This is a genomic window from Enterobacter vonholyi, assembly GCF_008364555.1.
GTDB classification, from domain to species: domain Bacteria; phylum Pseudomonadota; class Gammaproteobacteria; order Enterobacterales; family Enterobacteriaceae; genus Enterobacter; species Enterobacter vonholyi.
Map to the genome: position 1 here is coordinate 1 of NZ_VTUC01000010.1, position 55,638 is coordinate 55,638.

General features: G+C 55.7%; 55 protein-coding genes, 4 tRNA genes and 1 rRNA gene (1 of these 60 only partly in view). 36 read left to right on the forward strand and 24 right to left on the reverse strand.

The window, feature by feature from the left end; translation table 11 throughout:
- Positions 1–133: 133 nt before the first annotated feature.
- Positions 134–249 (forward strand): 5S ribosomal RNA (gene rrf, locus F0319_RS15070).
- A 234-nt stretch (positions 250–483) separates the two neighbouring features.
- Here rrf and F0319_RS15075 read toward each other — a convergent pair.
- Positions 484–559, reverse strand: a tRNA-Phe gene (locus F0319_RS15075).
- Positions 560–728: 169 nt separating this feature from the next.
- On the opposite strand from F0319_RS15075, the gene F0319_RS15080 reads away from it, so the two are divergent.
- Together F0319_RS15080 and F0319_RS15085 are read left to right on the forward strand one after the other, a co-directional pair.
- Positions 729–1,574, forward strand: coding sequence for an AraC family transcriptional regulator (locus F0319_RS15080; protein WP_133293614.1), 846 nt, complete (start codon positions 729–731; stop codon positions 1,572–1,574).
- A 36-nt stretch (positions 1,575–1,610) separates the two neighbouring features.
- Complete coding sequence (locus F0319_RS15085) at positions 1,611–2,201, forward strand: LysE family translocator (RefSeq protein ID WP_149367295.1); 591 nt, start codon at positions 1,611–1,613, stop codon at positions 2,199–2,201.
- On the opposite strand, the gene F0319_RS15090 is transcribed toward F0319_RS15085, so the two are convergent.
- The 5 genes from F0319_RS15090 to aspA form a co-directional block, all read right to left on the reverse strand.
- A complete protein-coding gene (locus tag F0319_RS15090; protein ID WP_032643754.1) occupies positions 2,198–2,773 on the reverse strand; it encodes a transcriptional regulator in 576 nt (191 codons plus the stop codon). The genes F0319_RS15085 and F0319_RS15090 overlap by 4 nt on opposite strands.
- Before the next feature lie 49 nt (positions 2,774–2,822).
- A complete protein-coding gene (locus tag F0319_RS15095) occupies positions 2,823–4,514 on the reverse strand; it encodes a protein-disulfide reductase DsbD (RefSeq protein WP_149367296.1) in 1,692 nt (563 codons plus the stop codon).
- The gene (gene cutA / locus F0319_RS15100) at positions 4,490–4,813 is read right to left on the reverse strand and encodes a divalent cation tolerance protein CutA (protein WP_111965412.1); all 324 of its coding nucleotides are present in this window, start codon (positions 4,811–4,813) and stop codon (positions 4,490–4,492) included. The genes F0319_RS15095 and cutA overlap by 25 nt, the downstream gene beginning before the upstream one ends.
- Positions 4,814–4,926: 113 nt before the next feature.
- Positions 4,927–6,228 carry an anaerobic C4-dicarboxylate transporter gene (locus F0319_RS15105; RefSeq protein ID WP_024907357.1) on the reverse strand — a complete coding sequence of 434 codons (1,302 nt, stop codon included), beginning with the start codon at positions 6,226–6,228 and terminating at the stop codon, positions 4,927–4,929.
- 115 nt (positions 6,229–6,343) lie between these two features.
- Positions 6,344–7,780 carry an aspartate ammonia-lyase gene (gene aspA / locus F0319_RS15110; protein ID WP_003855923.1) on the reverse strand — a complete coding sequence of 479 codons (1,437 nt, stop codon included), beginning with the start codon at positions 7,778–7,780 and terminating at the stop codon, positions 6,344–6,346.
- 334 nt (positions 7,781–8,114) lie between these two features.
- Here aspA and F0319_RS15115 point away from each other — a divergent pair, with 334 nt between their 5' ends.
- A complete protein-coding gene (locus tag F0319_RS15115) occupies positions 8,115–8,579 on the forward strand; it encodes an FxsA family protein (RefSeq protein ID WP_023616652.1) in 465 nt (154 codons plus the stop codon).
- A 24-nt stretch (positions 8,580–8,603) separates the two neighbouring features.
- Here F0319_RS15115 and yjeH read toward each other — a convergent pair whose 3' ends face one another.
- Entirely contained in the window at positions 8,604–9,854 is a 1,251-nt protein-coding gene (yjeH, locus tag F0319_RS15120; RefSeq protein WP_149367297.1) for an L-methionine/branched-chain amino acid transporter, read from the reverse strand.
- Positions 9,855–10,033: 179 nt separating this feature from the next.
- Here yjeH and F0319_RS15125 point away from each other — a divergent pair, with 179 nt between their 5' ends.
- The 3 genes from F0319_RS15125 to F0319_RS15135 all read left to right on the forward strand — a co-directional run bounded on the left by F0319_RS15125 (position 10,034) and on the right by F0319_RS15135 (position 12,490).
- Complete coding sequence (locus F0319_RS15125; RefSeq protein WP_003855929.1) at positions 10,034–10,327, forward strand: co-chaperone GroES; 294 nt, start codon at positions 10,034–10,036, stop codon at positions 10,325–10,327.
- A 31-nt stretch (positions 10,328–10,358) separates the two neighbouring features.
- Entirely contained in the window at positions 10,359–12,002 is a 1,644-nt protein-coding gene (gene groL / locus F0319_RS15130) for a chaperonin GroEL (protein ID WP_023310114.1), read from the forward strand.
- A gap of 134 nt (positions 12,003–12,136) precedes the next feature.
- Positions 12,137–12,490: a DUF4156 domain-containing protein gene (locus tag F0319_RS15135; protein WP_023310115.1), complete on the forward strand. Its 354-nt coding sequence runs from the start codon at positions 12,137–12,139 to the stop codon at positions 12,488–12,490.
- 47 nt (positions 12,491–12,537) lie between these two features.
- Here the strand turns inward: F0319_RS15135 and epmB are convergent, their stop codons facing one another.
- The gene (gene epmB, locus F0319_RS15140) at positions 12,538–13,566 is read right to left on the reverse strand and encodes an EF-P beta-lysylation protein EpmB (RefSeq protein ID WP_111965409.1); all 1,029 of its coding nucleotides are present in this window, start codon (positions 13,564–13,566) and stop codon (positions 12,538–12,540) included.
- Between the two features lie 40 nt (positions 13,567–13,606).
- Here epmB and efp point away from each other — a divergent pair, with 40 nt between their 5' ends.
- The 3 genes from efp (at position 13,607) to ecnB (ending at position 14,618) form a co-directional block, all read left to right on the forward strand.
- Positions 13,607–14,173, forward strand: a complete 567-nt coding sequence (gene efp / locus F0319_RS15145) for an elongation factor P (protein ID WP_008502940.1) — start codon at positions 13,607–13,609, stop codon at positions 14,171–14,173.
- A gap of 58 nt (positions 14,174–14,231) precedes the next feature.
- Positions 14,232–14,363 carry an entericidin A/B family lipoprotein gene (locus F0319_RS15150; protein WP_024907352.1) on the forward strand — a complete coding sequence of 44 codons (132 nt, stop codon included), beginning with the start codon at positions 14,232–14,234 and terminating at the stop codon, positions 14,361–14,363.
- A 108-nt stretch (positions 14,364–14,471) separates the two neighbouring features.
- Positions 14,472–14,618 carry a lipoprotein toxin entericidin B gene (gene ecnB / locus F0319_RS15155; RefSeq protein WP_003025482.1) on the forward strand — a complete coding sequence of 49 codons (147 nt, stop codon included), beginning with the start codon at positions 14,472–14,474 and terminating at the stop codon, positions 14,616–14,618.
- A 35-nt stretch (positions 14,619–14,653) separates the two neighbouring features.
- Here ecnB and F0319_RS15160 read toward each other — a convergent pair whose 3' ends face one another.
- Entirely contained in the window at positions 14,654–15,253 is a 600-nt protein-coding gene (locus F0319_RS15160) for a helix-turn-helix transcriptional regulator (RefSeq protein ID WP_149367298.1), read from the reverse strand.
- Between the two features lie 261 nt (positions 15,254–15,514).
- Here F0319_RS15160 and sugE point away from each other — a divergent pair, with 261 nt between their 5' ends.
- Complete coding sequence (gene sugE / locus F0319_RS15165; RefSeq protein ID WP_006178944.1) at positions 15,515–15,832, forward strand: quaternary ammonium compound efflux SMR transporter SugE; 318 nt, start codon at positions 15,515–15,517, stop codon at positions 15,830–15,832.
- Here the strand turns inward: sugE and F0319_RS15170 are convergent.
- Together F0319_RS15170 and blaACT are read right to left on the reverse strand one after the other, a co-directional pair.
- The gene (locus F0319_RS15170) at positions 15,829–16,359 is read right to left on the reverse strand and encodes a lipocalin family protein (RefSeq protein WP_149367299.1); all 531 of its coding nucleotides are present in this window, start codon (positions 16,357–16,359) and stop codon (positions 15,829–15,831) included. The genes sugE and F0319_RS15170 overlap by 4 nt on opposite strands.
- A gap of 105 nt (positions 16,360–16,464) precedes the next feature.
- On the reverse strand, positions 16,465–17,610 hold the full coding sequence (gene blaACT, locus F0319_RS15175) for an ACT family cephalosporin-hydrolyzing class C beta-lactamase (RefSeq protein WP_149367300.1): 1,146 nt from the start codon (positions 17,608–17,610) through the stop codon (positions 16,465–16,467).
- A gap of 132 nt (positions 17,611–17,742) precedes the next feature.
- Between blaACT and ampR the strand changes: the two genes are divergently transcribed.
- Complete coding sequence (gene ampR, locus F0319_RS15180) at positions 17,743–18,618, forward strand: LysR family transcriptional regulator AmpR (protein WP_111965405.1); 876 nt, start codon at positions 17,743–17,745, stop codon at positions 18,616–18,618.
- A gap of 28 nt (positions 18,619–18,646) precedes the next feature.
- Here ampR and frdD read toward each other — a convergent pair whose 3' ends face one another.
- Genes frdD through frdA form a run of 4 tightly spaced genes read right to left on the reverse strand, consistent with a single transcriptional unit; the run spans position 18,647 to position 21,940 of the window.
- Positions 18,647–19,006, reverse strand: coding sequence for a fumarate reductase subunit FrdD (gene frdD, locus F0319_RS15185; RefSeq protein WP_149367301.1), 360 nt, complete (start codon positions 19,004–19,006; stop codon positions 18,647–18,649).
- A 10-nt stretch (positions 19,007–19,016) separates the two neighbouring features.
- Positions 19,017–19,412, reverse strand: coding sequence for a fumarate reductase subunit FrdC (gene frdC, locus F0319_RS15190; RefSeq protein ID WP_111965403.1), 396 nt, complete (start codon positions 19,410–19,412; stop codon positions 19,017–19,019).
- Between the two features lie 10 nt (positions 19,413–19,422).
- On the reverse strand, positions 19,423–20,157 hold the full coding sequence (locus tag F0319_RS15195; RefSeq protein ID WP_023310124.1) for a succinate dehydrogenase/fumarate reductase iron-sulfur subunit: 735 nt from the start codon (positions 20,155–20,157) through the stop codon (positions 19,423–19,425).
- On the reverse strand, positions 20,150–21,940 hold the full coding sequence (gene frdA, locus F0319_RS15200; RefSeq protein WP_133293620.1) for a fumarate reductase (quinol) flavoprotein subunit: 1,791 nt from the start codon (positions 21,938–21,940) through the stop codon (positions 20,150–20,152). The genes F0319_RS15195 and frdA overlap by 8 nt, the downstream gene beginning before the upstream one ends.
- 310 nt (positions 21,941–22,250) lie before the next feature.
- Between frdA and epmA the strand changes: the two genes are divergently transcribed.
- Positions 22,251–23,228 carry an elongation factor P--(R)-beta-lysine ligase gene (epmA, locus tag F0319_RS15205; RefSeq protein WP_149367302.1) on the forward strand — a complete coding sequence of 326 codons (978 nt, stop codon included), beginning with the start codon at positions 22,251–22,253 and terminating at the stop codon, positions 23,226–23,228.
- A 44-nt stretch (positions 23,229–23,272) separates the two neighbouring features.
- Here epmA and mscM read toward each other — a convergent pair whose 3' ends face one another.
- The 3 genes from mscM to rsgA form a co-directional block, all read right to left on the reverse strand.
- Entirely contained in the window at positions 23,273–26,596 is a 3,324-nt protein-coding gene (gene mscM / locus F0319_RS15210; RefSeq protein WP_111965400.1) for a miniconductance mechanosensitive channel MscM, read from the reverse strand.
- Between the two features lie 19 nt (positions 26,597–26,615).
- A complete protein-coding gene (gene asd, locus F0319_RS15215; protein ID WP_149367303.1) occupies positions 26,616–27,584 on the reverse strand; it encodes an archaetidylserine decarboxylase in 969 nt (322 codons plus the stop codon).
- A 97-nt stretch (positions 27,585–27,681) separates the two neighbouring features.
- Positions 27,682–28,734, reverse strand: coding sequence for a small ribosomal subunit biogenesis GTPase RsgA (rsgA, locus tag F0319_RS15220; RefSeq protein ID WP_181574042.1), 1,053 nt, complete (start codon positions 28,732–28,734; stop codon positions 27,682–27,684).
- Between the two features lie 107 nt (positions 28,735–28,841).
- On the opposite strand from rsgA, the gene orn reads away from it, so the two are divergent.
- The 4 genes from orn (at position 28,842) to F0319_RS15240 (ending at position 29,883) form a co-directional block, all read left to right on the forward strand.
- Complete coding sequence (gene orn / locus F0319_RS15225) at positions 28,842–29,387, forward strand: oligoribonuclease (RefSeq protein ID WP_023310130.1); 546 nt, start codon at positions 28,842–28,844, stop codon at positions 29,385–29,387.
- A 196-nt stretch (positions 29,388–29,583) separates the two neighbouring features.
- Positions 29,584–29,659: transfer RNA gene (locus F0319_RS15230), tRNA-Gly, on the forward strand.
- Positions 29,660–29,695: 36 nt separating this feature from the next.
- A tRNA-Gly gene (locus tag F0319_RS15235) sits at positions 29,696–29,771 on the forward strand.
- A 36-nt stretch (positions 29,772–29,807) separates the two neighbouring features.
- Positions 29,808–29,883 (forward strand) — tRNA-Gly (locus F0319_RS15240).
- A gap of 270 nt (positions 29,884–30,153) precedes the next feature.
- Here F0319_RS15240 and queG read toward each other — a convergent pair.
- Positions 30,154–31,293 (reverse strand): tRNA epoxyqueuosine(34) reductase QueG, encoded by a 1,140-nt coding sequence (queG, locus tag F0319_RS15245; protein WP_149367304.1) that lies wholly within the window; start codon positions 31,291–31,293, stop codon positions 30,154–30,156.
- Here queG and nnr point away from each other — a divergent pair.
- The 14 genes from nnr to rlmB all read left to right on the forward strand — a co-directional run bounded on the left by nnr (position 31,292) and on the right by rlmB (position 47,066).
- Positions 31,292–32,815: a bifunctional ADP-dependent NAD(P)H-hydrate dehydratase/NAD(P)H-hydrate epimerase gene (gene nnr / locus F0319_RS15250; RefSeq protein ID WP_149367305.1), complete on the forward strand. Its 1,524-nt coding sequence runs from the start codon at positions 31,292–31,294 to the stop codon at positions 32,813–32,815. The two genes, queG and nnr, sit on opposite strands and share 2 nt — an antisense overlap.
- Positions 32,808–33,269, forward strand: coding sequence for a tRNA (adenosine(37)-N6)-threonylcarbamoyltransferase complex ATPase subunit type 1 TsaE (gene tsaE, locus F0319_RS15255; RefSeq protein WP_047346117.1), 462 nt, complete (start codon positions 32,808–32,810; stop codon positions 33,267–33,269). The genes nnr and tsaE overlap by 8 nt, the downstream gene beginning before the upstream one ends.
- Positions 33,270–33,285: 16 nt before the next feature.
- Positions 33,286–34,626, forward strand: a complete 1,341-nt coding sequence (gene amiB, locus F0319_RS15260) for an N-acetylmuramoyl-L-alanine amidase AmiB (RefSeq protein ID WP_149367306.1) — start codon at positions 33,286–33,288, stop codon at positions 34,624–34,626.
- A 9-nt stretch (positions 34,627–34,635) separates the two neighbouring features.
- Positions 34,636–36,480, forward strand: coding sequence for a DNA mismatch repair endonuclease MutL (gene mutL / locus F0319_RS15265; RefSeq protein ID WP_149367307.1), 1,845 nt, complete (start codon positions 34,636–34,638; stop codon positions 36,478–36,480).
- Positions 36,473–37,423 (forward strand): tRNA (adenosine(37)-N6)-dimethylallyltransferase MiaA, encoded by a 951-nt coding sequence (gene miaA, locus F0319_RS15270; RefSeq protein WP_023310135.1) that lies wholly within the window; start codon positions 36,473–36,475, stop codon positions 37,421–37,423. The genes mutL and miaA overlap by 8 nt, the downstream gene beginning before the upstream one ends.
- Before the next feature lie 85 nt (positions 37,424–37,508).
- Positions 37,509–37,820: an RNA chaperone Hfq gene (gene hfq / locus F0319_RS15275; RefSeq protein ID WP_023334248.1), complete on the forward strand. Its 312-nt coding sequence runs from the start codon at positions 37,509–37,511 to the stop codon at positions 37,818–37,820.
- 74 nt (positions 37,821–37,894) lie between these two features.
- Positions 37,895–39,175 (forward strand): ribosome rescue GTPase HflX, encoded by a 1,281-nt coding sequence (gene hflX / locus F0319_RS15280; RefSeq protein WP_133293627.1) that lies wholly within the window; start codon positions 37,895–37,897, stop codon positions 39,173–39,175.
- Between the two features lie 56 nt (positions 39,176–39,231).
- Complete coding sequence (gene hflK / locus F0319_RS15285; RefSeq protein ID WP_111965393.1) at positions 39,232–40,488, forward strand: FtsH protease activity modulator HflK; 1,257 nt, start codon at positions 39,232–39,234, stop codon at positions 40,486–40,488.
- Between the two features lie 2 nt (positions 40,489–40,490).
- Positions 40,491–41,495: a protease modulator HflC gene (hflC, locus tag F0319_RS15290; RefSeq protein WP_111965392.1), complete on the forward strand. Its 1,005-nt coding sequence runs from the start codon at positions 40,491–40,493 to the stop codon at positions 41,493–41,495.
- Positions 41,496–41,566: 71 nt separating this feature from the next.
- Positions 41,567–41,764: a DUF2065 domain-containing protein gene (locus tag F0319_RS15295; protein ID WP_003855996.1), complete on the forward strand. Its 198-nt coding sequence runs from the start codon at positions 41,567–41,569 to the stop codon at positions 41,762–41,764.
- 104 nt (positions 41,765–41,868) lie between these two features.
- Complete coding sequence (locus F0319_RS15300) at positions 41,869–43,167, forward strand: adenylosuccinate synthase (protein ID WP_006178975.1); 1,299 nt, start codon at positions 41,869–41,871, stop codon at positions 43,165–43,167.
- A gap of 192 nt (positions 43,168–43,359) precedes the next feature.
- Positions 43,360–43,785, forward strand: coding sequence for a nitric oxide-sensing transcriptional repressor NsrR (gene nsrR, locus F0319_RS15305; RefSeq protein WP_111965420.1), 426 nt, complete (start codon positions 43,360–43,362; stop codon positions 43,783–43,785).
- A gap of 38 nt (positions 43,786–43,823) precedes the next feature.
- Positions 43,824–46,265: a ribonuclease R gene (rnr, locus tag F0319_RS15310; protein WP_149367308.1), complete on the forward strand. Its 2,442-nt coding sequence runs from the start codon at positions 43,824–43,826 to the stop codon at positions 46,263–46,265.
- Positions 46,266–46,331: 66 nt separating this feature from the next.
- Positions 46,332–47,066 (forward strand): 23S rRNA (guanosine(2251)-2'-O)-methyltransferase RlmB, encoded by a 735-nt coding sequence (rlmB, locus tag F0319_RS15315; RefSeq protein ID WP_028015258.1) that lies wholly within the window; start codon positions 46,332–46,334, stop codon positions 47,064–47,066.
- Between the two features lie 90 nt (positions 47,067–47,156).
- On the opposite strand, the gene F0319_RS15320 is transcribed toward rlmB, so the two are convergent.
- Complete coding sequence (locus F0319_RS15320) at positions 47,157–48,431, reverse strand: MFS transporter (protein ID WP_149367309.1); 1,275 nt, start codon at positions 48,429–48,431, stop codon at positions 47,157–47,159.
- 194 nt (positions 48,432–48,625) lie between these two features.
- Between F0319_RS15320 and F0319_RS15325 the strand changes: the two genes are divergently transcribed.
- A complete protein-coding gene (locus tag F0319_RS15325) occupies positions 48,626–50,248 on the forward strand; it encodes an isovaleryl-CoA dehydrogenase (RefSeq protein WP_149367310.1) in 1,623 nt (540 codons plus the stop codon).
- On the opposite strand, the gene F0319_RS15330 is transcribed toward F0319_RS15325, so the two are convergent.
- The 3 genes from F0319_RS15330 to bsmA form a co-directional block, all read right to left on the reverse strand.
- Positions 50,245–52,176: a methyl-accepting chemotaxis protein gene (locus F0319_RS15330; protein WP_149367311.1), complete on the reverse strand. Its 1,932-nt coding sequence runs from the start codon at positions 52,174–52,176 to the stop codon at positions 50,245–50,247. The two genes, F0319_RS15325 and F0319_RS15330, sit on opposite strands and share 4 nt — an antisense overlap.
- Before the next feature lie 172 nt (positions 52,177–52,348).
- Positions 52,349–52,636, reverse strand: a complete 288-nt coding sequence (gene yjfN, locus F0319_RS15335) for a DUF1471 family protease activator YjfN (RefSeq protein WP_111965386.1) — start codon at positions 52,634–52,636, stop codon at positions 52,349–52,351.
- Between the two features lie 136 nt (positions 52,637–52,772).
- Positions 52,773–53,102, reverse strand: a complete 330-nt coding sequence (gene bsmA, locus F0319_RS15340; RefSeq protein ID WP_111965385.1) for a biofilm peroxide resistance protein BsmA — start codon at positions 53,100–53,102, stop codon at positions 52,773–52,775.
- Between the two features lie 137 nt (positions 53,103–53,239).
- Here bsmA and yjfP point away from each other — a divergent pair, with 137 nt between their 5' ends.
- Positions 53,240–53,962, forward strand: a complete 723-nt coding sequence (gene yjfP / locus F0319_RS15345) for an esterase (protein ID WP_149367312.1) — start codon at positions 53,240–53,242, stop codon at positions 53,960–53,962.
- Positions 53,963–54,129: 167 nt separating this feature from the next.
- Here the strand turns inward: yjfP and yjfY are convergent, their stop codons facing one another.
- Entirely contained in the window at positions 54,130–54,405 is a 276-nt protein-coding gene (yjfY, locus tag F0319_RS15350; RefSeq protein ID WP_010427445.1) for a DUF1471 family protein YjfY, read from the reverse strand.
- 341 nt (positions 54,406–54,746) lie between these two features.
- Between yjfY and rpsF the strand changes: the two genes are divergently transcribed.
- The 3 genes in view from rpsF to rpsR are tightly spaced (at most 6 nt apart) and all read left to right on the forward strand, a layout consistent with a single transcriptional unit that may run on beyond the window.
- Positions 54,747–55,142: a 30S ribosomal protein S6 gene (rpsF, locus tag F0319_RS15355; protein WP_014068637.1), complete on the forward strand. Its 396-nt coding sequence runs from the start codon at positions 54,747–54,749 to the stop codon at positions 55,140–55,142.
- Between the two features lie 6 nt (positions 55,143–55,148).
- On the forward strand, positions 55,149–55,463 hold the full coding sequence (priB, locus tag F0319_RS15360) for a primosomal replication protein N (protein WP_008502895.1): 315 nt from the start codon (positions 55,149–55,151) through the stop codon (positions 55,461–55,463).
- A gap of 4 nt (positions 55,464–55,467) precedes the next feature.
- Positions 55,468–55,638 carry the 5' portion of a 30S ribosomal protein S18 gene (gene rpsR / locus F0319_RS15365; RefSeq protein ID WP_000135199.1) on the forward strand. It continues 57 nt past the right edge of the window, so the window shows 171 of its 228 coding nt (coding positions 1–171); the start codon lies at positions 55,468–55,470; its stop codon lies off the right edge, out of view.

Sequence of the window (55,638 nt, forward strand, 5' to 3'; positions counted from 1 at the left end):
TCGGGTGTGTAAGCGCAGCGATGCGTTGAGCTAACCGATACTAATGAACCGTGAGGCTTAACCTTACAACGCCGAAGGTGTTTTGGCGAAGAGACACGATATTTTCAGCTTTGATACAGATTAACAGAATTTGCCTGGCGGCTTTAGCGCGGTGGTCCCACCTGACCCCATGCCGAACTCAGAAGTGAAACGCCGTAGCGCCGATGGTAGTGTGGGGTCTCCCCATGTGAGAGTAGGGAACTGCCAGGCATCAAACATAAGAACCCCGTACCGAAAGGTGCGGGGTTTTTTGCTTTGTGCTCAGAAAAAACCGGTGTCGCTGCACTTGCCGGATCTACGGGTTTAGTAGGCCCGATAAGGTAAAGCTGCAAATTGGCAATACAGACCGCACGATCCCACGACAAAGAGAAACAAGAATACAAAGAAGAGATTTATAAACGCAGAAAAGCAAAAACCCAGCCATAGGCTGGGTTCTTTAAATAGTGGTGCCCGGACTCGGAATCGAACCAAGGACACGGGGATTTTCAATCCCCTGCTCTACCGACTGAGCTATCCGGGCAACGGAGCGCATTAAACCGCAATCACGCTCTATCGTCAACATTATTTCGGGAAAAGCTGTTCAACTGCTTAAGTTTACGGCAATCTGTCCGCTTTCGCCGCGAAAATGCACAAATCTTCCAGACAGAACCAGTGTAATACGGCAATGCTGATAGTAAGAGGAGGGCAGTATGGTGAATGACTGGCTTGAACTGCGTCAGCATGCAGATACGGGTATTGAGACGATTAAAGCGCATTTCGAAGGGCATGCATTTGATCCGCACTGGCACGATAGCTACCTGGTAGGGATAACCCTCTCCGGCACGCAGCAGTTTCACTGCCGCCGTGAGCGTCATCGCAGCCAGCCGGGCGACGCTTTCCTCCTCGAGCCTGGTGAAATCCACGACGGAGATGCGCCTGTAGAGGGTGGTTTTACCTATCTGACCTTCTATCTTGATGAGCGCTGGCTTATCCGTGCGCTACAGGGGCTTTACGAATCTACTCCCGGGAGTTATTCACTCCACTTTGCCCAAACGTTGACGCGGGAGCCGCAGCTGGTGCGCGCTATCGGCGAGACATTTTCCACCCTGCATAATAATGAGTTGAAGATCGTTCAGCAGAGCGCAATGGATAATCTGCTCTCCCGCATCACCGCCCATTGCCACTGGCGTAAAAAGCTGCCGTCGCAGTTACAAAGTGCTGCCGTGGCGTACCGTGCGCGCGACTATCTCTATGCTCATATCGGCGAGAACGTAGGGCTATCAGACCTTGCGCGCGAGACGGGCACCGATCGCTTCACCCTGACGCGCTGTTTTAAGCGCGAGTTCAACCTGGCGCCTCACGCATGGCTTATTCAACTGCGTCTGGCAAAGGCCCGACAGTTGCTTGCGTGTGGCGACCAGCCTGTTGATGTGGCTGCCGCAGTGGGATTTGCCGATCAAAGCCATCTGGGGCGCTGGTTTCAGCGGGCTTACCGTATCTCTCCTGCACACTACCGCAGGTTGTGCACAAACCTTCCAGACGTTTCCAAAAAATAGCGGCACATTCATGGCTCTAATAAAAAGGAGCCACCTGTGAGTTTGATACCCTTTCTGTTGTTCGCGTTTGTCGCCTCCATTACGCCGGGGCCTACTAATATTCTGGTGCTGACGAACAGCCAGCACTTTGGCGTTAAAAATACCGTACCAGCTATTCTGGGCGGGTGTATCGCGGCCAGTGCGATTGTGCTGATATCAGGCGCCGGCGCAGGGGAAGTGCTGAGTCAGTATCCTCTAATACGTCAGCTCATGAACTGGACAGGCGTGCTGTGGCTAAGCTGGATGAGCTGGCAGCTGTTTCGCGCCCCAGCCGCTCGTCTCTGCGCTGAGAACCATATCCGATTTACCGCTCAGGCGGCTGCACTGCTGCAGATCGTGAACCCTAAAACCTGGATGATGGCGCTGGCCGTCGTCAGTCTGTTTGCTCCTGCTGGCGATCAGGCATTGCGGGATATTGCGCTAATGGCGCTATGGTTTCTGCTGATCTCAATAGCCTGTTTGATGTGCTGGGCGTGGCTGGGTAAAGCGGTTAACCGAATTTTTCGCACCACCGTAGCGATGGTGCGGTTTCAACGCCTGATGGCGCTGTGTCTTCTCGTCTCTGCCTGGGCTGGCATGCTGGCTTAGGTCAGCGCCCCGCCCATACGGCACTGAGCAAATCGCAAAATATCTTCCGCCAGGCGGTGCGCTGTATCCACATCGGCCTGGCTACGGTTTACCAGCATGCGGCTGAGGCAACCTTCCAGCACCAGTTCCATCTGCTTCGCCACCATCGCCGGATCGTCGACTTCCAGGGTGGTCAACAGCTCATGGGTGAAGTCATGAGCCGCCCGCTTTTGCTGATCTGCTAACTGGTGGATAGGATGCCCAGGGTCGGGAAAATAAGTGCAGGCGGCGATAAACAGACAACCCGGGTACCGGTTGTTGCTGACACATTCCGTCAGGGCGGTATAGCGCGCCAGCAGCTTCTGCTCCGCAGTCAGTTCTTCATTCAGCATCAGCTGCCTGCGCCAGATATCAACCTGCTGGCTGAGATAGCGCAGGGCATCATAGAGTAGCGCCTCTTTATCCGGCCAGAAGCGCTTAAGTTCATCCAGGGGGTAATCGATACGGTCGGCTACCATCTCAAGCGTGGTGCTGGCGATCCCTTGAATCTCAAGTAATTGCAGGGCTTGTCCCAGTACGTCTTCACGTTGCACGGTTATCTCCTCCGCTATTCCCAACGGTTTGTCCCGTTTAAAGTGTTGTTTACGGTTGGCGATTGCGCAAATGCGCGCTAAATGCCGCTGCATCCATAAACCCGGTTACACGCTTTTCTGGCTGCTCCTGGCCCTGTTGATTGAAGAAAAGAATGGTTGGCAGTCCGAGGACGTTAAGCTGCTTCAGCAGAGCCTTATCCTGTGCATTGTTGGCTGTCACGTTTGCCTGGAGCAGAACAGTCTCTTTCAGGGCATTTTGCACCTGTGGATCGCTAAAGGTGTATTTTTCAAACTCTTTGCAGGCGACGCACCAGTCGGCATAGAGATCGAGCATCACCGGTTTGCCTTTTGCCTGTACGAGCGCGCTGCTGAGCTCATCAACGTTCTTAATCTGGATGAAGTTCAAATGCGCCTGCGTCTGGCCGACCGGCGAGCCGAACGCCCAGTCCTGAAGAGGACGCACGCTTACCAGCGCGGCAGCCAGCAGCAGGATTTGTACCAGACGCATCCACGCTTTTTTCGCCCCCAGGCTGACGATAAACGCCCAGGTAAAGAACGCTACCCCGAGCATTGCCCACAGGCGCATACCCCAGACGTCACCGATGATACGCTCCAGCAGGAACACCGGCAGTGCCAGAATGACAAAGCCAAATGCGGTTTTCACCGTTTCCATCCACGGGCCGCTCTTCGGCAGCAGTCGATTGCCGAAAACCGTGACCAGAATCAGCGGCAGACCCATGCCCAGGGCATACAGGTACAACGTTCCGCCGCCGAGCCACATGTTTCCGCTCTGGGCGATATAGAGCAGGATGGCGCTAAGCGGCGCGGTGGTGCAAGGGGAACAAATCAGCCCGGCAATGGCACCCATTGCGAACACGCCGCCTGCCGAACCACCCTGCTGGCGATTACTCATCAGCGTTAAGCGGGTTTGCAGCGAGGAGGGCAACTGCAGCGTGAACAGGCCAAACATCGACAGCGCCAGCAGGATAAATATCGCCGACAGGCCAATCAGCACATAAGGGTGCTGCAGTGCGGCCTGGAACTGTAACCCGGCAGCGGCAACCACAAGTCCAAGGGCCGTGTAGGTCAATGCCATACCCTGCACGTAAATTAAGGCCAGCAGCAGCGCGCGGGCTGTGGAAAGGCGCTGTTTGCCGCCCAGCACAATGCCAGAGATGAGCGGATACATGGGCAGCACGCAGGGTGTAAAGGCAATGCCAATCCCAATCAGGAAGGCCCAGAGCGCCGAGAATGGAAGGTCTGCGCGGTCTTCGCTCTTCTCGTCCGAGGGGAGAGGGGAAACTGCAGCAGCCGCTTTCACTTCGCTGAGCGGAACAACCTTCGTTTCCGGCGGATAGCAGAATCCGGCATCCGCGCACCCCTGATAGGTCACCGTCAGCGTCGCGCCTTTATCCGCCTGATTCACCGTAACAGGCACGTTCAGGCGCTGGCGATAGATCTCGCTTTTGCCGTAAAACTCATCTTCATGCCACTCGCCAGCGGGCATCTGTAATGCGCCTACGCTGGCCTGAGCAGGCGTAATGCTCACCTGCTTGCGATAGAGGTAATAGCCCTCTTTCACCTGCCAGTTGAGCGTAAGGTCATGCTGGTTTTGCTGAAAATCGAAAACAAACGCCTGGTCGGCAGGGATGAAGTTCGAACGGCCGGGCGCGTCAAATAACCCGGCAATTACTGATGTGCTGCACAGCAGCAGAATCAGCGTAAGGAAGCGTTGAGCCATGAGAGATAGTCGTTATCGCCATGAACCACTGGCACCACCAGCAGCTCCGGGGTTTGGTAAGGATGATGAGATTTGAGGCAATCCAGGAGTGCCTGCTGATTTGCCAGATTGGTTTTGAGCAACATCTGGACCTCGTACTCTTGCTCCAGCTTACCTTCCCAATAGTAAAGAGAGGTGGCACCGGGGAGGAGCGTAACGCAGGCTGCCAGTTTTTCGGCCAGCACTTTAGCGGCGAGATCCTGGGCAGAGGCTTCATCAGGGGCGGTACAAAGTACGACAACAGCATCAGGCGTGTTCACAAGTCGACCTCCTCATCACGAAAGGTTTAACTATATCACGCAAGGCGGTTGGTCATTAATGAAACGGGCCGCAGAGCGGCCCGATTTTAACTATTTTTACAACCGGGAGCGGTTTACAGCACCACGCCACCGATGATAAAGCCGAGGATCACGCAAAGTGAAATGGCGACCACGCCCGGGATCAGGAACGCATGGTTAAACACATACTTACCGATACGGGTTGAGCCGGTGTCATCCATCTCTACCGCCGCCAGCAGGGTTGGGTAGGTAGGCAGCACGAACAGGGCGGAGACAGCAGCAAACGAGGCGATGGCGGTCAATGGCGTTACGCCCAGCATCAGTGCCGCAGGCATCAGCGCTTTGGTGGTCGCGGCCTGAGAGTAAAGCAGGGTCGCAGCAAAGAACAGCACGACCGCCAGCAGCCATGGATAGTTGTGCAGCAGGTCCCCGGCCACGGTCTGAATGTCGCTGATGTGCGCTTTCACAAAGGTATCACCGAGCCACGCCACCCCCAGCACGCACACGCAGGCGCTCATACCAGATTTAAAGGTGCTGGCGTTCAGCACTTCGCTGGTATCAATTTTACAGGTGATGCTAATCAGCGTGGCGATGGTCAGCATAAACACGACAATCGCTTCGTTACGCGGCAGTACCGGGTTCTGGATCAGACCTACGGTATCGCTGATGGCGGTCGCGTAGAACATGACGGCAACGATACCAATCAGGAACAGCAGCACGGAGCGTTTCGCGTGTGGCTTCAGTTCGAAGACCTGACTGCCGCGCAGGCTCACTTCACCTTTTGCCAGACGCTCCTGATAAACCGGATCGTCTTTCAGTTCAGCGCCGAGGAAGTTACACAGCACGGCGGTAATCATCACCGCGATCAGCGTCACCGGGATACAGATCGCCAGCAGCGTCAGGTAGCTCACGCCCATCGGCTCAAGGATACCGGCGAAGAAGACCACCGCCGCGGAAATCGGTGAGGCGGTAATGGCGATCTGGGACGCGACGACCGCAATGGAGAGCGGACGCGACGGACGGATACCCTGTTCTTTCGCCACTTCGGTAATCACCGGTAACGTGGAGAAAGCGGTGTGGCCAGTACCGGCGAGAATGGTCATAAACCATGTCACCAGCGGAGCAAGGAAGGTAATGTATTTTGGATGGCGGCGCAGCATACGCTCCGCCAGGCTTACCAGGTAGTCCATACCGCCTGCCACCTGCATGGCGGCAATAGCGGCAATAACAGCCATGATGATTTCGATAACGTCGAACGGTATAGCGCCGGGTTTAATCTGAAAGATAAGGGTAAGAACGAGCACTCCAAGACCGCCGGCAAAACCGATGCCGATACCCCCGAGTCGTGCTCCCAAATAAATCGCCAACAAGACGATGACGAGTTCTGCTCCAAACATAAGGACCTGCCTTGCTTATTAACAAGTTGATATTGAATTGTTTTATTTTGGTAACGCCTAAAAAGAAAAAAGGCACGTCACAAGTGACGTGCCTTAAGAAGCCTAGCCTGAACGGTTACTGTTCGCTTTCATCGGTATATCGTTTCGCTTTATATGCCGGGTGCATCAGGTTTTGGGCCGAGAAGATATCGTCCAGCTCGGCTTCGGTCAACAGCCCGCGCTCCAGTACTACTTCACGTACACTCTTACCGGTTTCGGCACAAATCTTACCGACGATGTCGCCGTTGTGGTGACCGATGAACGGGTTGAGGTAGGTGACGATCCCGATGGAGTTGTAGACATAACCTTCACAGACTTCTTTATTGGCCGTGATGCCGTTAATGCATTTTTCCAGCAGGTTGTAGCAGGCGTTCGTCAGGATGTGGATAGATTCAAACATCGCCTGGCCAATCACCGGCTCCATCACGTTCAGCTGCAGCTGACCCGCTTCAGAGGCCATGGTCACGGTCGTATCGTTACCGATGACTTTGAAGCAAACCTGGTTCACCACTTCTGGCACCACCGGGTTCACCTTGGCCGGCATGATGGATGAACCGGCCTGCAGCTCTGGCAGGTTGATTTCATTCAGGCCAGCGCGCGGACCGGAAGAGAGCAGGCGCAGGTCGTTACAGATTTTGGACAGTTTCACTGCCAGACGTTTCAGCGCGCTGTGTACCATGACGTAGGCGCCGCAGTCGGAGGTGGCTTCAATCAGGTCTTCTGCAGGCACAACCGGCAGGTTAGACACTTCAGCCAGTTTCTGTACCGCCAGCTGCTGATAGCCATCCGGGGTGTTCAGACGCGTACCGATGGCGGTGGCGCCCAGGTTCACTTCCAGAAGCAGCTCGGAGGTGCGCAGCAGGTTTTTGGTCTCTTCGTTCAGCAGTACGTTAAACGCGTGGAATTCCTGGCCGAGGGTCATCGGCACCGCATCCTGCAACTGGGTACGACCCATTTTCAGGATGTCCTGGAACTCAACCGCTTTACGCTGGAAGCCATCACCCAGTTGGTTGATTGCATCCACCAGTTTCACTACGGAGGCATACACCGCAATACGGAAGCCGGTTGGGTAGGCGTCGTTGGTGGACTGGCATTTGTTAACGTGGTCGTTCGGGTTCAGGTACTGGTATTCACCTTTCTGGTGACCCATCAGCTCCAGGCCAATGTTTGCCAGTACTTCGTTAGTATTCATGTTGACGGAGGTGCCCGCGCCGCCCTGATAGACGTCAACCGGGAACTGGTCCATGCATTTGCCGTTGTTCAGCACTTCATCGCAGGCTGCGATAATCGCATTTGCCGCGCTTTTAGGAATGGTTTGCAGCTCTTTGTTGGCCAGGGCTGCGGCTTTCTTCACCATCACCATGCCACGGACAAACTCAGGGATGTCGCTGATTTTGCTGTTGCTGATGTAGAAGTTTTCAATCGCTCTCAGAGTGTGGACACCGTAGTAGGCATCCGCTGGAACTTCCCTGGTACCCAACAAGTCTTCTTCGATACGAATGTTGTTTAACATGTGAACCTTCTTTTCAAGCTGCCGATGGATTGTACTAAACACACAGTATTTATGTGGTTTTGAATATTTTCTGGCCGACGATTATTCCCTCAATCAGCCAGATGCTCGAGATCATATGCTGATGATAGCGAATTGCCGTAAGCTGGATCACTTATTATCGAGCCGATTCCATGATAATTATTAATCTGTGAAATGGGTCACCGCTTTAAAATTTCCAAAAAAAATATCCGTGCAAACTGATTGAATTTTCGCTAACCGTCACCATTTCATACAAACGCGCGTCGCGAACACATTCAGACAGGGGCCGACGGCCCTTGCCATACAGGAGATGCCAGTGCGCTGGATACCGTTTATTGCTTTCTTCCTCTATGTTTACATTGAGATTTCCATTTTCATCCAGGTTGCCCATGTGTTGGGCGTCCTGCTGACGCTGATTCTGGTGATTTTCACCTCCGTCATCGGCATGTCGCTGGTGCGTAATCAGGGTTTCAAAAATTTCCTGATAATGCAGCAGAAGATGGCCGCAGGGGAAAGCCCCGCGGAAGAGATGATCAAAAGCGTGTCATTGATTATTGCGGGGCTGCTGCTGATTCTGCCGGGGTTCTTTACCGACTTCCTTGGCCTTCTGCTGCTTCTGCCGCCGGTGCAAAAACACCTGACCATGAAGCTGCTGCCGCATCTGCGCTTTAGCCGAATGCCGGGGGGCGGATTTAGCACCGGACCGGGCGATACCTTCGAAGGGGAGTATCAGCGTAAGGATGAACAGCACGACCGTTTAGACCATAAAGACGATCGGTGATTTTGTTGCCCGGTGGCGCTTCGCTTACCGGGCCTCCGGGAGCGCACCGCGCTTCGGCAAAAACACCCACAGCCCTGTCAGCATGATAATTGAGTACAAACTCTTCCAGCCCACCATCGCCAGCAGCAGCAGGCAAAGCACACCCCCGACGACCGCCAGAGCTTTATAGCGACCTTTTAGCAAACGACATCCCGCCAGCATGCACAGCAGGTAGATCATGATGAAAATGCCGTTGGCGTAAACGATCAGCGCGTCCAGATTAATCTTCAGTGCGTAAATACAGAGCGTGCTCACCACGCAGCAGCCCAGTACGGCATTCAGGGCATTAAGCGGAAGCTGGCGTTTAGACAGGCGCGCGAGGAGATTCTCAGGTTTGTCGAGCGCCTGCGACCACACCAGACGGGCAAAGCTCTGGATATAAATATTGAGGCTGGCAAAACAGGCCAGATAGCCGATGACGCAGGCTATCCACAGCGCCTTCACACCAAACAGATCAACCACGATACCCGGCAGCGATGCCGCGGCGGCGAGATCCGCTCCGAACGCGTGGAAGTGTAAGACCAGCACGGTACACGCCCAATAGACCGTGCCAGCCAGCAGCAGGCCTATCATCAGGGCGCGGGGGAAATCACGTTCAGGCTGCTTAAATTCAGAGGCCAGATGGGCAAAGGCTTCCAGACCGACAAAACACCAGAACATGACGGAGAGTGCGGCAAAAAGCTGCGCGTGGTCGACGTCTGTTACCGCCGGGAAGGGAATCTCCTTTACGGTGATATCGCCCGCCCACCAGATAGCGACAACGAGCGCGACAATCAGCACCGCAACCAGCGTCTGCAGGTTGGCGCTCGAACTGGCGCCGCGAGAGCCCACCCACCAGACGATTGCCAGCGTACCCAGCTCGGCCAGCAATAACTGCTCGTTATGCCAGCCAAACAGCGCCTGACCAAATCCGGTCGCAATATGCAACGCCGCAGGAAGGCCAACCGGAATGACGGAGAGAAACAGCCAGCCGGTTACACGCTGCAGCCGCGGGCCAAAGGCCAGTCCGACAAAGTGCGCCACGCCGCCCGCGCTGGGGAAATGCCGCCCCAGGATGGCAAACACAATGGCAATCGGGAAAACCAATACAATCAGCGCCGGCCACGCCCACAGGCTGTTATTTCCAGCCACCAGCGCCGCCAGTGCGGGTACGGCAAACACGCCCGTACCTAACAAGGAGGTTGAGAGCAGTCCGACGCCCTGCGCCAGCCCCAGCTCCTGCTTGAGTCCACTCATTGACATCGCCCTGCCAGTACCAAAAGAGAGGCGATGGTAACACTTTCGCAAATTTTTTTTTCAACTCCCCCTTGAAGGGGTAAAAAGCTATCCCCATCTCTCAGGGCACTAGTCGGAAAACCGCATGCGGGCCGGCGTCATCCATAACTGATAATGACTTTCTCAAAGGAGAGCTATCAATGAGTATTCGTCCGTTACATGATCGTGTGATCGTCAAACGTAAAGAAGTTGAAACCAAGTCTGCTGGCGGCATCGTTCTGACCGGTTCTGCAGCAGCCAAATCAACGCGTGGCGAAATCATCGCTGTCGGTAAGGGCCGCATCCTGGAAAACGGAACTGTGCAGCCGCTGGACGTTAAAGTTGGTGACATCGTAATTTTCAACGATGGCTACGGCGTGAAATCCGAGAAGATCGACAATGAAGAAGTGTTGATCATGTCCGAGAGCGACATTCTGGCAATTGTTGAAGCGTAATTTACGCACGAGAATTTGAGGAAATAAGAACATGGCAGCTAAAGACGTAAAATTCGGTAACGACGCTCGTGTAAAAATGCTCCGCGGCGTAAACGTACTGGCAGATGCAGTTAAAGTGACCCTGGGCCCGAAAGGCCGCAACGTAGTGCTGGATAAATCCTTCGGCGCGCCAACCATCACCAAAGATGGTGTTTCTGTAGCACGTGAAATCGAGCTGGAAGACAAGTTCGAAAACATGGGTGCGCAGATGGTGAAAGAAGTTGCCTCTAAAGCGAACGACGCTGCAGGCGACGGTACCACCACCGCGACCGTTCTGGCGCAGGCGATCATCACCGAAGGTCTGAAAGCCGTTGCTGCGGGCATGAACCCAATGGATCTGAAACGTGGTATCGACAAAGCTGTCGCCTCCGCTGTTGAAGAACTGAAGGCGCTGTCCGTACCGTGCTCTGACTCTAAAGCCATTGCTCAGGTTGGTACTATCTCCGCTAACTCCGACGAAACCGTAGGTAAACTGATCGCTGAAGCGATGGACAAAGTCGGTAAAGAAGGCGTAATAACCGTTGAAGACGGTACCGGTCTGGAAGACGAACTGGACGTGGTAGAAGGTATGCAGTTCGACCGCGGTTACCTGTCCCCATACTTCATCAACAAGCCAGAAACTGGCGCTGTTGAGCTGGAAAGCCCGTTCATCCTGCTGGCTGATAAGAAAATCTCCAACATCCGCGAAATGCTGCCAGTACTGGAAGCCGTTGCGAAAGCAGGCAAGCCTCTGGTTATCATCGCTGAAGACGTTGAAGGCGAAGCGCTGGCGACCCTGGTGGTTAACACCATGCGCGGTATCGTGAAAGTGGCTGCGGTTAAAGCACCTGGCTTCGGCGATCGCCGTAAAGCGATGCTGCAGGATATCGCTACCCTGACTGGCGGTACCGTGATCTCTGAAGAGATCGGTATGGAGCTGGAAAAAGCGACCCTGGAAGACCTGGGCCAGGCGAAACGCGTTGTGATCAACAAAGACACCACCACCATCATCGATGGCGTGGGTGAAGAAGCCGCTATTCAGGGCCGCGTTGGTCAGATCCGTAAGCAGATCGAAGAAGCGACTTCTGATTACGACCGTGAAAAACTGCAGGAGCGCGTAGCGAAACTGGCAGGCGGCGTTGCGGTAATCAAAGTCGGTGCTGCTACCGAAGTTGAAATGAAAGAGAAAAAAGCACGCGTTGACGATGCTCTGCACGCGACCCGTGCTGCGGTAGAAGAAGGCGTGGTTGCTGGTGGTGGTGTCGCGCTGGTGCGTGTTGCCGCTAAACTGGCTGGCCTGACCGCTCAGAACGAAGACCAGAACGTAGGTATCAAAGTTGCGCTGCGCGCAATGGAAGCCCCTCTGCGTCAGATCGTTTCTAACGCCGGTGAAGAGCCATCTGTGGTTGCGAACAACGTGAAAGCGGGCGAAGGTAACTACGGTTACAACGCAGCAACTGAAGAATACGGCAACATGATCGACTTCGGTATCCTGGATCCAACTAAAGTGACCCGTTCTGCTCTGCAGTATGCGGCCTCTGTTGCTGGTCTGATGATCACCACCGAATGCATGGTGACCGACCTGCCTAAAGGCGATGCGCCTGACTTAGGTGCTGCTGGTATGGGCGGCATGGGCGGTATGGGCGGCATGATGTAATCGTGCGCTCTACGTCGTAGAATGTGAAAAACCCCCGGGCAGAAATGCTCGGGGGTTTTTCTTTTGGTCATCTTTTAGGTATAAGATTTACACACGGACAACTACTGTCCAGCTTATTGAAAACGAGGAATAACATGCGCGTAAAAGTCTGTGCAGGGATTGTAGGGGCAGCATTGCTGCTGGCGGGTTGTAGCTCCAGCAATGAGCTGTCGGCAGCGGGCCAGGGCGTTCGCTTTGTGGAAGATAAGCCTGGCAGTGAATGCCAGCTGTTAGGCACGGCAACCGGTGAGCAAAGCAACTGGATGTCAGGTCAGCATGGCGAAGAAGGTGGCTCGATGCGCGGTGCGGCGAATGCCCTGCGTAACCAGGCTGCGGCAATGGGCGGGAACGTGATTTACGGCGTGAGCAGTCCAACGCAGAGTATGCTGTCCAGCTTCGTGCCGACCGCCAGCCAGATGAACGGCCAGGTCTACAAGTGCCCGAACTGATTGCCTTTTTCCCTCTCCCTGTGGGAGAGGGTTAGGGTGAGGGGAAACTAGTGCTGTCGCAGCTGCAAGTCCAGCGGCGTCTTGCTCGGCTCTCCGCCAATCTCCCGTGCCAGCTTCGGCACCATATAGCCTGAAACCAGCGTTAACAGTTCGCGCATAATCTGCCGGGCTTCTTCATCCGTCACCATGAAATGGGCCGCGCCCTGAACGCGATCCAGCACGTGCAGGTAATAGGGCATCACGCCCGCATCAAACAGGGCGTTACTCAGGTCAGCCAGCACGCGGGCGCTGTCATTCACGCCGCGCAGCAGCACGCTCTGGTTCAGCAGCGTTACGCCCGCTTTACGCAGACGCGCCATCGCCGCGCGAAAATCATCGTCAATTTCGTTCCCGTGGTTGATATGGTTCACCAGCAGCACCTGCAATCTTGACTGCTCCAGGCGTGACACCAGTCCGTCGGTGATCCGCGCGGGAATAACAATCGGCAAACGGCTATGAATGCGCAGACGTTTAATGTGCGGGATGGCTTCCAGCTGTGTCAGCAGCCAGTCCAGCTCGTGATCTTTTGCCATCAGCGGATCGCCTCCGGAAAAAATAATCTCATCCAGCTCTGAATGGGCGGCAATATAGTCCAGCGCGACCTGCCAGTTGCGTTTATTGCCCTGGTTTTCGGCATACGGGAAGTGCCGACGGAAGCAATAACGACAATTTACCGCGCAGCCGCCCTTTACCAGCAGCAGGGCACGGTTGAGATATTTGTGCAGTAAACCAGGCACCACGCTGTTCTGCTCTTCCAGCGGATCGGTGCTGTATCCCGGCGCGGTGATAAACTCATCCTGCGAAGTAAGCGTTTGTTTTAATAGCGGATCGTCGGGGTTGCCTTTCTCCATCCGCGCCACAAACGCACGGGGAACGCGCAGGGCGAAAAGGCGCTTTGCCTCGCGGCCGGCAAGCAACTCTGGGTGCTGATCGAGGTCTAAAAGACGCAGCAATTCATCAGGACTGGTGATTACATCGGCAAGTTGCGATAACCAATCTTCTCTGGACGGGGTGTTTAGGGTTACAATATGCGCCATTTTGTGGCTTAGCTACCAGTTAACAAATTTAGAGGGCCTTATGGCAACGTACTATAGCAACGATTTTCGTGCTGGTCTTAAAATCATGATGGACGGCGAACCGTACGCGGTTGAAGCCAGCGAATTCGTTAAACCAGGTAAAGGCCAGGCATTCGCACGCGTTAAGCTGCGCCGTCTGCTGACCGGTACCCGTGTTGAGAAAACCTTCAAGTCTACTGACTCCGCTGAAGGCGCTGATGTTGTTGATATGAACCTGACCTATCTGTACAACGATGGCGAGTTCTGGCATTTCATGAACAACTCCACTTTCGAACAGCTGTCTGCTGATGAGAAAGCGGTAGGTGATAGCGCTAAATGGCTGCTGGACCAGGCTGAGTGCATCGTAACCCTGTGGAACGGTCAGCCTATCGCTGTGACCCCACCAAACTTCGTAGAACTGGAAATCGTTGAAACCGATCCAGGTCTGAAAGGTGATACCGCAGGTACCGGCGGTAAACCAGCCAAACTGTCTACCGGCGCAGTGGTTAAAGTTCCACTGTTCGTACAGACTGGCGAAGTGATCAAAGTGGATACCCGCTCCGGCGAATACGTGTCCCGCGTGAAGTAATTTACGTCATGATTGAAGGCGCAGCGCCCGCTGCGCCTGATTTTTGCAGGCAGGGATGATGAAACGTACCGTTAAAATTCTGCTTCTGTTAGCACTTTCCAGTGCATTGCTTTCCGGCTGTAACACCACGCGTGGAATGGGACAAGATATCCAGGATCTCGGTCATATTATTTCTCACGCCGCCAGCTAAGTTCGTCTAATTTTCCTAAAAAGGCTTCCTTTTCCGTCATCCGGCGGGATCTTGTCTATCCTTAAGTTGCTATACACAAAACAACTTTGGCTATAAAAGGAAGATATTATGGTTAAGAAGACAATTGCAGCGATCTTTTCAGTCCTGGTACTTTCTTCAGTATTAACAGCCTGTAATACCACGCGTGGCGTTGGTCAGGATATTTCTGAAGGTGGTAGCGCAATCTCTGGTGCGGCAACTAAAGCTCAGCAGTAATTAACACACGGTACGAGACCAGCCGTTTCGTACCGTCAGCTTTTTGATTCCTGCAGGGATAAGAACGGAGAAAAACGCGTATCCATATGCAATTTCATGCGGATATTACGTTTATAGGTATAGACCGTTTTTCCGTTGATACTCAGGTGAGCAGCAATCTTTTGATTGCTCGCGCCGTCCATCCACAATGTCAGCACTTTCTCTTCCTGCCGGGTCAGCAACGGGGCGGCTGCCGTGGGCCTTTCAGCGCATGAGCGCGAGGTTAATGCGTCGTTTATAGTCGTTGCCACTTCTTCGAGACTGGCGTTTTTCAACAGCGACGACCAGACCGGGAACTGTCCGAGCCAGTCGGTCATGCCGCTGTCCTCTCCCGATTGCAACAAAATAAACGGTAAGCGTTCACTGGCGTTGAGCAAGGACGAGAGCTGCTGAAAATGATGAATATCCTGCCTGAAGCCGTACAGATCGGCGATAACCAGCGTGGGTTTCCATTGCAGAATGTGCTCCCTGGCAAGGAACAGATTATTCAGCCCGGTCACAACGTAGTGTCCCGGGAACAAACCGGAATGATTGAGCCATGCTTCAAACCCCGTGCGGGTGAAGTGACAACGGTCAATCAAGAGAATTTTGAACATATTATATTCGCAGTCGGCTAGTGGTTTGGCTTCCTGCCATCAGAAAGCACATCATCATAGAGAAGTCGGATGAGTGCTAAATGCCGGAACTACGCGCCATACTGCGGCTATTTCTTGCCTTAACGTGTTCAGCAAAAAAAGATTGAAAAAAAATAGCACGCTAACCAAAATATGGGGCGTAATCTCTGCCTTACGGGACGACCCGTAAGCGTTTCTTTCACCGGGGACGGCCCCAACTTCTATTAAGTTAAGGAGCCTGAAATGTCCTGGATCATTCTTTTTATTGCCGGTCTGCTCGAAGTGGTGTGGGCGATTGGTCTCAAGTACACCCATGGATTTACCCGTCTGACGCCCAGCGTTATTACCGTAACCGCGATGATCGTGAGTATTGTCCTGTTATCCTGGGCGATGCGCTCGCTGCCTGTGGGAACGGCTTATGCCGTCTGGACGGGCATTGGTGCGGTGGGGGCCGCCATCACCGGCATTCTGCTACTGGGAGAGTCAGCGAGTCTGGCGCGTATCGCCAGCCTCGCCTTGATTGTAGCGGGGATCATTGGGCTTAAGCTCAGCACCCATTAATGGGGTTGTTTTACCCAGATCAGTTTTGACACATCAAACCCTTGCCGGGTCGCGACGTCCAGCATCTGCTGTTTCATTTCTGACGAAATAGTTGGCGTGCGGGAAAGTATCCACAGATAGTCGCGATCCGGCCCGCAGACCAGCGCGTGACGGTACTCTCTGTCGAGCGCGATCACGTTATAGCCACCATAAAACGGGCCAAAGAAAGAGACTTTTAGCGCGGCCCGTCGCGGGTCGCCCGTGAAGTATGCTTTCCCAATCGACTGCTGCCACATCTCCCGATCGGGATTATAGCCCCGGTTGATCACCTGAATACCACCATCATCCATCGGGCTATAATTTGCAGTGACCTTCTCTAAGCCCTGCTCAAACCGGTGGTCGAGGCGCGCGATTTCATACCATGTACCAAGGAAGCGTTGTGCATCAAAAGGCGTGACGACGGTAACGCCAGGCGGTGGGGTAGGGGAACTGCAGGCAACCACTAAAAACGCGGTTGTCACCGCGGCGATAACAGGCAGAATGCGCATAGGAGTTTCCTTACTGTTTTTTGTTAAGTGTAGATGACGGCAAGGAAAATGTGGTTTTTGTGCGGTGTGTTTCGCCGGGTAAGCGCAGCGCCACCCGGCAATGTTTTACTGCAGCGCGTCGAGGATACGGTATGCCGCCTCAACGCGGGCAGGGTTCGGATAGCTTTTATTCGCCAGCATCACAATGCCGAGCTGTTTTTCAGGAATAAATGCCACGTAGCTGCCAAACCCGCCGGTTGAGCCTGTTTTATGGACCCAGGACGCGTTGACCGGCGGTGCCGGCGGATTCACTTCTCTCGCGGTCAGCGGTGCCAGCGCTACCTTATTGTCGCTACCTTTAACCACGGTTTTGGCATCGACCGGCCAGTTAAGCATTTCCCAACCTAACCCTTGATACATGGCCCCCACGCGCCAGTAGCGAGACTGCGCCAGGGCAATGCCTTTCCTGAGTGAACTATCCTGAAGCGAGTCCGGCTTCATGTTGACCATCACCCAGCTTGCCATATCCTGCACGTTGGTTTTTACGCCATAGGCTTCTGCATCCAGCATTCCTGGCGAAACGTGGACCGCTTTACCGTCGCGGTATCCCCAGGCGTAATGCGCCTCTTCCGTTTTCGGAACGTTAATCCAGGTATTGTCCAGCTTGAGCGGCTTAAAGACCCGCGTCGTCATGGCCTGCTCATAGCTCATGCCGGAAGGTTTAACCGCCAGCGCGCCAAAAAGACCGATGCTGGCATTGGCGTAAAGACGCGTGGTGCCCGGCTTCCACTGCGGCTGCCAGTTTTGATAAAAGCGCAGCAGAGAGGCGTTATCCGTGACCTCATCCGGTACCTGTAACGGCAGACCGCCTGCGGTATAGGTTGCCAGCTCCAGCATGCGAATGCCCTGCCACTGCTTGCCCGTCAGTTCAGGCCAGTATTTTGTCACCGGATCGCCGAGCGATATTTCACCGCGAGCAATGGCATCGCCACCCAGTACGCCGGTGAAGGTTTTACTTATAGAACCCAGTTCGAACAAGGTTTGTGGGGTGACAGCTTTGTTTGCCGCAACATCGGCTTTACCGAAGGTAAAGTAGTGCGGCTGACCCTGATAAATCACCGCCACCGCCATGCCCGGGATGGCCTGCGCTTTCATCAGCGGCGTAACGGTACGTTCCACCACCTCAGCCAGCTGTTTTTCGGACATCGGTGCGGCGAATGCAGAGCTGGCAACGCTGAGCAGCAGGGCACAGCTTAGGGATTTTGTCATCATCAGTTATCTTCCGTAATAGCAGTTCAAGGGAGTGTCCGGGCCCGTCAGACCGCTGTAGTCTGTTGGATTTGACTATGGCTGACAAACGGTTAAATTTAGCATGAGCTGTTAATTTTTCTAACGGACGAGACCATGACGCGCAGCTATCTTCCTCTGAACTCCCTGCGGGCGTTTGAAGCAGCCGCCAGGCACCTCAGTTTTACGCATGCCGCTATTGAGCTGAATGTCACCCATTCCGCGATTAGCCAGCACGTAAAGGCGCTGGAGCAGCACCTTAACTGCCAGCTTTTCGTTCGCGTTTCGCGAGGGCTGATGTTGACTACCGAAGGCGAGAATTTGCTGCCGGTGCTGAATGACTCGTTCGATCGTATCGCCGGAATGCTGGATCGCTTTGCCAGCCAGCGCGCGCAGGAGAAGCTCAAAATTGGCGTGGTCGGGACATTTGCGACGGGGGTGTTATTCTCGCAGCTCGCGGACTTCCGCCGCTGCTATCCGCATATTGATCTTCAGCTTTCCACCCATAACAACCGTGTCGATCCGGCGGCTGAAGGACTTGATTACGCCATTCGTTATGGCGGCGGGGCGTGGCACGGCACGGAAGCTACGTTTCTTTGCCCCGCACCGCTTGCGCCGCTTTGCACGCCTGACATTGCTGCCGCGTTGCACACCCCTGCAGATGTCCTGAAGTTTACCCTCCTGCGCTCTTACCGGCGCGACGAGTGGACCGCCTGGATGCGGGCTGCGGGAGAAAACCCGCCTTCACCGACGCACCGGGTAATGGTATTTGATTCGTCCGTCACCATGCTGGAAGCCGCGCAGGCAGGCACAGGGATTGCCATTGCGCCTGTCGATATGTTTACCCAGTTACTCAGCAGCGAGCGCATCGTGCAGCCGTTTGCAACGCAGATTGACCTCGGCAGCTACTGGCTGACAAGACTACAGTCACGGGCAGAAACCCCCGCAATGCGCGAGTTTGCCCAGTGGCTGGTGGGGAAGATGCAGAAATAAAGGCCCGCCGGATGGCGGGCCTGAAGCGTCAGATGGTGACCACGGCAATCAGCGTTACCACGGTCAGGATGGTCGCCAGACCGTAGAACACCCATTTCCCGCTCGGGACATGGATTTTCAGGTCATGCATCGCATGGTGAATACGGTGCAGGCCACACCACAGCGGCAGGACGATCATCAGGAAGATGAACACGCGGCCGATAAAGCTGCTCGCGAACGCCAGTACGCGTTCGTAGCTCAGCGCATCTCCCGGGAAGAGCCCCAGCGGCAGCATAATGCCGACCAGCAGTATAATGACGGGGGCGATGATGGCACCCCACATGCCGCCTGCGCCAAACAGACCCCAGAAGACCGGCTCGTCAGAACGTTTTGGATTTGGATTGATCACAGTAGTCTCCTTACCAGAACAGTGCGACAAACAGAATGACCACAGTGACCAGAATCGTCACTGCCCAGAGCCCTTTAATCACCGGCTCTGGCCCCATTTTCTCGTCTTTTACGATGATGTTCGCCGCTTTTGGCGCCAGCTCAAACCAGGTTTTGGTATGAAGCAGCGCGGCCGCGAGCACGATCAGGTTCAGAACAACAATGATCGGGTTTTGCAGGAAACCGACGAAGCTGGCCCAGGCTTCCGGGCCATGCTTGAGGGCAAAAACGCCGTACATCAGCTCAAGGCTGAACCAGACCGCCGGTACCGCCGTGCCTTCACGCAGCATGTAGAAGCGATAAAACGGCAGATTTTTCCACCAGGTTGACGGCACAGGCCGCACGTAGGCTTTGCGTTTAGTCGTCATCATGCACTCCTTAGCGTGGTTTCAGGGTAGCGATAAGAAAGTCTTTCGAGCTTTCCACTTTACCCTGCTGAATTGCGGCGGCCGGGTCGACGTGCTTCGGACAGACTTCGGAGCAATAACCCACAAAGGTACAGCTCCAGACGCCGTTCTGGCTGTTAAGCTGCGCCATGCGTTCTTTTTTGCCGTGATCGCGGCTGTCCTCGTTATAGCGGTGCGCCAGGGTAATGGCGGCCGGGCCGATGAACTCCTTGTTCAGGCCAAACTGTGGACAGGCGGCGTAGCACAGGCCGCAGTTGATGCATCCGGAGAACTGATGGTATTTCGCCATCTGAGCTGGCGTCTGGGTGTTTGGCCCCTGATCCGGCGTGCGCGGGTTACCAATGATGTACGGCTTAATCGCTTCCAGGCTTTCGATAAAGTGGGTCATATCGACCACCAGATCGCGTTCAATCGGGAAGTTGCCCAGCGCTTCGACCTTAATGCCCTTGGTGTATTCGCGCAGGAAGGTCTTACAGGCCAGCTTCGGCACTTTGTTGACCATCATGCCGCAGGATCCGCAGATTGCCATGCGGCAGGACCAGCGGTAGCTCAGGTCTGGCGCCAGGTTGTCTTTGATATAGCCGAGCGCGTCCAGCAGGGAGGTTTGCTCGTCGTAAGGGACTTCATAGAACGCGCTGTGCGGTGCGGCGTCCACTTCCGGGTTGTAGCGCACCACTTCAACCTTCATTTTTTGCATCTCAGCCATTCGCCTTCTCCTTCTTCTCGGCGGCTTCTGCTTCTGCACCGTACACGCGCTTAGCCGGCGGCAGCGTAGTGATTTTCACGTCGCTGTAGTCCAGACGTGTGGTGCCATCCGCATCGCGCCAGGCGAGAGTGTGTTTCAGGAAATTGACGTCGTCACGTTCGGTGCAGCCTTCGTCCAGACGCTGGTGGGCTCCACGCGACTCTTTACGCGCCAGCGCAGAGTGCGCCATACATTCCGCTACGTTCAGACCGTGGCCCAGCTCGATAGTGTAGAGCAGGTCGGTGTTGAATACGCTGGAGGTATCGGTGATGCGCACGCGCTTGAAGCGCTCCTGCAGCTCCGCCAGCTTGTCGACGGTTTTTTGCATCAGCTCTGGCGTACGGTAGATACCGCAGCCTTCTTCCATCGACAGGCCCATCTCGTCGCGGATCTTAGACCAGTTCTCGTTACCCTCCTGGTTCACCAGATCTTTCAGGCGTTTTTCAACGTCTGTAACCTGCGCATCCAGTGCGGCACCGTTGGCTTCGCCTGCTGTAGCCGCCCGCTCCATCGCGCGCTCGCCCGCCATGCGGCCAAAGACCACCAGCTCTGCCAGCGAGTTAGACCCCAGACGGTTGGCGCCGTGCAGGCCCACTGAGGAACACTCGCCGACGGCGAACAGACCTTTAATTCGGGTTTCACACTGCTGGTCGGTTTCGATCCCGCCCATGGTGTAGTGCGCCGTTGGACGCACCGGAATCGGCTCTTTCACCGGGTCGACGCCAACGTAGGCTTTTGCCAGTTCGCAGATGAACGGAAGACGTTCCAGCAGTTTCTTCTCGCCCAGATGACGCAGGTCGAGGTGAACGACGTCGCCGCGCGGCGTGGAGATAGTGTTGCCTTTGCGCCACTCGTGCCAGAAGGCCTGGGAGACTTTGTCGCGCGGGCCGAGTTCCATGTATTTGTTCTTCGGCTCGCCGAGCGGAGTTTCCGGGCCCATGCCGTAATCCTGCAGATAGCGGTAGCCGTTTTTGTTGACCAGAATACCGCCTTCACCGCGGCAGCCTTCCGTCATCAGAATGCCGGAGCCTGGCAGGCCGGTTGGGTGATACTGGACGAACTCCATATCGCGCAGGGGTACGCCATGGCTGAGCGCCATGCCCATGCCGTCACCGGTGACGATGCCGCCGTTGGTGTTATAACGATAAACGCGACCCGCACCGCCCGTCGCCATCACTACCGCGTTGGCGCGGATCTGGACAAGCGTGCCTTCCATCATATTCATCGCCACCAGGCCGCGCGCGTGTCCGTCATCAACCAGAATGTCGAGGACGAAATGTTCATCGAAGCGCTGAATTTGTGGGAACTGAAGGGAGGTCTGGAACAGAGTGTGCAGCATGTGGAAGCCGGTTTTATCGGCGGCGAACCAGGTGCGTTCAATCTTCATTCCGCCAAAGCGGCGAACGTTGACGCTGCCGTCCGGACGGCGGCTCCACGGACATCCCCACTGTTCAAGCTGGGTCATTTCCGTTGGACAATGATGCACAAAGTAGTCAACGACATCCTGTTCGCAAAGCCAGTCGCCCCCTGCAACCGTGTCGTGGAAATGGTATTCAAAGCTGTCATGATCCTGCGCAACGGCGGCGGATCCTCCTTCTGCTGCCACAGTGTGACTACGCATTGGATAGACTTTTGAAATCAATGCGATTTTAGCGTTGGGATTAGCTTGTGCTGCAGCAATCGCAGCACGTAATCCAGCCCCGCCAGCGCCTATTACGGCAAGATCGGCTTGAAAAGTTTGCACGACATTCCTCCAGATTTTTGTTATTTCGCAACGCGACAAACTAAAGGTAGTTCACCCGTCCAAAAGGACGATTGCGAAAGCGTTTCCACTGCTCCTTTATGGGTAAAACAGTATAACCGTGTAGATGTCAGGGAAATTTGACGTGTTCGATTTTTTTGCTGTTCTGTACGGCGATTTATCATGAAGATTGATGAAATACGTCACGAAAAAGTTCACCTAAATGAAATGCGCTTTTTTACTGCGCAAAATTTGTCTCTGCCCCTGCTAACGAGTAGACTTCGTGCCCTTGTCTGAAATCGGAGAACAACTCATGAGCGAAACGGCCACCTGGCAGCCGAGCGCATCCATCCCTAATCTGTTAAAACGCGCTGCAATTATGGCGGAGATCCGCCGTTTCTTTGCCGACCGCGGAGTCCTTGAGGTGGAAACGCCGTGCATGAGTCAGGCAACGGTAACGGATATTCATCTGGTCCCGTTTGAAACCCGTTTTGTTGGCCCCGGCCACTCTCAGGGGAGGAATTTGTACCTGATGACCAGCCCGGAATATCACATGAAACGCCTGCTGGCAGCGGGATGTGGCCCGGTGTATCAGCTGTGCCGCAGTTTCCGTAATGAAGAGATGGGTCGTCACCACAACCCGGAATTCACCATGCTGGAGTGGTACCGCCCGCATTATGATATGTACCGCCTGATGAATGAGGTGGACGATCTGCTCCAGCAGGTGCTGGACTGTTCAGAAGCCGAAACGCTCTCCTATCAGCAGGCTTTCCAACGCCATCTGGAAATCGATCCGCTGTCGGCGGATAAAACCCAGCTGCGTGAAGTAGCGGCAAAGCTGGATCTGAGCAACGTGGCGGATACCGAAGAGGATCGCGACACGCTGCTGCAGCTGCTGTTCACCTTCGGCGTAGAACCGCAGATTGGCAAAGACCGTCCGACGTTTGTCTATCACTTCCCGGCAAGCCAGGCTTCACTGGCGCAGATCAGTACCGAAGATCATCGTGTCGCAGAGCGTTTTGAGGTCTATTACAAAGGCATCGAACTGGCGAACGGCTTCCACGAACTGACTGATGCCCGCGAGCAGCAGCAGCGCTTCGAGCAGGATAACCGCAAGCGCGCCGCGCGCGGTCTGCCGCAGCAGCCTATTGATGTTAATTTGCTTGAAGCCTTAAAAGCGGGTCTGCCGGATTGCTCCGGCGTGGCGCTGGGTGTAGATCGTCTGGTGATGCTGGCCCTTGGCGCAGAGCAGCTTGGCGATGTGATTGCGTTTACCGTAGATCGCGCCTGACGGCAGTTAACCCTCTCCCTTGGGAGAGGGTAGCCCCGCTTATCTTACAAACTCCCCGCCGGGCGCGTACGCGCCGCTGACGTCAATGTTCTTCCCGTTTTACGCCCGTCCAGGCTTTCCAGACGCATCTGGAACGGTGGGAACGGCATATCAATACCGTGCTCGCGGAAGCCTGCCAGAATCAGCTGGTGGATCTCATGGCGCAGCGGCATACGGTGGCCCATTTCGGCAGCGTAGATACGCAGCTCGAAAATCTGGATCCCCTGCTGTAAATCCACCAGGAACACTTCCGGTGCCGGGTTATCGATCACCAGCGAGCAGCGCTCTGCGGCTGTGTAGAGGATCTGGGTGACCTCTTCGCTGTTGGCGTCCGACGGCGCCGGTACCGTCAGCACAACACGGGTAACGGAGTCTGACAGCGACCAGTTGATGAACTGCTCGGTAATAAACGCCTTGTTCGGTACGATGATCTCTTTGCGATCCCAGTCGCTGATCGTTGTCGCGCGGGTGTTGATCTTGGTGATGCTGCCGGTCAGATCGCGGATCGTGACGGTATCGCCAATACGGATCGGTTTTTCGAACAGAATGATCAGGCCAGAGATGAAGTTGGCGAAAATCTCCTGTAAACCAAAACCTAACCCTACACCAAGGGCCGCCACCAGCCACTGCAGCTTCGACCACTCAATACCGATCATTGAGAAGCCAACCAGTCCGCCAAACAGCATGATCAGATATTTGGTTATGGTCGTAATCGCATAACCCGTCCCCGGCGTTAAATCCAGATGCTGCAGCAGCGCCAGCTCCAGCAGCGCCGGGAAGTTGCGCACCAGCTGCGTGGTAATGATCAGTACCAGAATGGCAATCAGCACCGCCCCTAAGGTGATCGGCTCCAGGCTTTCAACACCCTGCACCGTGGACGTCACGTCCCACAGAGAGATGTTCTCCAGGAAACCAAATGCGGAGTGGATCTCTGACCACAGGAATATGACCGACAGGAGGGCAATCAGCATCAGTATGGAACGAACCAGGCGCAGGGACTGGGTGCTGATGGCATCCAGATCCAGTTCGACCTCGTCCGCCTCCGTCGTGCCTTCCGTACTGTTGACGTGGTTTGGCTCTTCCTCACCCCGCGCGCGCTGGGCGAGGATCTCCGCCCGGCGATGCTTGGCTCGGTCAAAGGCCAGACGGCGGCGCTGGATCAGCATCCAGCGGCGGATCACGTGGTACACCACCAGCAGCAGGAACCAGATGGCCACCGAGGTTTCCAGCCTTGCCAGCAGCGCCTGCGCGGTTGCCAGATAGCCCACCGCGGCTGCCAGCATCGCAAACAGCGGCGCGCTAAGCAGCAGGTTCCAGAGCAGCCGGTTGAACATGTTTTCGCCGCTGCCAGATTTATCGAGATAGAGCGGAATACCCGCGCGTTTCAGGCTGAGCGTGACGATGGCCAGCGCCCCGCATATCAGCATAAAGCAGAGACGGCCCAGCGAGCCTGAGAATTCCCGGTCGTTGAGATTGTCGAACATGATCAGCGCCATAATCAGCGGCACAATCAGCCCGATGCTCATCAGGTAGTAACGCATGGCGCGCGCAACGCGATTACGCGGCCAGCCAAAGTGGGTGATAAACAGGCCATTGGGGCGCGCGAAGGTGGCGCAAATCATGACTACCCACAGCAGCGGCACCGTGGCGGTGACGCCATCGCCAATCGCGACCGCGAGCGGATAGGGCCAGGCTTCCCGCAGGCCATACCCCAGCGTCATCCACAGCACCGGCAGCGGGGAGGCGACAAGAATCGACCAGAATACGGTGCGCAACGTTAGCCAGAAGTGATCCTGGGTGACTTTCCCGACCCTGGAGCTGGAACGCTCCAGGAAGCGAGTGAAATGTCTGCGCGAGTAAATGCTGAAGCCCACCAGAATCAACGCCCCCAGCAGTGGGAAAATGGTCTCTTTGCTGGTGAACATCATCACGCTGGCCTGTCCCAGCTGGCTGAAGGTGTCCAGCGAAATCAGGCGGCGCAGGTCCTGGACGATCTCAATCGGCCACGAGAAGGTCATCGGACGCACGTCGGACGTCCAGAAGAGATAACGGTGCGTCGCCTCGTTCACCTCTTTCAGCGCATCTTCCAGCTGGCTATTGGAGACTTTTAGCTTGGTCAGCTCCAGAATCAGCGTATCCCCGCCCTGGAGCAAAGAGTTCAGCAGTTCACGCTGGGTACGCAGCTGGGCTTCCAGAATACGGTTTTGCTCGCTGGTCAGGGGCTGTCCGTCAGCCTGACGGATCTGGCGGATTTGCGGCTGTTTATTAAGGAGATCTTCAAAGTGCAGTCGCTGAACGCGCAGCTGGGCCATCTCGGTATCCAGCTGTTGCGGCTTCGGCATTTCCGGCAGGCGCGCGACCTGGGCACGTAGCGCTTCGCCCAGCAGGTTTGATGACCCGAGCCACTGGGACTGCTCGCGCAGGGTGTTGAGCGCCTGGCGAACCTGAAGGGTTTGATTGGTGGCCTGACGTTGCTGCGAGGCAACCAGATCCATACGCTGCGCCTGCTGATTCAGCGCGGCAGAAAGCTCGCGGTTGACCTTAAACTGTTCGACGATGCCGGCAGGCAAGTTATCGCTGTTTTCTGCCAGCAGTTCGGTACTTTCCAGCGCGCGCTCCGCCTCGCGTTGACGCTGACTGTTGAGCTGATTGCGCAGGGCCTGGAGATACGCATCCAGTTGCTCGCTCTGCTTCTGAGCGAGTTCAGAGCGCATCCGCGACAGCTCCTGGCGGTTATTGGCGGAAAGCTGCGCCAGCTCAAGCTCATCGACAAGGGCCTTCAGGCGAGCCGATTCTGCCTGCAGGCCCAGATTTTGGGCCTGAGCCTGTGGCGTATTGCCGCTTTGCGTGCCCACGCGGCGCTCAACTTCATTAAGCTGGCGACGGGCGTCGGTTTGCTGCTGCGGAAGCTGGCTAAGGGAGTCGGCAATTTCGCGCGCGCGCTCCTGCTCCTGCTGAGCAAGGCGGCTCTTTTCCAGAAGCTGGCTGCTGACCTGCAGGATCTCCTGGTTCAGCGCGTCGGAGGTCATTCCTGCGGGCACATCGCGCGGTTCGTCACGCAAATTATTGAGCTGCGAGCGTAGCGTCTGCGAGAGTTTTGGGAAGTTGTCGATAACCTGCTGATACTGCTGAGCGCGCTCAAGAGAGCCTTTCCGCTCCTCAAGCGCGTTCAGGGCAGCCTGGAGCGACTCGACGGTCTCCGGCTGAGCGGGTTTGGCCGCTTTTGCCTGCTCCAGTTCCTGGGTTATCTGTTTGGCGTCGGGGGCTGTCGCTGCGTACGCCCCCATGCTGAGGCACCAGGCCATCAGTAGAACGATAATCGGGCGCACGTCAGCGATCCTTCTGTTGTTAGCCTTCGTCTTTTTTGTCGTCAACCAGCGGGCTGGCGTCGTGCTCGGCGCTAATCTCTTCCTGTGACAGCGGTGCTGGTTCTGCATCCGGCGTCACGAAGGTTTCGGTTGAGACCGCCAGCGGCTGGCCCAGCTTGGTGACCGACAGGCTTTCGAGCTGTTCAGCCAGCTTCACTTTGCCAGGTGCAAACAGGTTGATCACGGTGGAGCCCAGCTTAAAGCGACCCATCTCCTGACCTTTGAGCAGGGCCACAGAGCCTTCCGCTTCACCGGCAGGCCAGGTCCAGCGTTTGATCACGCCTTCGCGCGGTGGGGTGATGGTGCCGGCCCAGACGGTTTCAATGCTGCCTACGATGGTTGCACCCACCAGAATCTGTGCCATAGGGCCAAATTCAGTATCGAACAGACAGATGACGCGCTCGTTACGGGCAAACAGGTTCGGCACGTTCTGCGCGGTCAGGTGGTTTACGGAGAACAGATCGCCCGGGACATAAATCATTTCACGCAGGATACCGTTACACGGCATGTGCACGCGGTGATAGTCGCGCGGTGACAGATAGGTGGTGGCAAACGTACCGTTGCGGAACAGATCCGCCATCAGGTAGTTACCTGCCAGCAGCGCTTCCAGACTGTAGTTATGGCCCTTCGCCTGCAGGATTTTGTCGTCTTCGATGTTACCCAACTGGCTGATCACGCCGTCTGCTGGCATCACCAGGACGTTAGGATCGGTGTTCAGCGGGCGCACTTCGTCGCGCAGCGGGCGCACGAAGAACTCGTTGAAGGTGCGGTAGCTGGCGGTATCCGGCTTCTGCGCCTCTTTCATGTCGACCTTGTAATATTTTACGAAAAGATCGATGACCAGTTTGGTCAGCCAGCCTGCGCGTTTGCTCGCGCCCCAGCCCGCCAGGCGAGTGAGCCACAGTTTTGGCAGAATGTATTGAAGCGAAAGTTTAAATGCGTTTAACAAGGTAGCCTCCAGGCCATTGTTTTGTCGTTCCTGATCCGGCGTTAAGCCGCCGGAACCTGAAAAAGGGGGACGATTTTAGCGATGCTTAGCTTAGTTGTCAGTTATCAGAATCAGAAAAGTTTTTACGCGTTTTTACGTCTTCCATGCTCTCAAGAATACGGTGGTAATTCTCGAAGCGGGTTTCCGCGATCTCGCCTTTCTCAACCGCTTCACGGATAGCGCAGCCTGGGTCGTTATCGTGTTTACAGTCGCGGTATTTACAAGCGCCTAAATAATCATGGAATTCGACAAATCCGTTAAAGATTTGTTCCGGCTCAAGGTGCCACAAACCGAACTCACGCACCCCTGGGGAGTCGATCACGTCGCCGCCGTGCGGGAAGTGGTACAGGCGTGACGCGGTGGTGGTGTGCTGGCCCAGACCCGAGACATCAGAGACATCGTTGGTCAGGATCTCTTGCTTGAGGCCAAGCAGGTTGTTCAGCAGGCTTGATTTACCTACGCCGGACTGGCCCGCAAAGATACTGATGCGGTCGGTAAGCGCCTCTTCCAGCGGTTTAAGACCATCTTTGGTGTGGCTGGAGACCATCAGCACGCGATAACCAATTTTGCGGTAGATATCCATCTGCTCATTCACGAAGGCCATGCCGTCGTCATCCAGCAGATCGATTTTGTTCAATACGATAATCGGTTCAACCTGCAGCGTTTCGCAGGCGACGAGGTATCGATCGATAATATTGAGCGAAAGTTCAGGCAAAATCGCCGATACGATAACAATCTGGTTAATGTTAGCGGCAATCGGTTTGACCCCGTCGTAGAAGTCGGGACGGGTTAACACGGACGTGCGCTCATGGACCGCTTCAACGATACCTTTTACCGTCACGCCTTCCGCCGCCTCTTTGCCCGGTCTCCAGACCACGCGATCGCCGGTCACCAGGGAACGAATGGTCCGGCGGATATTGCAACGGTGAATATCCCCGTCGGCGGATTCGACATCGGCATGCATACCGAAACGGCTGATGACTACGCCTTCTGTCGCTTCACCAAACAGGTTGTCGTCATAATCCGGCTTCTCCGAAGTGGTTTTAAGACGGCGCTGGTGGTTGGCGTTTACGCGGCGCTGCTGCCCTTTGGAGAGTTTATTTTTACTCAATCGCGCTGGCTCCTGGTCGCCCGTAAGGGGCAAAACCTCTATGATACACTCTAATTAATACTAGTTAACCTGCTACTGCCGGTTATGCGAGAAGGGTGGAAAATAACATGAGCGCGGATGAAAACAACCTGATTTGGATCGATCTCGAAATGACCGGGCTGGATCCCGAGCGCGATCGCATCATTGAAATTGCAACTCTGGTGACGGACGCCAACCTGAATATCCTGGCTGAAGGGCCAACGATTGCGGTGCATCAGTCCGACGACCAGCTGGCTTTGATGGATGAATGGAACGTGCGCACCCACACCGGCAGTGGCCTGGTTGAGCGCGTGAAGGCGAGCACGTTCGGTGACCGCGAGGCGGAGCTGGCGACGCTTGAGTTCCTGAAACAGTGGGTTCCGGCAGGCAAATCGCCAATCTGTGGGAATAGCATCGGCCAGGATCGCCGTTTCCTGTTTAAGTACATGCCGGAGCTGGAGTCTTACTTCCACTACCGTTATCTGGATGTCAGCACTTTGAAAGAGCTGGCGCGTCGCTGGAAACCTGAAATCCTCGACGGCTTTAAAAAGCAGGGGACGCACCAGGCGATGGACGATATCCGAGAGTCCGTGGCGGAGCTTTCCTACTACCGCGAAAACTTTATTAAGCTGTGATTTTGCGATCCGGCGCCTTGCGTGGCCGGGTTTTTGTCGTTAAATTGTTCAGCTTGCCGATTTAATAAGCATTTGAACTTAATTTCGAAAAAATCGCTTTAAGGGGGGTTGCAGCTAAAAGGATTTCTCGTATAATGCGCCTCCCGTAACGACAGAGAATTACACGTTACGACAGCAACAAAAGCAGTGCAGATTTGCGGGAATAGCTCAGTTGGTAGAGCACGACCTTGCCAAGGTCGGGGTCGCGAGTTCGAGTCTCGTTTCCCGCTCCAAAATTTGAAAGTGCTTTCACAGCACAGACTGCCCAAGCGGGAATAGCTCAGTTGGTAGAGCACGACCTTGCCAAGGTCGGGGTCGCGAGTTCGAGTCTCGTTTCCCGCTCCAAAATTTGAAAGTGCTTCCACAGCACGGACCACCCAAGCGGGAATAGCTCAGTTGGTAGAGCACGACCTTGCCAAGGTCGGGGTCGCGAGTTCGAGTCTCGTTTCCCGCTCCAAATTCTTCTTCATCTCTAAAATATCCACAGCGAAAAGCGTCGCTGGGGACGTTTTCTATTGTCTCTGAAATACTCTTTTTAACAGAGTTATCCACAGAAACTGCGCTTAACCGAAACAGGGTTAAAACTTAGCAGGGTGAATAATATCTCCATAACTAACTCTTTTTAAAGAATAAAATTTGATTTCAAAATGTTATTGAGATCACTTGACCTCTTCTCCAGCCCAGATGGCGCTTGAGTTTGTAATTTTATTCACAGGCTGTGAATAGTTCAGGCATCCCGCGGAAGCCCTTTTTCAATCACCCTCACCAGACGCTGTTTCTTCGGCAGCTGCACCTCGACCACGCAGGCATTACGTTTCTCAATTTGCTGCGCAATCGCCCACTCGATGTGCTCATCAAGAAGTGGGTGCTCACCTCGACGGCTTTCAAGCGCCTGAATATTGGCTTCATCCCACGGGGCATTCCCCAGCGCGACGGCAACATTACGCAGCCAGCGCAAATGACCGATACGGCGAATGGCAGAACCTTCCGTCACCTTCAGGAACCAGGCCTCGGTCCAGGCGAACAGCTCAATAAGCGGCGGAGCATGCAGCGCCTTACGCGGGCTGAAATCCTCTTCGTCCGTTAGCTGCGAATAGCGGTTCCACGGGCAGATGAGCTGGCAATCGTCGCAGCCGTAGATGCGGTTGCCGATAAGCGGCCGGAACTCCTCTGGAATGGCCCCTTCCAGCTCGATAGTGAGGTAGGAGATGCAGCGGCGTGCATCAACAGTGTAAGGCTTGACGATAGCACCCGTCGGGCAGATGGTCATGCAGGCCACGCAGCGCCCGCAGCCTTCTTCGACCGGGCCGTCTACCGGCAGCGGTAAATCAATCAGCAGTTCGCCCAGGAAGAAGAACGATCCGGCGTCACGGCTGAGGATAAGTGAGTGCTTACCTGTCCATCCAAGCCCGGCTTTTTCGGCGATCGGGCGCTCAAGAATAGGCGCAGAATCGACAAAGGGTCTAAAATTCAGCGAAACACAGTGCTGCTGAATGGTTTCCCCGAGTTTTTTTAAGCGGTTACGCAAGAGCTTATGGTAATCACGACCCAAAGCGTACCGGCTGACGTAACCCAAAGAGGGATTTTTTAGCGTGCGCGCAAAGGCCGCGTTGGCGGGTAGATAGTTCATGCGCACGCTGATGACGCGTAATGTGCCCGGTAAAAGCTCGTGAGGACGGGCGCGCATCATGCCATGACGCGCCATCCATTCCATTTCGCCGTGGTATTGTTTATCCAGCCAGGCCTGCAGTTTCGGCTCGCTGGCGGAAAGGTCGGTATCGGTAATGCCCACCTTCTGGAAGCCAAGCTCAGCACCCCACTGTTTTATTTTTTGCGCTAATTCATTGAGATCGAGGGGCTGTGACATGACGGACCATACGGTGAAGAAAAACCCCGCAAGTATACCACATTCCATCTGGCATGCGGATGACCTCCGGCGTGCCGAAAAAGAGGCCGCAGACAGCCTCGGGATTACCCTCTATGAACTGATGCTGCGTGCGGGTGAGGCGGCGTTTAACGTTGCCCGCAGCGCGTACCCGCAGGCCGCTCACTGGCTGATTCTGTGCGGGCACGGCAATAACGGCGGTGACGGCTACGTCGTCGCCCGTTTGGCGGTTGCGGCCGGTATCCGCGTGACCTTGCTGGCTCTCGAAAGTGATAAACCGCTGCCGGAAGAGGCTGGCGCGGCGCGGGAGGCATGGCTTAACGCAGGCGGTGTGATTCATGCGCCTGATATCGTCTGGCCGGAAGAGGTGGATCTGATTGTTGATGGTCTTCTGGGCACCGGGCTGCACAGCGCACCGCGCGAAAATATTGCCGCGCTTATTGAACACGCTAACAGACATTCCGCGCCGGTAGTCGCCCTGGATATTCCCTCTGGCCTGATTGCAGAAACCGGCGCGACGCCGGGGGCGGTCATTCAGGCTGCCCATACGGTGACCTTTATCGCCCTCAAACCGGGGTTACTGACCGGTAAAGCGCGAGACGTGGTTGGCGTGCTGCACCACAATGCGCTGGGGCTGGAGAGCTGGCTGGCCGGGCAGGAAATGCGCCTCGCGCGTTTTGATGCGTCGCAGCTTGCAGCGTGGCTCCCGCCGCGCCGACCAACGTCCCATAAGGGCGATCACGGCAGGCTGGTGATTGTGGGAGGAGACCACGGTACGGCTGGTGCGATTCGTATGACGGGTGAAGCGGCTCTGCGCAGTGGTGCCGGATTAGTGCGAGTGCTCACTCGCATTGAGAATATTGCGCCCATAATCACCGCCCGACCGGAACTGATGGTCCATGAGCTTACGCCCCAGGCGCTTGAAGAAAGCCTGGAATGGGCGGATGTGGTGGTGATTGGCCCCGGGCTTGGGCAGCAGTCATGGGGTAAACAGGCCCTGCAAAAGGTCGAGAATTTTCGTAAACCGATGCTGTGGGATGCCGACGCGCTTAACCTTCTGGCAATAAACCCGGATAAGCGTCACAATCGCATTCTGACACCACACCCCGGCGAAGCCGCGCGCCTGCTTAACTGCAGCGTGGCAGAAATTGAAAGCGATCGCTTACTTTCTGCTCAGCGTCTGGTAAAACGTTACGGAGGTGTTGCTGTTTTAAAAGGGGCAGGAACCATTGTCGCCAGTGATGAGACGCTGGGCATTATTGATGCCGGAAATGCTGGCATGGCGAGCGGCGGAATGGGCGATGTGCTTTCCGGCATCATTGGCGCATTGCTTGGACAGAAACTTCCCCTTTATGATGCAGCCTGTGCGGGCTGCGTGGCCCACGGTGTCGCGGCGGATAAACTGGCTGCGCGTTACGGTACACGCGGTATGCTGGCCACGGATCTTTTTTGCACGCTGCGGCGTGTTGTTAACCCGGATGTGATTGACGTAGAAAATGACTAATCGAGCGATTCTTTTACCTGATGAACAAGCCACTTTAGAACTCGGCAAGCGCGTGGCGCAGGCCTGTCAGGGGGCAACCGTCATTTATCTGTATGGTGATTTAGGTGCGGGTAAAACCACCTTCAGCCGGGGTTTTTTGCAGGCGTTAGGGCATAACGGGAATGTGAAAAGCCCAACCTACACGCTGGTAGAACCGTACACCCTTGAAAATCTCATGGTGTACCACTTCGATTTATACCGCCTTGCGGATCCTGAGGAGCTGGAATTTATGGGGATCCGTGATTATTTTGCCAACGACGCCATTTGCCTGGTGGAGTGGCCGCAACAAGGTGCGGGTGTGCTGCCTGACCCGGATGTCGAAATTCACTTAGATTACCAGGCTCAAGGGCGTGAGGCACGCATCAGTGCTGTTTCCTCATCAGGCAGTTCCTTACTGGCACGTCTGGCCGGTTAAGCGTAGGGATGACGGGATGATAAATCGCGTTAAAGGTTGGGTGTTGGCTGCCACCGTGCTGCTGTGCGCGCAGGCCGGGGCGGCAAACCTCTCAGATATTCAGGTATCAAACGGCGAAAGCCAGGCTCGAATCACGTTCAGCTTTATGGGCGATCCTGAATATGCGTTTTCACAGCCAGACAGCCACAGCGTGGCGCTGGATATCAAACAGACAGGTGTGATCCAGGGGCTACCTCTGCGGTTTAGCGGCAACAACCTGGTGAAAAGTATCCGTTCGGGTACGCCGCAGGATAGCCAGTCGTTACGCCTGGTGGTCGATCTGACCGAAAAGGGCAAAACGAAGGCGGTGAAGCAGCAAAACGGGGCGAACTATACGGTGGTCTTTACCATCAATGCCGATGTCCCGCCACCGCCTCCACCGCCGCCGGTCGTTGCGAAACGCGTCGAAGAACCGGTGTATACGCCACGTCCTGCTGAACCTGCGCGTAATCCGTTTAAATCGCAAAACGACCGCATTACTGCGGCAACCAGCAGCAATACGGTGACGCGTCCGGCGGCCAGCGCGCGACGCGCGACGGTCAGCGGTGACAAAGTGATTATCGCCATTGATGCGGGTCACGGCGGGGAAGATCCCGGGGCGATTGGTCCTGGCGGCACGCGAGAGAAAAACGTAACTATCGCTATCGCGCGTAAACTGCGTTCGCTACTCAATGACGACCCTATGTTTAAAGGCGTGTTGACCCGCGACGGGGATTACTTTATCTCCGTAATGGGGCGCTCGGATGTGGCGCGTAAGCAAAACGCAAACTTCCTGGTCTCCATTCATGCGGACGCCGCACCGAATCGTAGCGCCACCGGCGCCTCGGTTTGGGTGCTGTCGAACCGTCGCGCTAACAGCGAAATGGCCAACTGGCTGGAAGAGCATGAGAAGCAGTCTGAACTGCTAGGCGGTGCGGGCGACGTGCTGGCGAACAGCCAGTCCGATCCGTACCTCAGCCAGGCGGTGCTGGATTTACAGTTCGGTCATTCTCAGCGCGTCGGGTATGATGTCGCCACTAACGTATTGAACCAGCTGCAAAGCGTTGGCGTGCTGCATAAGCGTCGTCCGGAACATGCCAGCCTCGGCGTTCTGCGCTCGCCAGATATTCCGTCCATCCTTGTAGAGACGGGCTTTATCAGTAACAACGGTGAAGAGCGTCTGTTGGGAAGCGACAGTTACCAGCAGCAAATTGCCGAAGCGATTTATAACGGTTTACGCAAATATTTTGAGGCGCATCCTCTGCAGTCTGCGCCGCAGAGCGGCGCTGCCCAGACGGCCAGCGCAGTGCTGCCGGGTGAGATGACCGCGACCAACTAAGGAGAATTCATGCCGATTCAGGTTCTACCGCCGCAGCTCGCGAACCAAATCGCCGCCGGTGAGGTGGTGGAACGCCCTGCGTCGGTGGTGAAGGAGCTGGTGGAAAACAGCCTCGATGCGGGCGCAACCCGCATCGATATTGATATCGAACGCGGTGGCGCGAAGCTTATCCGCATTCGGGACAATGGCTGTGGCATTAAAAAAGAGGAGCTGTCGCTGGCGCTGGCTCGTCATGCTACCAGTAAAATTGCCTCTCTGGACGATCTGGAAGCGATTATTAGCCTCGGTTTTCGCGGTGAAGCGCTGGCCAGTATCAGCTCGGTTTCGCGTTTAACGCTGACCTCCCGTACCGCTGAACAGCAGGAAGCCTGGCAGGCTTACGCCGAAGGGCGCGATATGGATGTGACGGTCAAACCGGCGGCGCATCCTGTCGGGACAACGCTTGAAGTATTAGATCTCTTCTACAACACCCCCGCCCGACGCAAGTTTATGCGTACCGAGAAGACCGAGTTCGGCCATATCGACGAGATTATTCGCCGTATCGCGCTGGCCCGTTTCGATGTCACCATCAACCTCAGCCATAACGGTAAGGTGATGCGTCAGTACCGCGCGGTGGCGGAAGGCGGACAGAAAGAGCGCCGCCTGGGCGCTATCTGCGGTACGCCGTTTCTGGAACAGGCGCTGGCCATTGAGTGGCAGCACGGCGATCTGGCTTTACGCGGCTGGGTTGCCGATCCAAACGCGAGCAGTGCTGCGTTTGCCGAGATCCAGTATTGCTACGTCAACGGCCGCATGATGCGCGATCGTCTTATCAATCACGCGATTCGCCAGGCCTGCGAAGACAAGCTCGGGGCCGATCAGCAGCCTGCTTTCGTCCTTTATCTGGACATCGACCCGCATCAGGTGGATGTGAACGTTCATCCTGCCAAGCATGAGGTGCGGTTCCACCAGTCGCGTCTGGTTCACGACTTCATTTATCAGGGCGTGGCCGCTGTGTTACAGCAGCAGGCAGCACCAACGCTGCCGCTGGAAAACGACGCTCCAGCGCCGCGTACGCTGCCGGAAAACCGAGTGGCGGCAGGGCGCAACCATTTTGCGGAGCCTGCCGCCGCGCGTGAACCGGAGACCCCGCGTTTCTCCCCGGCAGGGAGCGCACCGCGTTCAACGGGCGCGAACTACCCGAATGCCCAGCCTGGTTATCAGAAGCAGCAGGGAGCGTTGTACCGCAAATTGCTGGAAACACCAGCCGTGGAGCGTAAAGAGCACATTCCTGCCGCTCAGCCTTCTCTGGACGGGCATAGCCAAAGTTTTGGCCGGGTGCTGACGATTATCGCGCCCGACATGGCATTGCTTGAGCGTGACGGCAAACTGATGCTTATGGCACTGCCGGTCGCCGAACGCTGGCTTAAGCAGGTGCAGCTCACACCCGGCGAAAATGCAGCCTGTGCGCAGCCGCTCTTGATTCCGGTTCGCCTGAAAATATCCCCTGATGAAACAAGGGTATTGCAGCGTGCAGAGCCGCAGCTGGCGCAGATGGGTATTGAAACTGTGCTCGAACCACAACATGTGACAATTCGTGCAGTGCCTTTACCCTTACGCCAACAAAATTTACAAAACTTGATTCCTGAACTGATAGGCTACCTGGCGCAGCAAACATCGTTTGATGCCGCCAACACCGCGCAGTGGATCGCCCGCCATCTGGCAAGCGAACACGCGCCGTGGAGCATGGCACAGGCCATCAGCGTGCTGGCGGAGGTTGAACGCCTCTGTCCGCATCTGGTGAAAGCGCCGCCGGGTGGGTTATTACAACCTGTTGATTTACAAACGGCGATGAACGCCCTGAAACATGATTGACGCAAGTAAGGCGAGCCTGCCTAAGGCAATTTTTTTAATGGGCCCAACGGCCTCCGGCAAAACGGCGCTAGCCATTGAGTTGCGTAAAGTTTTGCCTGTAGAGTTGATTAGCGTCGACTCCGCCCTCATCTACCGAGGGATGGACATCGGCACGGCGAAGCCTGACGCAGAAGAACTGCGCGCGGCACCGCACCGTTTGCTGGATATACTCGACCCGGCTCAGGCTTACTCCGCAGCGGATTTTCGCCGGGATGCCTTAGCCGAGATGGCAGAGATAACGGCGGCGGGGCGTATACCGCTGTTGGTTGGCGGAACCATGCTCTACTTCAAGGCGCTGCTGGAGGGGTTGTCACCTCTGCCATCCGCGGATCCGGAAATAAGAGCAAAAATTGAGCAGCAGGCGGCAGAGCAGGGTTGGGACGTTTTGCATCAGCAACTGGCGGAGATTGACCCGGTTGCTGCAGCGCGGATCCATCCAAATGATCCGCAAAGGCTTTCCCGGGCACTGGAAGTTTTTTTCATTTCGGGTAAAACTTTAACGGAACTGACGCAAACGTCAGGAGACGCTCTGCCGTATCAGGTGCATCAGTTCGCCATCGCCCCGGCGAGCCGTGAACTGCTCCATCAGCGGATTGAGCAGCGTTTTCATCAGATGTTAGCTTCAGATTTTGAAGCAGAAGTGCGGGCGCTTTTTGCCCGTGGAGATTTGCATACGGACATGCCTTCCATTCGTTGTGTGGGATACCGCCAGATGTGGTCGTATCTTGAAGGTGAGATTTCATACGATGAAATGGTTTATAGAGGTGTTTGCGCCACGAGACAGTTAGCGAAGCGCCAGATCACCTGGTTGCGCGGTTGGGAGGGTGTTCACTGGTTAGACAGTGAAAAACCGCAACAGGCGTTAAACGAAGTGATTGAGGTTGTTGGTGATATCGCTCACTGAATGTGTACAATTGAGGCGTATCGTGCGCAATTTTTCAGAATCGCAAGGTTCTAAGTACAAAACAAGCATATAAGGAAAAGATAGAATGGCTAAGGGGCAATCTTTACAAGATCCGTTCCTGAACGCATTGCGTCGGGAACGTGTTCCAGTTTCTATTTATTTGGTGAATGGTATTAAGCTGCAAGGTCAGATTGAGTCTTTCGATCAGTTTGTGATTCTGTTGAAAAACACGGTCAGTCAGATGGTCTACAAGCACGCTATTTCTACTGTTGTTCCGTCCCGTCCGGTATCTCATCACAGCAATAACGCTGGCGGCGGCACTGGTAGTAACTACCATCATGGCAGCAGCGCGCAGGGTTCTTCAACGCCGGCGCAGGACAGCGACGAGACCGAATAAGGTTTCGCACTGTTATCCACACGGGGAGCCAGGGATCCTGCGTTCCCCGCTGATCTTTTAAGAGAGGTTTACGCTTGTTTGACCGTTATGATGCCGGTGAGCAGGCGGTGCTGGTACACATCTATTTTTCGCAAGACAAAGATATGGAAGACCTCCAGGAGTTTGAATCTCTGGTCTCTTCCGCCGGTGTCGAAGCAATGCAGGTGATTACCGGTAGCCGTAAAGCGCCGCACCCAAAGTATTTTGTTGGTGAAGGTAAAGCAGTCGAAATTGCGGATGCCGTAAAAGCAACCGGCGCGTCAGTCGTGTTGTTTGATCATGCGCTGTCTCCAGCCCAGGAGCGCAACCTGGAAGCCCTTTGCGAATGCCGTGTTATCGATCGCACGGGTTTGATTTTAGATATTTTTGCTCAGCGTGCACGTACCCATGAAGGGAAACTGCAGGTTGAGCTGGCGCAGCTGCGCCATCTGGCAACGCGTCTGGTGCGTGGCTGGACACACCTTGAAAGACAAAAAGGCGGGATTGGTTTGCGCGGTCCGGGTGAAACCCAGCTCGAAACCGACCGTCGTTTACTGCGTGGCCGAATTACCCAGATCCTCTCACGTCTGGAACGTGTAGAGAAACAGCGTGAACAGGGGCGTCGGGCGCGCACCAAAGCCGACATCCCGACGGTGTCGCTGGTGGGCTATACCAACGCCGGTAAATCCACCCTGTTTAACCAGATAACTGAGGCCCAGGTGTATGCCGCAGACCAGCTGTTTGCGACCCTGGACCCTACGCTGCGCCGTATTGACGTTGCAGACGTCGGTGAAACGGTGCTGGCGGATACCGTAGGGTTTATTCGCCACCTGCCGCATGACCTTGTGGCGGCGTTTAAAGCCACCCTGCAGGAGACGCGACAGGCGACTCTGCTGCTGCACGTGATTGATGCAGCAGACGTGCGCGTGCAGGAGAACATTGACGCGGTGAATGTGGTGCTCGAAGAGATCGATGCTCACGAGATCCCAACGCTGTTGGTCATGAACAAGATCGATGTGCTGGACGATTTCGAACCGCGTATCGACAGAGATGAAGAAAACAAACCAATTCGGGTCTGGCTTTCTGCCCAGACCGGTATTGGTGTGCCACTGCTTTTCCAGGCTTTGACAGAACGTCTTTCCGGTGAGGTAGCTCAGCACACGCTGCGACTGCCGCCACAGGAAGGCAGGCTGCGCAGCCGGTTTTATCAGCTTCAGGCGATAGAAAAAGAGTGGATGGAGGATGACGGCAGCGTGGGGATGCAGGTGCGTATGCCGATCGTTGACTGGCGTCGCCTCTGTAAACAAGAACCTGCGCTGGTCGACTATATCGTCTGATCAGAAAGGGGATGCCTGAATAATTCGCCCTTGCATAACAAATATGGAGCATATACATGGCGTGGAATCAGCCCGGTAATAACGGACAAGACCGCGACCCGTGGGGAAGCAGCAAACCTGGCGGCAACTCTGAGGGAAATGGCAACAAAGGTGGTCGCGAGCAGGGGCCGCCGGATCTGGATGATATCTTCCGCAAACTGAGCAAGAAGCTTGGTGGCCTTGGCGGAGGAAAAAGTTCTGGCTCGGGTGGCAATTCCACTCAGAGTACGCGCCCGCCAATGGGTGGCCGCGTAGTGGGCATCGTGGCCGCTGCGGTAGTCATCATCTGGGCAGCCAGCGGGTTCTACACCATTAAAGAAGCAGAACGCGGCGTAGTCACCCGTTTCGGTAAGTTCAGCCATCTGGTTGAGCCGGGTCTGAACTGGAAGCCAACCTTCATTGACGACGTGACCGCGGTAAACGTGGAATCCGTCCGTGAACTGGCCGCCTCCGGCGTGATGCTGACCTCTGACGAAAACGTGGTGCGCGTTGAGATGAACGTGCAATACCGCGTGACCGATCCTGAGCGTTACCTGTTTAGCGTGACCAGCGCCGATGACAGCCTGCGTCAGGCGACTGACAGCGCCCTGCGTGGTGTCATCGGTAAATACACCATGGACCGTATTCTGACCGAAGGTCGTACCGTTATTCGTAGCGATACCCAGCGCGAGCTGGAAGAGACCATTCGTCCGTACAACATGGGTATCACCCTGCTGGACGTCAACTTCCAGGCTGCGCGTCCGCCGGAAGAGGTGAAAGCCGCATTTGACGATGCGATTGCTGCCCGTGAAAACGAACAGCAATACATCCGTGAAGCAGAAGCGTACACCAACGAAGTTCAGCCACGCGCTAACGGTCAGGCGCAGCGTATTCTGGAAGAAGCGCGCGCGTATAAGACCCAGACCATCCTGGAAGCTCAGGGTGAAGTGGCTCGCTTTGCGAAGATCCTGCCTGAATACAAAGCAGCGCCGGAAATTACCCGTGAGCGTCTCTATATCGAGACCATGGAAAAAGTGCTGAGCCACACCCGCAAAGTGTTGGTTAACGACAGTAAAGGCGGAAACCTGATGGTGCTGCCGCTGGATCAGATGCTGAAGGGCAGTTCTGCACCGGCAGCAAAAGACACCAGCGGAGCGAACAACCTGCTGCGTCTGCCGCCAGCCTCAACAGGCAGCGCCAGCTCGAACACAACGCCTTCTTCGAACGATGGTGACATTATGGACCAACGCCGTGCTAACGCGCAGCGTAACGACTACCAGCGTCAGGGGGAATAAGGATGCGTAAGTCAGTTATTGCGATCATCGTCATCGTACTGGTCGTGCTTTATACCTCGATCTTTGTGGTGAAAGAGGGCGAGCGTGGGATCAAGTTCCAGTTCAGCAGCGTCGTGCGTGATGGCGACAAACGCCCGGTGATTTACGAGCCGGGTCTGCACTTCAAGGTGCCGTTCATTCAGTCCGTAAAAACGCTTGATGCGCGTATCCAGACCATGGATAACCAGGCAGATCGTTTTGTGACCAAAGAGAAGAAAGACCTGATCGTTGATTCCTATATCAAATGGCGCATCAGTGATTTCAGCCGTTACTTCCTGGCAACGGGCGGCGGTGACGTTTCTCAGGCAGAAGTGCTGCTGAAACGTAAGTTCTCTGACCGTCTGCGTTCTGAGATTGGTCGTCTGGATGTGAAAGACATCGTGACCGACTCCCGTGGTCGTCTGACCCTGGAAGTTCGCGATGCGCTGAACTCCGGCACAGCGGGCACTGAAGATGAAGTTTCAACGCCGGCAGCAGACGATGCGATTGCCAAAGCGGCTGAACGTGTTCAGGCGGAAACCAACGGTAAAGTGCCGGTGATCAATCCGAACAGTATGGCTGCACTGGGTATCGAAGTCGTTGACGTGCGTATCAAGCAGATCAACCTGCCGGTGGAAGTATCCGAGGCGATTTACAACCGTATGCGCGCCGAGCGTGAAGCGGTAGCCCGTCGTCACCGTTCACAGGGTCAGGAAGAGGCTGAGAAGCTGCGTGCTGCAGCAGACTACGAAGTCACCAAGACGCTGGCGGAATCTGAGCGCCAGGGCCGTATCCTGCGCGGTGAAGGTGATGCGGAAGCCGCGAAACTGTTTGCTGATGCCTTCAGCCAGGATCCTGACTTCTATGCCTTTATCCGTAGCCTGCGTGCCTACGAGAATAGCTTCCAGAGCAGCCAGGATGTGATGGTGCTTAGCCCGGACAGCGATTTCTTCCGTTATATGAAGACGCCGACTAACGCAACGCGATAAACTCAGGCTCGTTTGAGTTTTCAAACCACCGCTCTCAACGGAGCGGTGGTTTTCTTTTATAAGGAACAAAAATGAATTCAACGATCTGGCTCGCGCTGGCCCTGGTCCTGGTGCTTGAAGGCCTGGGACCGATGCTCTATCCACGCGCCTGGCGTCGAATGATCGCCACCATGAGCCAACTGCCGGATAATATTTTACGTCGTTTTGGCGGCGGTCTTGTGGTTGCGGGCATCGTGATCTACTACATGTTGAGGAAAACGATTGGCTGATCAAAAAGTAGGCGCAATCGGCGTATTTTGAGGTCAAAAAGTGCTGTATATCTGAAAAAGCGATGGTAGAATCCATTTTTAAGCAAACGGTGATTTTGAAAAAAATGGGTAACAACGTCGTCGTACTGGGCACCCAATGGGGTGACGAAGGTAAAGGGAAGATTGTTGATCTTCTGACTGAACGGGCTAAATATGTTGTGCGCTACCAGGGCGGTCACAACGCAGGCCATACTCTCGTAATCAACGGTGAAAAAACCGTCCTCCATCTTATTCCATCAGGCATTCTTCGCGAAAACGTCACTAGCATCATCGGTAACGGCGTTGTGCTGTCTCCAGCGGCGCTGATGAAAGAGATGAAAGGTCTGGAAGACCGTGGTATCCCTGTTCGTGAGCGTCTGCTGCTCTCCGAAGCCTGCCCGCTGATCCTGGATTATCACGTGGCGCTGGACGTAGCGCGTGAGAAAGCGCGTGGCGCGAAAGCGATCGGCACCACCGGTCGTGGTATCGGCCCGGCTTACGAAGATAAAGTTGCACGCCGCGGTCTGCGCGTGGGCGACCTCTTCGACAAAGCGACCTTCGCTGAAAAACTGAAAGAAGTGATGGAATATCACAACTTCCAGCTGGTGAACTTCTATAAAGCTGACGCTGTTGACTACCAGAAAGTGCTGGATGACGTCATGGCGATTGCAGACATTCTGACCGGTATGGTTGTTGATGTGTCCGATCTGCTCGACCAGGCGCGCAAGCGTGGCGATTTCGTCATGTTCGAAGGTGCGCAGGGTACGCTGCTGGACATCGACCACGGTACCTATCCGTACGTCACCTCCTCTAACACCACCGCGGGTGGCGTGGCGACCGGCTCTGGCCTGGGTCCACGTTATGTGGATTACGTACTGGGCATCATCAAAGCGTACTCCACTCGCGTGGGTGCGGGTCCATTCCCGACCGAACTGTTTGATGAAACCGGCGAGTTCCTGTGCAAGCAGGGTAACGAGTTTGGCGCGACCACCGGTCGCCGTCGTCGTACCGGCTGGCTGGATGCGGTTGCCGTGCGTCGTGCAGTGCAGATCAACTCCCTGTCTGGCTTCTGCCTGACCAAGCTGGACGTACTGGACGGCCTGAAAGAAGTGAAAATCTGCGTCGGCTACCGTATGCCAGATGGCCGCGAAGTGACCACCACTCCGCTGGCTGCTGACGACTGGGAAGGCATTGAGCCAATCTACGAAACCATGCCGGGCTGGTCTGAGACCACCTTCGGTGTGAAAGAGCGTAGCGGCCTGCCGCAGGCGGCGCTGGATTACATCAAGCGCATTGAAGAACTGACCGAAGTGCCGATCGATATTATTTCTACCGGCCCGGACCGTACTGAAACGATGATTCTGCGCGATCCGTTCGACGCATAATCTTCGTGACTGCTGGCCTGCGGGGAGACCCGTAGGCCGGATAAGCGTAGCGCCATCCGGCGACCGCTCCTGGATCTCCGCTTTTTCGCCCCGTCTGTCAAATAAATTAGCCGCTAACTATCTGGCTGGTTTATCATCATTAATGAATATCTCTGCGGTTTGTCCGCGATTTCCCTTTTTCCTGAGGTTGATGTGCAGTTAACAAGTTTCACCGATTACGGCTTACGTGCGCTGATTTACATGGCGTCGTTACCCGAGGGGAAGATGACCAGTATCTCTGAAGTTACAGAGGTCTACGGCGTATCCCGTAATCATATGGTCAAAATAATCAATCAACTTAGTCGTGCCGGATACGTTGCTGCCGTCCGCGGGAAGAATGGTGGGATCCGTCTCGGTAAACCGGCACAGAGTATTCGTGTTGGCGATGTGGTACGTGAACTGGAGCCGCTGTCTCTGGTGAACTGCAGCAGCGAGTTCTGCCACATCACGCCCGCTTGCCGCCTGAAACAGGCGCTTTCTAAGGCCGTGCAAAGTTTTCTCATGGAACTGGATAACTACACGCTGGCCGATTTGGTTGAAGAGAATCAACCGCTTTATAAATTATTGCTGGTGGAATGAAGAAAATTTCCACCGGAGCTGACAACGGAGGAACCGACATGTCACATGATCCTTTCCAGGAACGCGAAGCCGAAAAATACGCGAATCCTATCCCCAGCCGCGAGTTCATCATTGAACACTTAACAAAACGCGAAAAACCCGCCAATCGTGAAGAACTTGCCGTTGAATTGAACATTGAAGGTGAAGAGCAAATTGAAGCCCTTCGCCGCCGCCTGCGCGCGATGGAGCGCGACGGGCAACTGGTCTTTACCCGCCGCCAGTGCTACGCGCTGCCGGAACGCCTCGATCTGCTGAAAGGAACCGTCATTGGTCACCGCGATGGCTTCGGCTTCCTGCGCGTGGAAGGCCGTAAAGACGATCTGTATCTCTCATCTGAACAGATGAAAATGTGCATCCACGGCGACCAGATTCTGGCGCAGCCGCTGGGCGCCGACCGTAAAGGTCGCCGAGAAGCGCGCGTCGTGCGCGTTCTGGTGCCAAAAACCAGCCAGATCGTTGGCCGCTACTTTACCGACGCGGGCGTTGGGTTCGTGGTGCCTGACGACAGCCGTCTGAGCTTCGACATCCTGATCCCACCTGAAGAGGTGATGGGCGCCCGCATGGGCTTTGTGGTGGTGGTGGAACTTACCCAGCGCCCAACCCGTCGCACCAAAGCGGTAGGTAAAATTGTTGAAGTGCTTGGCGATAACATGGGCACCGGCATGGCCGTTGATATGGCGCTGCGCACCCACGAAATTCCATACATCTGGCCGAAAGCGGTTGAAGAGCAGATCGAAAGCCTGCGCGAAGAAGTGCCGGAAGAGTCCAAAGTGGGCCGAGTGGATCTGCGCTCCCTGCCGCTGGTCACGATCGACGGTGAAGACGCCCGCGACTTCGATGACGCCGTCTACTGCGAGAAAAAACGCGGTGGCGGCTGGCGTCTGTGGGTCGCTATTGCAGACGTAAGCTACTATGTTCGTCCGCACACCCCGCTGGATAACGAAGCGCGCAGCCGCGGTACCTCGGTCTACTTCCCGTCGCAGGTCGTGCCGATGCTGCCGGAAGTGCTGTCTAACGGCCTTTGCTCCCTGAACCCGCAGGTTGACCGCCTCTGTATGGTTTGCGAGATGACCATCTCCACCAAAGGGCGCTTAACCGGCTACAAATTCTACGAAGCGGTGATGAGCTCGCACGCGCGTCTGACCTATACCAAGGTCTGGCATATGCTGCAGGGCGACCAGGATCTGCGCGAACAGTACGCGCCGCTGGTCAAACACATCGAAGAGCTGCATAACCTCTACAAAACGCTGGATCAGGCGCGCGAAGAACGCGGCGGGATCTCGTTTGAAAGCGAAGAGGCGAAATTTATCTTCAACGCCGAGCGCCGCATTGAACGTATCGAACAGACCCAGCGTAACGATGCGCACAAGCTGATCGAAGAATGTATGATTCTGGCGAATATCTCGGCGGCACGTTTCGTCGAGAAAGCCAAAGAGCCTGCGCTGTTCCGTATTCACGATAAACCGTCGACGGAAGCCATCACCGCGTTCCGCTCCGTGCTGGCTGAACTGGGCCTGGAATTGCCGGGCGGCAATAAGCCAGAGCCGCGCGATTACGCCGAGCTGCTGGAATCCATTAGCGATCGTCCTGATGCAGAAATGCTGCAGACAATGCTGCTGCGCTCGATGAAGCAGGCGATTTACGATCCGGAAAACCGCGGTCACTTCGGCCTGGCGCTGCAGTCTTACGCCCACTTTACGTCGCCGATCCGTCGTTACCCTGACCTCTCTCTGCACCGTGCGATCAAGTATCTGCTGGCGCAGGAGCAGGGACATAAAGGGAACACCACCGAAACCGGTGGCTACCACTATTCGATGGAAGAGATGCTGCAGCTGGGTCAGCACTGCTCCATGACCGAACGCCGTGCTGATGAAGCTACCCGCGACGTGGCGGACTGGCTGAAGTGTGACTTTATGCTGGACCAGGTCGGTAACGTCTTCAAAGGTGTGATTGCCAGCGTGACCGGCTTTGGCTTCTTCGTTCGTCTGGACGAGCTGTTTATCGACGGTCTGGTGCACGTCTCCAGCCTGGATAATGACTACTACCGCTTCGACCAGGTCGGCCAGCGTCTGATTGGCGAATCTGGCGGCCAGACCTATCGTCTGGGCGACCGTGTGGAAGTGAAGGTTGAGGCCGTGAATATGGACGACCGTAAAATCGACTTCAGCCTGATCTCCAGCGAGCGCGCCCCGCGTAACGTTGGTAAAACCGAACGCGAAAGAACGAAAAAAGGCGGAAACGGCAAAACGAGCGGCAAGCGCCGTCAGGCCGGTAAGAAGGTGAACTTCGAGCCGGACAGCGCGTTCCGCGGTGAGAAGAAGCAGAAGCCGAAGGCGGCGAAGAAAGAAGCCCGTTCAGCGAAGAAACCTTCCGCGAAGACACAGAAAATAGCGGCCGCCACCAAAGCGAAGCGCGCGGCCAAGAAAAAGCAGGCGGAGTAAAATCTCCCCTCATCCTAACCCTCTCCCCAACGGGGGGAGGGGAAATACTTATTACGAGAACCATCAATGAGTGAAATGATTTACGGCATCCACGCGGTGCAGGCCCTTCTCGAGCGCGCACCGGAGCGTTTTCAGGAAGTGTTTATTCTGAAAGGGCGTGAAGATAAGCGTCTGATGCCGCTGATCCATGCCCTGGAAGCGCAGGGTGTGGTGATCCAGCTGGCGAACCGCCAGTTCCTGGATGAAAAAAGTGAAGGCGCGGTTCACCAGGGGATCATTGCCCGCGTGAAGCCGGGCCGTCAGTATCAGGAAAACGATCTGCCGGATCTGATTGCCGAGCTGGAGAATCCGTTCTTCCTGATCCTCGATGGCGTAACCGATCCGCACAACCTCGGCGCGTGTCTGCGCAGCGCGGATGCGGCGGGCGTGCATGCGGTGATTGTGCCGAAAGATCGCTCCGCGCAGCTGAACGCGACGGCGAAGAAGGTAGCCTGCGGCGCGGCGGAAAACGTTCCGCTGATCCGCGTGACCAACCTGGCGCGCACCATGCGTCTGCTGCAGGAAGAGAACATCTGGATCGTCGGTACCGCCGGTGAAGCAGATCATACCCTGTATCAGAGCAAAATGACCGGCCGTCTGGCGCTGGTGATGGGTGCGGAAGGCGAAGGCATGCGTCGTTTGACCCGCGAGCACTGCGACGAGCTGATCAGCATCCCGATGGCGGGCAGCGTGTCGTCTCTGAACGTTTCCGTTGCGACGGGCATCTGCCTGTTTGAAGCGGTGCGTCAGCGGGGAGAATAAACAGTAAGGCCGTCCACAGGACGGCCTTTAGTGTTTTCTCCCTCTCCCCGTGGGAGAGGGCCGGGGTGAGGGCATCAAACGGTGACAACCTCACTCCTCTAACGACCGCAAATGGTCATCCTTCCTCAGGGTCATCAGCGCGAAAATACTTACGACGGCCGTCGCCATCACGTAATACGCCGGAATATCCAGGTTGCCCGTCTGCTTAATCAGCCCGGTAATGATTAACCCTGCGCATCCCGAGAAAATCGCGTTCGACAAAGAGTAGGCCAGCCCCAGGCCCGTATAGCGCACGCGCGTCGGGAACATCTCAGAGAGCATCGCCGGGCCCGGCCCCGCCAGCATGCCCACCAGACCGCCCGCAATCAGTACCACAACAGCCTTCACCGCCAGCGTGCTGGACTCCGCCTGCAGAAGTTTCAGCAACGGCAGGGCGAGGATCAGCAGCAGCGCGGTGGCGATAATCATCACCGTGCGACGCCCGATCCTATCGCTCAGGATCCCCGACGGAATAATGGTTAGCGCAAACCCAACGTTCGAAATCACCGCGATCAGCAGCGCCTGGTTAAACCCGGTGTGCAGCGCCGACTGCAGATAGGTCGGCATAATCACCAGGTAGGTGTACCCCGCCGCAGACCAGACCATTACGCGCCCAATCCCCATCACGATGGCCCTGAGCGTGGCGGCAGTATCCGCCTGAGCGACAGCCGGTTTGTCCTGCTGCTGCACAAAGCTGGGCGTCTCCTCCATGCTGACGCGAAGCCACAGCGCAACAGCGCCCATGGGCAGCGCCAGGAAGAAAGGAATGCGCCAGCCCCAGTCGTGCAGGGCTTCAGGCGTGAGGAGGGCGGAGAGCAGCGCCACGATGCCTGCGCCCGCTAACAAGCCCAGCGCCACGGTAAAGGACTGCCACGCGCCGTAGAGGCCGCGCCTGCCGCGCGGGGCGAACTCCGTCATCAGCGAGACCGCACCACCGTACTCGCCGCCGGCGAACAGTCCCTGCAGGATGCGAAGCAGCGTAACGATCAGCGGTGCGGCAATCCCGATGCTGGCATAGACCGGCACAATGCCGATGGCGGCGGTGGCCAGCGTCATGAGCACCAGAACAATAATGAGCGTCGGCTTACGGCCAATTCGGTCGCCGATGCGTCCAAACACCACCGCGCCCAGCGGACGGAAGAAGAAGGCGATGGCGAATGAGGCGTAGGTGAGGATCAGGCTGGTGAGTCCCGCTTCCCCTTCAAGCTGGAAGAAGTTCTTCGCAATGACGGTCGCCAGAAAACCGTAGACCGCAAACTCATACCACTCGATAAAGTTACCAATGGAGCCGGCAATTAATGCTCGCTTGTGCGCATCCGGTTGCATAACTTTCCTCACTGAAAGGGGGAGAGAATAAATTATTCAACAAAAGCGAAGTCATGAAATAGTTTATTCTTATGTTCTGTGAGCTATTTCACGAATGATATCAGCGGGATCGTGAACGTGTGACTCCCCTCCCATGCATCGTGTGCGCGCTTTGTCCATACTTATCGTCATTGCCACTGAAGGAGGGAGACAGTATGCACTGGCAGACCCATACCGTTTTCAATCAACCCGCACCGCTTTCCAACAGCAACCTTTTCCTTTCGGACTGCGCGCTGCGTGACGCAGTTTCGCGCGAGGGGGCCGAGTGGGATGTTGAGCTGCTCGCCAGCATCGGGCAGCAGTTAGGTACCGCAGAGTCGCTGGAGCTGGGCAGGCTGGCGAACGTAAATCCGCCGGAGTTGCTTCGCTATGACGCCACCGGAGAGCGACTGGATGACGTCCGCTTTCACCCGGCATGGCACCTGCTGATGCAGGGGCTGTGTGCCAATCGGGTACATAACCTGGCATGGGAAGAGGAGGCGCGTAAAGGGTCGTTTGTCGCGCGGGCCGCACGCTTTGTGCTTCATGCTCAGGTGGAAGCGGGCACGCTTTGTCCGGTCACCATGACGTTTGCCGCGACACCGCTCCTGCAGCAGGCGCTCCCCAGACTCTTTCACGACTGGCTGACGCCGCTGCTCAGCGATCGCTACGATCCGCATCTGGCCCCCGGCGCGCAAAAGCGCGGCCTGCTGATTGGTATGGGGATGACGGAAAAGCAGGGCGGCTCGGACGTGCTGAGCAACACCACCAAAGCGGAAAAATGCAGCGACGGCAGCTACAGGCTGGTGGGGCATAAATGGTTTTTCTCCGTCCCGCAAAGCGATGCGCATCTGGTGCTGGCCCAGGCGAAGGGCGGGCTGTCCTGCTTTTTTGTGCCGCGCTTTTTGCCTGACGGACAGCGCAACGCCGTCCGGCTGGAGCGCCTCAAGGACAAGCTCGGGAACCGCTCCAACGCCAGCAGCGAGGCGGAGTTCCTCGATGCCTCCGGCTGGCTTCTGGGGGAAGAGGGCGAAGGGGTACGGCAGATCCTCAAAATGGGCGGTCTGACGCGCTTTGACTGCGCGCTGGGCAGCCACGGACTGATGCGTCGGGCGCTGTCCGTGGCGCTGTACCATGCGCATCAGCGCCAGACCTTCGGCAAAAATCTTATCGATCAGCCGCTCATGCGCGAAGTGCTAAGCCGGATGGCGCTGGTGCTGGAGGGGCAAACGGCGCTGCTGTTTCGCCTGGCGCGGGCGTGGGATAAACGCACGGATCCGCAGGAGGCGGCATGGGCGCGGCTGTTTACCCCGGCCGCGAAGTTTAGCGTGTGCAAAGCGGGCATCCCGTTTGTCGCTGAAGCGATGGAGGTGCTGGGCGGAGTCGGGTACTGCGAGGAGAGCGAACTTCCCCGCCTGTATCGCGAGATGCCGGTGAACAGCATCTGGGAAGGGTCCGGCAACATCATGTGCCTGGACGTGCTGCGCGTGCTGGCGAAGCAGCCGGGGATTCACGATCTGCTTGCCGATGAGTTTGCACAGGTAAAAGGGCAGGACAGACACTTCGACCGCAGCTGGCGACAGCTTCAGCAAAAACTGCGTAAACCGCAGGAGGCGCAGGGGCGGGAGATCGCGCAGCAGCTTTTCCTGCTGGGTGCCGGGAGCGAAATGCTGCGGCACGCGTCGCCTCCGGTGGCGCAGGCGTGGTGCCGCATGATGCTCGATACCCGTGGCGGCACGCTGATGAGCGAGCAGGTGCAAAGTGACCTGCTGCTGCGTGCGACGGGCAGAGTCGGTTAGCCTTTTAGCTGGAACAGGCTCACCAGCTGGGCCAGATGTGATCCCTTCTCGCGCAGCGTTTGAGCCGTTTGTTCGCTGCGTGAGATACGATCGGCATTGATATGCGACGCTTCGCCAATGTGGGTCATGGCGAGATTAACCTGGCCAATCCCTGCGGACTGCTCGCGTGAGGCATGGTTAATCTCGGTGACCAGCTGGCTGATGTTATCGATATGAATGATGATGTCATCCATCGCCAGGCGGGTCTTTTCAGACAGCGCATGGCCCTCACTCACTTTTCTGAGCGTATCGCCAATCAGCTGTTCAATCTCCTTCACCGCGTTAGCGCTGCGTCCCGCCAGTGCGCGAACTTCCTGCGCGACTACCGCAAACCCTTTTCCGTGCTCACCGGCGCGGGCCGCTTCCACTGCCGCATTCAGCGCCAGAATATTGGTCTGGAAAGCGATGGATTCGATCACGCGCGTGATGTCTTCTATGCGTTTTGACGCTTCGCGAATATCGTCCATGGTCGATACCGCGTGGGTGACCGTCTCACCGCCCTGATGGACCGCGAGCGAGGTTTCACCGACCAGCTGCTGCGTTTGCTCCATGTTGGCGGCATTTTGCTGCACGGTGGCGGCCAGCTGCTCCATGCTGGCGGAGGTCTCTTCCACGCTGCTCGCCTGCTTGTTGATCTGCTCTGAAATCTCGCCGGTGTCGGCGGCCAGCGCGTTGGTGCCCAAATGGATCTCGCCAGCGGCCTCGCGGACCTGCAGGACAATTTTTTGCAGGCCGCCGCCGATGCCGTTGATGGCGTCGATCAGCTGGCCGACTTCGTCCTGGCGCGTCACGGGCAGGCTGGAACGGAGATCCCCTGCGGCATATTGCCGGGCAAGATGGATCACATTGCGCAGCGGGCGGGTCAGCACGCGGCGAATAAGAATCACGAACAGGCCAGCAAACAGGATGGATAAGACCACGCCGGCCAGCAGGAAGCGATCGCGCATGGCGGTAACGCTTGAGAGCAGCACCGATTTATCCACTTCGCCGACGATAGTCCAGTTCCAGCCTGGCAGCGGGGTATAGGCCATTTTCAGCGTGCGGCCGTCGTCGCTTACGCGTTCCAGCGTGCCGGGCTTGTCACTCAAAAGCTGTTGCTGCGTCGCGCCGTCCCACTTCGGCAGCTGTCCCTCTTCACCGGCATGGAACAGGTATTGCCCGCGCGTTTTGCCGTTGCTGCGATCCAGCACGAAGAAGTGACCGCTCTCGCCCAGGCGGCGGGTGAGGATTTTCTCGCGCATGACGTTCCAGGAATGCGTAATGTCCACGCCAACAAAGACGATCGCAATGACCTGGCCTTCGGCGTTTTTAACCGGCTGATACTGGGTGATATAGCGTTTGCCAAACAGCAGCGCCAGGCCACGGTAGACTACCCCTCTGTTGACTGCGGCAAAGGCCGGGCTGGCGGTATCCAGCACGGTGCCCATCGCCCGCTCGCCGTTCTCTTTGCGCAGGGAGGTGGCGACGCGAACAAAGTCGTTACCGCTGCGTACAAACAGCGTGGAGATTGCTCCCGTACGGCTCAGAAAATCATCGGAAAAAGAGGTATTTTCATGGAGTTCAGCTTCTCCCCCTTTCAGTAGGGGAACGGTGAGCCCGTTAATGGTCCGGGGCTGCTGAGTATCGACGCTAAAAGGCTGGGGCAGAAATGTCGTAAACAGTTTGGTGTAGCTTTCGACTTCTTCGCTCAGGCTGGTATTAAACATCTGCACCATGTCGACCATGCCTGTGGACTGATTATGCAGATCTTCGACGGCGAGGGCTTCAAGCTGCTGGCTGGCTTTTTGACTGAGCAGAAAAGTGAAAAGCAGAAACAGCGTGGCGACACTGATGCCCGTAAGCAGCGACAGCTTTGCCCCCAGGCCTGCACGGCGAAAAACGTTGATCATAAATTGCTCATCATTGAAAAGGTATGGTTCTTCAACGGCAGAGCGGGGATTACGTTTACTGAATTAATGTAACAAAATGTTATTTTCTTGTTATTGATTGGTTTTTCATAAGATAAAAGATTTGCAAAAACGAAAAGCCACTAAAAATAAGTGGCTTTTATCAGGAGGGATATTACACGTAAAGAATGGCCTGTACTCGCCAGTGGTCGATGTGGTGATCTTCCTGCATCTGGATGATGCGATACCATGAAGCACCCTGCTCATCGGCCTTTAATGCCACAACGCGTTCAACGTCCTGCGGGCTCCCCGAGATATTATTCACGGAGATCTGGCCAATTTCATTCAGGCCAGTCACACAGTCAGCACTGGCGAATTCTGCTGACTGCGCGGTGGTGCTCACCAGGCCTGCTGAGAGCAACAGAGAGGTCAAAGCAAGAGTTCGTTTCATCGTCAGCTCCATTTCACATATCTCCGGTATCCGCCGGGCAATCCTTCGCGAATAAACTCCCTTCCATTGACGCGGGCATGGAGTTTATTGTGGACAGGAAAATGTCTATGGACGCAAAGCAGTGTAAATCTCGTTCAAAGGAAAACCATTATTTACGGTACAAAATGGCCTGTGAATACCACTGTCCCGTTATGATGGTTTCGTCGATCATAATGATGACGTAATAATCTGCTTTGGCGGCGACGGCCTGTGCTTTTATTGCCGCTTCTGCGTCATCGGGGGAGCCGCGTACCAGCGCGGAAATCGTGCCCATTCGTTGTAATCCTTCCGTCTGATTACGACGAATCTCCTGTGGATGATCGGCGACCGGTGGAGCGGGTTGCGGCGTTCCCTGCAGCGCGCTACAGCCACTAAGCAGAAACACCAGCACTAAAGCAGCAAACCTGCGCATAACCATATCTCGTTTCCTGATAGCCATAGTGTAGTTGTCTGTGAATTTAGTTTTGGGGGAATGTTCCCGAAGTGTTATCTGGGACGTAAATTTCGAATGAAAATGACGTGAAAGCGTAACCCAGTTCTCAACATTATGAATCATACATTCGCACAGGGTCGACAATGATTGAAATTGAAATACGCCACCTCGGCGACCATGAAATTTTACACGCGATGCCTGCGGGTAAACGTGATAAACCGCTGCCTGTTGTGGTTTTTTATCACGGGTTCACCTCATCGAAGCTGGTTTACAGTTATTTTGCGGTTGCGCTGGCGCAGGCGGGTTTTCGCGTGGTGATGCCGGATGCGCCTGACCACGGCGCCCGCTTTAAGGGCAATGAACAGGCGCGGCTTGGGCAGTTCTGGCACATTCTGCACGGGAGTCTGACCGAGTTTGCCGGGGTGCGCGATGCGCTTTATGAGGCCGGCCTGGTTGCCGACAATCGTCTGGCTGTCGCCGGGGCGTCGATGGGCGGTATGACGGCGCTGGGGATTATGACGCATCATCCGGAAGTGAAGTCGGTCGCCTGCCTGATGGGCTCGGGCTATTTTACGTCGCTGGCGAAGACGCTCTTTCCCCCTAAGGAATTAGCGGAAATCACCGCGACGCTCGAAGAGTGGGATGTGTCCCGGTCATTGCCGCGCGTGGCCGATCGCCCACTGCTGCTATGGCACGGTGATGCAGATGATGTGGTCCCGCCCGAGGGAACCTTCCGTCTGCAGCAGGCGTTAATAAATGCAGGCCTGGACGGTAATCTGACCTGCCTGTGGGAACCTGGCGTCCGCCACCGCATCACGCCAACGGCGCTGGACGCCACGGTGGCATTTTTCCGCCAGCACCTTTAAATGCGCAGCACCTTTACTCTCTGATCTTCCAGCTTCTGGAGGAACTCAGGGGGTCTTTTACCGATGGTATTCCGGAGCCTTTCTCAAAAAAAAGCCCCCGGGCAGGGGGCAACGTCAACTATGGCTATGTTCTCGTTGTTGGCTTTCCTGGTGCTAGCGTTAAAGCGTTATCGGTAAATATCTGCACTGGCGTGCATGTTGCCGTTGCTGCCGGGCTCACGGGTTAACATCACGTGGTAATAGGTTGCGCCCTGCGCATCGGTTTCTTCGTTTAGGGCCTGATCTGCTTCACTTTCCGTGGCGAAATTATGATTGATGTAAATTACGCCCAAGCTTTGCACATCATCCATGTTTCTGGCCTGTCGGCTGTCTATCTTGATGGCTGCCATCGCGTTTGCACTGAGCAAAAGCGCCGCCATTATGGCTAATGCGATTTTTTTCATGATATGCGCTCCACGACTACGTGCTGCGAGAGGGGGGATGCTCCTTCTTTAATTCAGGTGATCTCTGATTAAAGTGTAATCACTCATCCAGCGGGGATGCGTGACCATTTCTGATGCAGTTGTTCAAAAAAACAACGCTTCCGGGTGTGACCAATTTTAAATCACCTACTTAGACCCGCTTCGCGCTTTGTGCGAATTATTTGTGCAATCAGCTTGAGTTTCCAGGGGCGCGCAAGTATTATGACGCGTCAATTTTTCAGCCGACCTTTAACACGTTCCTTGCCTCCCCGGGCCTCGGCTGACCCAGACAGGAGGCTGAATAATCCGTAAGGAGCAATTCGATGCGTCATTACGAAATCGTTTTTATGGTCCATCCTGACCAGAGCGAACAGGTTCCGGGTATGATCGAGCGTTACTCTGCTGCCATCACTGGTGCAGAAGGTACGATCCACCGTCTGGAAGACTGGGGCCGCCGTCAGCTGGCTTACCCGATCAACAAACTGCACAAAGCACACTACGTTCTGATGAACGTTGAAGCGCCGCAGGAAGTGATCGATGAGCTGGAAACTACCTTCCGCTTCAACGATGCCGTTATCCGCAGCATGGTTATGCGTACCAAAAACGCAGTTACCGAAGCATCTCCGATGGTTAAAGCGAAAGACGAGCGCCGTGAGCGTCGCGATGATTTCGCAAACGAAACCGCAGATGATTCTGATGCTGGGGATTCTGAAGAGTAATTTCTGATGACCAACCGTCTGGCGTTGTCCGGCATCGTATGCAGGGCTCCCCTTCGAAAGGTCAGTCCATCAGGAATTCCGCATTGCCAGTTCGTGCTTGAGCATCGTTCTGTGCAAGAGGAAGCCGGGTTTCACCGGCAGGCGTGGTGCCAAATGCCCGTTATTATTAGCGGACACGAAAACCAGGCCATTACTCACAGTTTAACGGTCGGTAGCGCAGTAATCGTTCAGGGGTTCATCTCTTGCCACAAGGCAAAGAACGGCCTGAGCAAAATGGTTCTGCATGCCGAGCAGATTGATTTGATAGATTCTGGAGACTAGCCATATGGCACGTTATTTCCGTCGTCGCAAGTTCTGCCGTTTCACCGCGGAAGGCGTTCAAGAGATCGACTATAAAGATATCGCAACGCTGAAAAACTACATCACCGAAAGCGGTAAGATTGTCCCAAGCCGTATCACCGGTACTCGTGCAAAATACCAGCGTCAGCTGGCTCGC

Excerpts from the sequence above, each read along its gene's own strand:
- yjfY (WP_010427445.1), bottom strand. The coding sequence starts at position 54,405 with ATGAAAAAAATCGCATTAGCCATAATGGCGGCGCTTTTGCTCAGTGCA.
- blaACT (WP_149367300.1), bottom strand. The coding sequence starts at position 17,610 with ATGATGACAAAATCCCTAAGCTGTGCCCTGCTGCTCAGCGTTGCCAGC.
- bsmA (WP_111965385.1), bottom strand. The coding sequence starts at position 53,102 with ATGGCTATCAGGAAACGAGATATGGTTATGCGCAGGTTTGCTGCTTTA.
- F0319_RS15135 (WP_023310115.1), top strand. The coding sequence starts at position 12,137 with ATGCGCGTAAAAGTCTGTGCAGGGATTGTAGGGGCAGCATTGCTGCTG.
- nnr (WP_149367305.1), top strand. The coding sequence starts at position 31,292 with ATGACGGACCATACGGTGAAGAAAAACCCCGCAAGTATACCACATTCC.
- F0319_RS15170 (WP_149367299.1), bottom strand. The coding sequence starts at position 16,359 with ATGCGCATTCTGCCTGTTATCGCCGCGGTGACAACCGCGTTTTTAGTG.
- tsaE (WP_047346117.1), top strand. The coding sequence starts at position 32,808 with ATGACTAATCGAGCGATTCTTTTACCTGATGAACAAGCCACTTTAGAA.
- yjeH (WP_149367297.1), bottom strand. The coding sequence starts at position 9,854 with ATGAGTGGACTCAAGCAGGAGCTGGGGCTGGCGCAGGGCGTCGGACTG.
- F0319_RS15295 (WP_003855996.1), top strand. The coding sequence starts at position 41,567 with ATGAATTCAACGATCTGGCTCGCGCTGGCCCTGGTCCTGGTGCTTGAA.
- miaA (WP_023310135.1), top strand. The coding sequence starts at position 36,473 with ATGATTGACGCAAGTAAGGCGAGCCTGCCTAAGGCAATTTTTTTAATG.
- F0319_RS15105 (WP_024907357.1), bottom strand. The coding sequence starts at position 6,228 with ATGTTTGGAGCAGAACTCGTCATCGTCTTGTTGGCGATTTATTTGGGA.
- epmA (WP_149367302.1), top strand. The coding sequence starts at position 22,251 with ATGAGCGAAACGGCCACCTGGCAGCCGAGCGCATCCATCCCTAATCTG.
- hflC (WP_111965392.1), top strand. The coding sequence starts at position 40,491 with ATGCGTAAGTCAGTTATTGCGATCATCGTCATCGTACTGGTCGTGCTT.
- orn (WP_023310130.1), top strand. The coding sequence starts at position 28,842 with ATGAGCGCGGATGAAAACAACCTGATTTGGATCGATCTCGAAATGACC.
- F0319_RS15195 (WP_023310124.1), bottom strand. The coding sequence starts at position 20,157 with ATGGCTGAGATGCAAAAAATGAAGGTTGAAGTGGTGCGCTACAACCCG.
- epmB (WP_111965409.1), bottom strand. The coding sequence starts at position 13,566 with ATGGCGCATATTGTAACCCTAAACACCCCGTCCAGAGAAGATTGGTTA.
- mutL (WP_149367307.1), top strand. The coding sequence starts at position 34,636 with ATGCCGATTCAGGTTCTACCGCCGCAGCTCGCGAACCAAATCGCCGCC.
- F0319_RS15125 (WP_003855929.1), top strand. The coding sequence starts at position 10,034 with ATGAGTATTCGTCCGTTACATGATCGTGTGATCGTCAAACGTAAAGAA.
- frdC (WP_111965403.1), bottom strand. The coding sequence starts at position 19,412 with ATGACGACTAAACGCAAAGCCTACGTGCGGCCTGTGCCGTCAACCTGG.
- groL (WP_023310114.1), top strand. The coding sequence starts at position 10,359 with ATGGCAGCTAAAGACGTAAAATTCGGTAACGACGCTCGTGTAAAAATG.
- ampR (WP_111965405.1), top strand. The coding sequence starts at position 17,743 with ATGACGCGCAGCTATCTTCCTCTGAACTCCCTGCGGGCGTTTGAAGCA.
- yjfN (WP_111965386.1), bottom strand. The coding sequence starts at position 52,636 with ATGGAGCTGACGATGAAACGAACTCTTGCTTTGACCTCTCTGTTGCTC.
- yjfP (WP_149367312.1), top strand. The coding sequence starts at position 53,240 with ATGATTGAAATTGAAATACGCCACCTCGGCGACCATGAAATTTTACAC.
- efp (WP_008502940.1), top strand. The coding sequence starts at position 13,607 with ATGGCAACGTACTATAGCAACGATTTTCGTGCTGGTCTTAAAATCATG.
- F0319_RS15330 (WP_149367311.1), bottom strand. The coding sequence starts at position 52,176 with ATGATCAACGTTTTTCGCCGTGCAGGCCTGGGGGCAAAGCTGTCGCTG.
- hfq (WP_023334248.1), top strand. The coding sequence starts at position 37,509 with ATGGCTAAGGGGCAATCTTTACAAGATCCGTTCCTGAACGCATTGCGT.
- hflK (WP_111965393.1), top strand. The coding sequence starts at position 39,232 with ATGGCGTGGAATCAGCCCGGTAATAACGGACAAGACCGCGACCCGTGG.
- rlmB (WP_028015258.1), top strand. The coding sequence starts at position 46,332 with ATGAGTGAAATGATTTACGGCATCCACGCGGTGCAGGCCCTTCTCGAG.
- priB (WP_008502895.1), top strand. The coding sequence starts at position 55,149 with ATGACCAACCGTCTGGCGTTGTCCGGCATCGTATGCAGGGCTCCCCTT.
- F0319_RS15325 (WP_149367310.1), top strand. The coding sequence starts at position 48,626 with ATGCACTGGCAGACCCATACCGTTTTCAATCAACCCGCACCGCTTTCC.
- rpsF (WP_014068637.1), top strand. The coding sequence starts at position 54,747 with ATGCGTCATTACGAAATCGTTTTTATGGTCCATCCTGACCAGAGCGAA.
- ecnB (WP_003025482.1), top strand. The coding sequence starts at position 14,472 with ATGGTTAAGAAGACAATTGCAGCGATCTTTTCAGTCCTGGTACTTTCT.
- queG (WP_149367304.1), bottom strand. The coding sequence starts at position 31,293 with ATGTCACAGCCCCTCGATCTCAATGAATTAGCGCAAAAAATAAAACAG.
- F0319_RS15320 (WP_149367309.1), bottom strand. The coding sequence starts at position 48,431 with ATGCAACCGGATGCGCACAAGCGAGCATTAATTGCCGGCTCCATTGGT.
- F0319_RS15160 (WP_149367298.1), bottom strand. The coding sequence starts at position 15,253 with ATGTTCAAAATTCTCTTGATTGACCGTTGTCACTTCACCCGCACGGGG.
- F0319_RS15150 (WP_024907352.1), top strand. The coding sequence starts at position 14,232 with ATGAAACGTACCGTTAAAATTCTGCTTCTGTTAGCACTTTCCAGTGCA.
- F0319_RS15095 (WP_149367296.1), bottom strand. The coding sequence starts at position 4,514 with ATGGCTCAACGCTTCCTTACGCTGATTCTGCTGCTGTGCAGCACATCA.
- amiB (WP_149367306.1), top strand. The coding sequence starts at position 33,286 with ATGATAAATCGCGTTAAAGGTTGGGTGTTGGCTGCCACCGTGCTGCTG.
- aspA (WP_003855923.1), bottom strand. The coding sequence starts at position 7,780 with ATGTTAAACAACATTCGTATCGAAGAAGACTTGTTGGGTACCAGGGAA.
- F0319_RS15080 (WP_133293614.1), top strand. The coding sequence starts at position 729 with ATGGTGAATGACTGGCTTGAACTGCGTCAGCATGCAGATACGGGTATT.
- F0319_RS15300 (WP_006178975.1), top strand. The coding sequence starts at position 41,869 with ATGGGTAACAACGTCGTCGTACTGGGCACCCAATGGGGTGACGAAGGT.
- rnr (WP_149367308.1), top strand. The coding sequence starts at position 43,824 with ATGTCACATGATCCTTTCCAGGAACGCGAAGCCGAAAAATACGCGAAT.
- sugE (WP_006178944.1), top strand. The coding sequence starts at position 15,515 with ATGTCCTGGATCATTCTTTTTATTGCCGGTCTGCTCGAAGTGGTGTGG.